Source organism: Pseudoalteromonas sp. 4NS20-0020, assembly GCF_057554385.1.
This window is the reverse complement of sequence record NZ_BAAJMI010000003.1, coordinates 461,372-519,042: the sequence shown is the minus strand read 5'-3', so window position 1 is coordinate 519,042 and position 57,671 is coordinate 461,372. Positions and strand designations below refer to the sequence as shown.

Genomic DNA, 57,671 nt, shown 5'->3' with positions numbered 1-57,671 from the left:
GGCGCTTATAGGCTGTGCTTTTTTGTTTTAAATCGGGGAGATTTATAATCTTGAAAAAGGGCTAACAACCCCGTTGGCACCTTGTTGTAGTACATGAGTAGGATATCCGCTGTATTAAAACGTTGATCATTTTAGCGCTCTAAATAACTCATTAACTGCGTTAAAAACTTCTCATGTAGATAAACTATATAACTAAGTTTTTGCCTTGTTACTGAGCTATTTATCTGTCGCTATAATTGCTCACTAATTCAATGCAGCGGGTATTATTTGTGTTGTACGCACATCGTTGTGACCTAGCTGTGTTTGTACTGTACGAATATCAGCGCCGCTTTGCAGTAGATGCGTAGCAAATGAGTGTCGCAAAGTATGTGGGGTAACGTGTTTATTAATATGTGCTTTTGTTGAAGACAGTTTAACAGCCTTTCTTACCCCTGAATGATCTAAGTGGTGACGTCTTATTTCTCCTGTTTCAGGGTCCGTACTTAATTTATGTGATGGGAACAGAAACTGCCATTGTAAAGACTTATTAGCGCTTGGGTATTTTTTACTAAATCGATGAGGTATCCATACACCGGCGTACGCATCATTTTTTAAATCTAACTCTAAATATTCATCAACTTGAATTATTTGATTTCTTAGCATTGGTATTAATTCTTCAGCAAGTGTCACAATACGATTTTTATTACCCTTGCCGTTCCAAATGCGTATATTTTTATAGTCGAAATCAATATCATGAACTCTTATATTTACTGCTTCCATCAGCCGTAAACCACTTCCATAGAGCAGGCTTGCTATCAAATAATGTCGTTTATTTATATTTCTAAAAAATAGCGATACCTCCGTCTGTGTAAGTACGACAGGCAGTTTCTGTTGGCGGTTACTTTTAACGAAATTTAAATCTAATGAAAGCTCATTCTTAATAATATGTTTATATAAAAAAGCAAGTGCATTTAAAGCGGTTGCTTGTGTTCTCGCTGCCACTTTTTTAGTGACTGTTAAGTGATTTAAAAATATTTCTACTTCATTATTGCCCATACTGGTAGGGTGCCGCTTATTATGAAAATGGATATAGGCAGTAATCCAAAATACATAAGTTTCAATATATTTTTTAGCATAGTGATGGCTATACATATAGTTGATAATACTATTAAGAAAAGGGCTTTAGTTTTCATTTTAAATCTCAATAAGCTGTATGTACATACAGTGTTGGCGTTTTTCCTCCTAAGTCAAGAAATGAGGACGTTTTCCTCTTTCCTGCATATAATTAAAAGAGCAGCCTGACTTAAAGTTTAAAGCTGGCAATGTGTTACAGGATTTGTTATTAATATGAAAAAACAATTAAGGGGACATGCATTGCTCATAAAAAGAGGAAAGTGTCCTCTGATAAAGCTGTTATAAGAACAAGGATGTATCGGTGAAATATCTAATAATTACTATATTTTCTGCTTGTTTAGTTGGGTGTGTTTCAACGATGCCCAAAGCTGGCATTAGCCAGACCTATAATCATGTAGGCGCTAAAGTTACTTCGCCTAGTGAGCCAAACTGGTATTTGATGAAACACACTGATCCAAGTGTAGTTTTTGGTAAAGAATATTCCGACAAATCTGAAACTGCTATAGCAAATACTTACCTTTACTGGATTGGTGAATTTCCTACAGACAAAGAATTCTTTGACAAAGTTATTGAGAGTAGAAAAACCTTTGATAACAAAGCTCGCTTTAAACAACTTGAATTAAATTATGAAACGCTCACATTTAAAGGGCGTCCTTGCTTAAAGTATAGTGGTGTTGCCGAAGACCACGGAGACAAGGGGCTAGAGTCAAAAGACTTCCAATACTTTAAAAATCAAGGTTATATTTGTCGTACTAACTTAAATCAAACTACAGCTTTATTAATGGAAGTATCACATCGCTCAGATAATAAGGAGTTTCCACAAAGCTTGGACAATGTAGCGCTAGAGTTTTTCAATAATATTGAACTTACGGCGTATTAGTTCTTATAACAAGGCATTAAAGCTGGACTCGCAACAGTTTGCTCGGTTCCGCTTCGCTTCACATTTTAGCAAACTATTACTCACCGCTTAATGCAGCGTTATGTTGCGGGAGTAACATGGAAAGTAATTTAGTTATTTCTTCGATTTGGGAAGATGAATCTTTATTTGAAGTAAAAGTTTATGGCTCTAATGGAAAATTCACTGGGGAAGCTGCTTGTTATACAAATCGTGATAATATTTTAGAGCTAGCTGAAATTTTAGAGGTTTTTCCACAGAAACTGTCGGATTCTTTTAACTTTTCAACAGGAAAAAATGATGGCATCTCTTACTTTTCAATCTCAGGCTTTCGTACCGATGGTTCAGGACATATCTTGCTAGCTATTGAAATCGCCCATATCGTTAGCTTTACAAATGCGAGAACCCAAAACTATAAAGCGTCGTTTGATCTCCGAGCTGAGCCAGAAGGGGTCAATCAATTCGGCAGGCAATTGAGGAAAGTTGCCTGTGAGCCACTAGGCAAAACCGAGGCTGTATTAAACAATGCAACATAACAAATACATCAAGCGGATTTTGGCAAGAGCGGCCAAAACCGCTTATTTAAAGCGTTATATTCACTAAGGTAGTATCGAGTAAATGGATGAACCAGATATCAAATTAGAGCGTCCTCTTTTTTATAATTCTCCTTTTGGGCTGAGATTTGAAATAGGTCCATCAGACCAAGAAATATGGAACGATGAGAATAAAAAACTAAATAGAAAATACTTTTCCGTAGCATTAGAAAGGGCAATGAATATTTTCCAAGGCGTATTCGACCCAAGTGATAACATTGAGATCGTGTATCAAATTTTTTCTGACGGCCGTCGAAAAATAAAGAAACGTAGCTTTATATTCAAACAAGTCAAATCACTTGCTAATGCCAATATTGATTTATCTGATCACAGAGATATCTATTCAGAAGATTTAGATTACAAATGTGAATGTTGGAAACGAGTTACCATTTCAGGTATCACGGCTTCTGAAATAGATACGGTTCAATTATTTAAAGCTGCAATTAATACTGACTTTCCTAGCTTAAAGCCTCAGTGTAATGGTGAGTGTTACTTCATAAATAGAACAAAGCAGCTAGTATTAAACCTCTATGATGATCGCGGTATGGATATAGTTTCGAATAACAAAGAATCGTTAAATGGTCTGTATAAAAGTCATAATAATTTGATACTTGATTACGATCGTGAAAGCATCGACAAGATGTTCTCGTGAATATAACAAGTCATTCAAAAGGACAATGCTCCTCACCCGTTTTAGTGGACACCTCCTCATCACTTTGAGGAGGCTAACATGCCTAGATATACCCAACCTAGAAAGACTTGGTTTTACCCCGTTAATTTCAAAATCAAAGCAGTCGAACTAAGCTTACGAGACGATGTCATGTCAAAGGACGTTGCCGAGGCGCTGGATATTCATCCGTTAATGCTTAGTCGTTGGCGAAAAGAGTATCGAGAAGGTAAGTTTAAAAACACGCCGCGCCATCAAAGCAACAACAAAACAATGAGTAAACTCCCAACAAAAAAAGAGCTGGATAACATTCAAAAGCTTAAGAAAGAAAATGAGCGTCTCAAGCAGGAGAATGACCTGCTAAAAAAGTGGCAACGGTATCTGGCGGAAGTACATCAGAACGATTTGGATTCATCCAAAAGTTCGGACAAGCCTTAGGCGTCAAATACTTGTGTTCTTGGCTTAATGTGTCGCGTAGTGGGTTCTATGCTTGGCGTGAGCGTACAGTGTTAGCTAGAGCGCTGTCAGATGCTAATTTGTTGCTGAAGATAAAACACGTCTTCAATGTCAATCATCAAACCTATGGTAGCCCACGCGTATTTCATGCGCTAAAAAAAGAAGGTGTAAACACAAGCCAAAAACGTGTTGCCCGCTTAATGCGAGAAAACGGTTTAAGAGCTAGGGCGCTTAAGACTTACAGTAAACCGGCGAAGGTTAAGTTCTTTTATAAAGAGATAGAAAATAAACGCAAAGATAGTGAAAAGGCCACAGCAATCAACCAACAGTGGTCTGGCGATATTACGTATTTAAAAGTCGGGGCTCGTTGGCATTACCTTGCAGTGGTTATCGACTTATATTCACGTCGAGTAATCGGCTGGGCGTTTGGTAAAAACAAAACAACGGAGCTTACGTTAAAGGCGCTAAGGCTTGCGATAAAAAAACGACAGCCAACAGAAAGTGTATTATTTCACACTGACCGAGGTGCAGAATACCGTGCTCACGTTGTACAAAAGTATTTGGCTAGCAAAAACATCAAAGCCAGTATGAATAGGCCTGGGTGTTGTACTGACAACGCAGAAGTCGAGTCGTTCTTTCATTCGCTTAAAGCAGACTTAATTCGAGGAAATAAATTTGAGAGTAGCGGTAAACTATTATCAAAATTAAAGGTTTACCTAAATTACTTTTACAATAGACAGCGATTGCATTCGAGTTTAGGATATAAATCACCTGCCGAGTTTGAATCGGCAGTTAATTGAAACGTGGACGGTGTCCACTTTATCGGGTGAAGATCACAAAAAACAGTGGCTGTTTTCGTTCCTCAACATTTTAGCCAACAATTTTGCCCATTTTTAGGGCGTTATGTGTAAAGGTATGTTTTGAGCGAAGTCGAAGTTAAGAAAAGTTTCAAAGTTATATTTACTGGTGTATTTAGTGCAGTATTAACTGCTGGCTTTTTGTTTGTTGTTAGCTTTGCGTTAATACCCGATTTTGGCTTTTCAGTAGCAGGATTTTTTGGCTCGTATTATTTAAACGTTAAAGGTTTACTAGTTTCGGCAATTGTTTTTTATGCCTTGTGGGCTGCATATAAAAAGAATGAACAATATTACGTAAAAAAACATTTAGAAGAACAGAAGTAATTTACACATAACAAGCTGTTTAACAAGGAAAAAATACAGTTGGTATTTGCTCCTTCGTCGCTTATTTTAGCCAACTATATTTTGCCCATTAACAGGGCGTTATATTTAAAGGGAACATATGAACCAAAGGGGTCAAATCTTGACTTCAGACATCAAAGAGCGAACTGTACGAGTATTGGTTAGCAAACAAAGACTGAAGACTCAGAAACTCATTCAATTTTAGCGGTTTATTACTTTTAAACACACGTTGATTTTTTAAAACAGTAACTTTAGGTTGCTGTTTTTTTATGCCTAGTATTTAAGTTTATTTTAAGTTTATTTTAAGTTTGCTCAGTTATTGTAACTAATACTTAAATTCCAGAATCATTAAACCATTAATTTGACTTAGTAACTCATTAGTTTGTAACTCATTCTATGTTTCAGATCATCAAAAAGAAAATGATTAAAGGTTAGCCTGTAAACATATACTCATACGCATAAGTGAGCTTTTAACTTTAATTCGTTTTTTAGGAGTTATTATGAATTTTAAAAACACAACGACTCATTACAATACACTCTCTATGGCCTTACACTGGCTTATGTTTATTTTAATTGTCACTGTTTACGGCAGTATAGAACTACGTGAATTATTTGATAAAGGCACTGAAACCCGTGATGCCTTTAAAATGTGGCACTTTATGTTGGGTTTATCTGTGCTAGCTTTAGTTAGTGTGAGGTTAGTTGCGAGTCTGGTGGGTGGTGCAGCACCTGCCATACAACCTGAGCCTGCAAAGTGGCAAAATAAATTAGCTACATTTGTTCATATTGCGCTGTATGTGTTTATGTTTGCTATGCCTATAGCTGGTTGGTTAATTTTGAGTTTAGCAGGTAAACCCATCCCGTTTTTTGGTTTAGAGTTGCCTGCGTTGGCCTCTCAAAACTTTGAACTTGCTAAAAGTATTAAAGAGATACATGAAATCGCAGGGGAAGTGGGTTATTACGTAATAGGTTTACATGCGGCTGCGGCTTTATTTCACCATTATGTTTTGGCTGATAATACGGTATCGCGAATGCGTTTGCCAAAATACTAGAAATAATAAAATGAACGGAGCCGACCTTTAAATTTGCCTTTAATGTTTGGTGACTGATATTTAGCTGGTACATCCTTAAACGTTGCGTTTTTTAAATTAAACTATTTGATTGCGTTAGTTGCAAAGAACCAAATGTTGCTCTTTTAGCTTTAAAAGCTTTAGTTAGTATTTTTATAATTATTGGGTTAATGTTTGCTAAATTCAATTTTTGAAGGCAAGGGTATGGAATTTTTATATCATATTTTAAACTGGGGTTCCCCTTTAGGTTTGGGGTTATTCTTTTTTCTTTCATGTGCTGGCACTGGCATACTATTTTGGGGTTTATCTCAATTTAAAAAAAGCTCTACCACTAATCAATAACGTGGTTTTTTTAGTTGGGCCTTTGTTTGAACAACATTTACCGTTTAATTTCTCAAAGGCCTTAGTTAAAACGCTTTATATTAATCCTGAATATTTGTTACTAATACCGTCCTTATAAACTGCGTTGGTTTTGTGAGTGTACAATAGATTTTATTTGCATAATTTGTAATTGAGCCACATAAACAATTTACCAAAATAGTCCCGCGCTCTTATTTAGTTTCTCAATATTAAAAATATTATTGGGCTATCTATGTTCTGTTCATTTTTGTTTAGCTAATCTGTTATAACTAACTTCATAATAATAAAGTGCATTTGGTACTTACAAAGCGAACAAATGAACAAAATAAAATCGTTGATTACTCAATTTATTAATGCAATGCAAAAACGACCGGGCTTATTGGCTGTTTTAGCGTTTTGCTCTGGTATTGCAAGCTACGTACTTGTTGATAGGAAGGAGTCGTTTGCGCAAGTTGTTGCTTTAGTTTTACTTATAAGCTGGTTGTGGTTAATTGTAGATAATTGGCTTCGTGATAAAGTTGAAGAAAGATTTGGTGTGAGTGTTTCACCTAATGTAACACGCTTTGCTCTACAAATGATTCAGCAAGAGAGTTTGTTTTTTGCGCTGCCATTTTTTTTAGTTGTTACCCAGTGGGACCATCCTCAAGCAGTATTTACATCACTTATTATTTTGTGTGCGGTTGCATCGGTTATTGATCCCTTCTATTACAAAAAATTAGCTAAAAATAGAACGCTATTTACGGTGTTTCATAACTTTGCTTTGTTTGTAGTTTTACTTGTTACATTGCCTATTTTGTTTAGCTTAACAACCAGCCAAAGTTTAGCTGCTGCACTAGTTATAGCCGTTGTATTAACATTACCTAGTCTTACTAATTTAATGCCTAATGCGCCATGGTGGCGTTTACCTATTTTAGCAATAATTTTATTCATTTTGAGTGTAGGCATATGGCAATTAAAAAGCTTTGTCCCACCTGCCGCGCTGCACCTAACAAGCATTACATTAGCGCATGAGGTAAATGAGCAAAGTAAAAAACCGATAGGAAATATTAACTCGTTAAATGAACGCTCGTTACACGCAAAAGGGCTTTATACATGGACAGCGGTAAAAGCACCGCGAGGGTTAAACGAAAAGATATTTCATGTATGGACACACAATAAAAAGCAGGTAGATAAAATAGCGCTTAATATCAGCGGTGGGCGTAAAAGTGGTTATAGAGCATGGACACACAAAGTAAATTTTCCACAAAACGCGGCAGGAAAATGGCAAGTTAAGGTTATGACTGAATCAGGCCAGTTAATTGGTTTAACTAAATTTACGGTGACGCATTAAAACAAGTTGCACAAAAATGTGCTTAAGCATAAATAAATAAATAGGGACTGTACGTATTAAAAAATTATTGTTAACTATCAAAGGGCTTGATAGGCTGTATTAGTAAATTTATTACATTTATTAAGCAAGGAAGAACGATGAACAGTGATGTTTTAATACCTCATATACCCGAACCAACAATGTCTGCTTTGGCTACAAAAATATATGTGACTGAGGGGCAACACGTAAAAAAAGATGACACATTACTTGATGTGGAAACTGATAAAGTTGTTCTTGAAATTGTTGCCATGGCTAACGGAGTTGTCACCAAGATAAATATAAATGAAGGTGAACAGGTTAGCTCAAACCAAGTGGTGATGCAGTTTGAATATGACGAAGTAACTGAGGAGTTAATACAAGCCCCTTTGAGTGATAAACCTGCATTTCAAAATAACACCAGCGACGCAGACCAAATTAACACCCATGATATTCAGAGCTCAGTCACTGAAACACCCATTCATAATGAAATAATAAATCTAGATGCAACGATTGATGATCCCAAACAGGCTTGCTTGGATAAACATAATGATACGCCACATACAGAGTCTAAAATAGACACCAATGCACAGCTACCTCAAGAAGTAAGCCATACTGGTGAGAGTAAAGGGGTGTTTTATACGGTTGCTGTACTAGTGGTAGGCATTATTATTGGTGTAACAGCGAGTCACTTTTTATTTAATTAGTGGAGTAAACGCCAAAAGCGTGGGCTTTTGGCGTAAAATAAAATTAGTTAGCTAATAGCCATTCGCTTAACAAGCGTACACCATAGCCTGTGCCGCCAGGTGATAGTTCACCTTTTCCTTTTTTAACTAACGCATTACCTGCAATATCAATATGAACCCAACGGGTTTCACCCGCAAAATGCTCTAAAAACGTTGCTGCAGTGGTTGCGCCAGGTCCGCCAGACCCTACGTTTGTTATGTCGGCAATGTCTGATTTAAGCATATCTTTATAACCTAATGGTAAACGCCATAGGTTTTCGTTTACCTGCTCGCCAGCAAGTGTTAGCTGATTTACGAGTGTGTCGTCTTTTGAGAAAACTGCCGCATACTCGTTACCAACGGCACGAATTTTTGAACCAGTAAGTGTAGCCACATCAATCATTATGCTTGGGTTGAAGTGCTTACGTGCATACCACATTGCATCACTTAAAACTAAACGGCCTTCGGCGTCGGTGTTGAGTATTTCAACACTTAAGCCTTCAGCTGTTCGAACAACATCGCCAGGCGCTACTGCAAATTGCGAAACCATATTTGCCGCCATGCCCATTACAGCTACAACGTTTTTGTCGGCTTTGGCCATAGCCATTGCTTTAACCGTACCGAGTACAGCTGCAGCGCCTGCCATGTCTGATTTCATACGCGCGATAGATGCACCTGTTTTAATACTATAACCGCCCGAGTCGAATGTTATACCTTTACCTACTAATGCAACGGGATCGTCGTTAGAGCCTTTATAATGTGCAACGACTAAGCGAGCACCCTGATCGCTACCGCGGCCAACGGCTTCTAATGCGCCCATACCAAGCTCTTTAAGTTGTTCAGGCTTTAAAACTGTAATGGTCACGCCTAACGATTCAAGCTCTTTTGCAGCATTTGCAAAATCAACTGGCGTCATTTCAGTGGCTACTTCAGAGGTAAGATCGCGTGCTAAAAATACACCGGCCTGAATACTTTCTAGCTGTTTATACGTCGCTTTCGTCTTTTTTGTGCTATCGACATCAAACGAGTAAGTCACTGTTTGCGTGCTAGGTGTTTGTTTGTATTTTTCAAAGCGATGGTCACGCAGGTTTGCGCCATGCGCAAAGTTTGCAGCTAGTAAATGGTTTGCATCAACACCCGTTACATCGTCAAATAATACATTGGCGGTATCTGCTTTATATTTAACTAATTGAGCGTGCACGTTTCCGCCTAATTTAGCAATGCGTGCTTTATTTAACTCGTTCTGTTTACCAGTTCCGACAACTAATATACGTTTGTAGTTACTATTAAGTGGGGCAATCAGCTGTGTTGTTTTGGCGTATTTACCTTCAAAGTTTTCAACATCAATTATACGTTGCAGCTGTCCATTAAATTGTTTGTCGAGGTTTTTAAATTGGTTGTTTTTTCCATCTTGGCTATAAAACACAATTAATGTGTGTGCATCGTTGTCTACTTTAGAAGAAAACGAAAACTGTGCTGCGTGTGTATTTAAACTAGCGCTTAGCGCCAGTGTTAAGAGAGAGGCCTTAATTATGTGTTTCATCGTTCACCTAAGATTAACTTAAAACTGTTTTTTACCTATTTTTGAGTACTTAGTTAAGTGCGATAAGCTGAAACGGCAATTAAGAGCGACGTATAACGGCATAAAAAATACGTTATAAATTTATTTGCATGTCGGTGATACTAGGCTTAATGTAAAACAAAATGTTTACATGGAGTTATATTATGAAGTTTTTATTGTTTTTAGGCACTGTGCGTGAGAGCTCCCCCCCTAAACCAGTACGTCTTGGAAGTAGAGTTAGTAAAGCATGTTTATTGTGTTTGCAGTCACACTTTAGTGAACATGAATTTGAAATAATTGATGCGTTAGATTACCCAAACGACGCTGTATTTAAACCTCACTTTGCATATAAACAGCACAATGCCCCCACTAAACTTAACAATTTGGCCGATAAAATTAAATCTGCTGATGGCTACATAATGATCAGCCCTGAATATAATCACTCTATGAGCCCTGCATTAGCTGATCTTCTCAATCATTTTGGTAGTTCACTGTTTTCGTATAAACCCAGTGCGATTGTTTCTTATTCTGCTGGGCAGTGGGGTGGGGTTCGTGCCGCAATTAGTATGCGCACTTTTTTATCAGAACTTGGGTGTTTACCAGTATCGTCGATGATTCATGTTCCAAAGGCACAGGATGTGTTTAACGAGCTTGGAGAGTTTGCTACTGATGATGATCAGACCTCGTGGTTTAACTATTTTTCTCGTACATTTAATCAATTAATATGGTGGGCTGAGGCCGCTAAAATACAGGCTGAATGTAAAAACCCTCATAATATGATTGCAAGCTTTAAAACAAACCCCGCGCAGCGAAATGCGCCTAAAACAGCTACTAATTAAGTTATTGTAATTTAAATTATATGTATTTGTACTGTTTGGGTCATCAAAGAGTAGAGAAACCGGTTAGGTGAAATTGAGCAAATAAGTACCAATTTACAGCTATACTGCATTTATATACAGCATAGCTGTTGCGTTAATAAATACTAAAACAATAAACTAAGTGTTAGGCGTGCAGTTCTTGGCTCAATAGGGTGAAAATGATTATCTTCAACGCCTTGTGCGGGCTCACCAGCTAAACGCGATGCATAATAGTAATCTATATCGTGGTCGGTACTGTTAAACAAGTTAAGTAATTCAAAGTCTACTTTCCAATGGGTTTGCTTATAGCTCACAGAGCTATTAACTACCGTTAGCGGGTTTGAGCGCTTATCACCGTCGTCTGTTAATGTGCGTTTACCAATATGGCGTACCCTGATCGATGATTGCCATTGTTTACTTAAGTGCCAATTTAAACCTGTACTTGCTACAACGGGTACAGCGCCTTCTATGTAATTGTTATTGTCATTTATATCTAAGCGAGAATGTGTAAACGAGGCTTCTAAATCAATATTAAATTGCTCGTTAATCCAGTAATAGGCACTCATTTCTAACCCATACCGCTTAGACGCATCACTTGGCTCTGTATTACCAGCATCTCCGACAAACAATAGTTCTGAGTCGAGTTTTAACCACCAAAGCGCAGCTGACATATTATATTTTTTTTCATCAGCAAATCGTAATCCAATTTCAGCGCCTTCACTTTTTACTAATAGATCGACTCGTTCGGCTTGATCACCTGTTACTGGATCGATATTTATTGTGGAGCCGCGCGCATCGTTAGAGTGAAAAGATTGCCCCCAATTTGCATAGGCAGCTAGCAATTGAGTAAAGCGATAATTTAAGCTTGCTTTAAAACTGATTAAATCATCACTTGCTTTACCTGAGTTTACGGCGGTAATACTGGTTACATTTGTATCAAAATAGTCGTATCTTACACCTGCTGTTGCTTCTAGTTTTTGGGTAAATAAAAGTTTAGACTCCCAAAAGCTTGAATAACTCGTTTGCTTGAGTGCATCTTGCCTTACAGTGCTTAGCTGCTCTCTGGCTTTAGTGTTATAAAGCCCAACGTTATCTATATCGTCGTGTTTAAGATCAAGCCCTGCAGTGTGTTGCATGTTTATGCCTGATGTTTTAGTTTCAAACTGATAACTTAAAGTGGTGCCATAAATATTGCGGCTATCTTGCTGATTAAACTGATCGCCATTAATTGGGTCATTTAAAAAATAACTGAAATTAGAATATAGGTTTAAATCGTAATTTATTACAAAAGCGCTGGCTTTCAAATGCTCCCCTTGCCAATTACCCGATAAACTATAACGGCTAGAGCTGCCGCCAAGGGTGGTGTCGAGCGAGCCTAATTGTGTTATTAAATTTTGCGAAACAGCACGCTGTGGAATTTGATCGGCTGAGTTCCATGTGTTGTCGTATGCCATTCCGCTTATTGATAGGTCACCATTAAATGCTTTACCAACATAGCGTAGTAGGGCATTTTTTTTATTTACGTCTTCGTTTATGTCATCCCAAGGGCCGTTGTAGCCTTGCCACTCAGCAGCCGCAATAAGTTTGCCTTTTTTAAGGTTAGTTGAGCCAAGTACTACCGCGCGTTTATAGTTATCTTCACCAATACTTAGTTCTATTTGCTGGTGCTTAACATTATCAACCAGTTTAAACTGTGCACTACCAGCACTTGAAAAATCACCTTGGCTTGCGCTATATGAACCCTTTTGATAGTTAATGGTAGAAATAGATTCGGGAATTATAAAGTTTAGATCGGTGTAACCTTGGCCGTGTCCGTGGCTACGCATGTTGATAGGCATACCATCGATACTTGTGGCAAAGTCGGTCCCATGGTCTAAGTTAAACCCTCTAATAAAGTATTGGTTTGCTTTACCTGAGCCACTGTGTTGAGTAACCGCCATCCCGGGTATGAGCTCTAACATTTCAGCACTTCTTAACATTGGGCGCTGCTCAATTTCACCTTGGCCAATAATGCCGCTAGAGGCACTGATTGATTCGCCAATTAAACCATCACGGTGCCCATATACAGTGAGCTTTTCTATATTGGCATGTACATAACCGCTATATAATGTGCCGATAGTTAAAATTGCTAATGTTTTCATCCTTAAAGTCCTATTTATTATGTTTACTATTCAGTGCTGTTTAAATTAAAACGACTAAGTAAACCTTTTGGATGCAACATTGAGTGTTTTATTATTCAAATAAGGCTTAAGTTTGAAAACTATATTGGTGCTATTGTAATGTCGTTATATAAAACTAATAATCAGAGTGTTAAAACTTACCATTAATCACATAATTAGAGAGCCTGTATTGAAAGCCAAAGAAATTCGAAATTTTTACATTAACGAAGAGCAATCCGTATATTTGCTGTCGCATCGTGATGCTAAAAAACATCGCCAGTGGCTTAATATTTGTATTAAACAACTTACTTTGCTTGGTTATAAAAATGTAGAAATGATTGGCTCAGGTGCATTTGGGTTTGTATTTGCAGGTGAAGACGACAAAGGCTTGCCTTGGGTGTTTAAGTTTTCACGGATTACGCTTGCTCAAAGTGTACGTGACCGTCTTGAAGACGAAGCGTATATGCTTTCACAAATAAATAATCCGCTGGTGCCTAAATTTTATGCGTTTGAGCGCATTAAAAAGCAGGGCATTTTAATGATGGCGCGCGCCATAGGAGAAGACCTTGAAAAAGTGTCGCTTAAAGAGGGGCGATTTAGCGCGGCTAAAATAATGGCATTAGCCGTTAAATTACGTAATGTGTTACTTGATTTAAGTAACCACAAAAATGGGTTAAGTGCTCAACCAATTGTGCATGGAGATATAAAACCTTCAAACTTGGTGTGGGATGCGCAAACAGACGCTTTATCTTTAGTTGATTGGGGGAGTTCGGTATATGCCCAATTACACAGTAACGGTGAGCCCGTAGCCAGTAACTTTATGGATTTAATGTCGGGAGATTTAAGCACAACCAATGCGCGTATGGGAGATGTGTACTTTATAGGCGAAGCGCAAATGTCGGGTGAGCAATCATCCCCGCGGTTTGATGAGCAAGGTGTTGCAGCAACTTTATATGCTTTAGCGTCTGCACAGTCTTGCCGATTTGGTGCGCAGGCTATTCCTGCAATTTCTTTAGGGCTACCTAAAGAGCTCGCTAACGTTATAGATGGCATGCTCAGTAAAAGTAAAACAGTACGTGATGCTGCAGGCGATTACTTTATACGTAATATACCAACAATGGCAAAAGCGTATTTACCCGATCTTAAATTAACACAGCAAAAAGCCGCTATCCCGTTTTGGTACGGTACCGATGAAACGCCAGATACCGTAGTTTATAGCTCGCGTAAACAGTTTTTACGCCAAGCCGACCATAACCAACAGTTACTAGATGTAAATGATGCCCAGTTAGACCGATACTACAAAGAATTTTTATTTGATACTGGTGACACCGAAAAAGCATTTTTGGCCTCCATAAGCCGGCTTGCGAAATACCCAGCCGTAGGAGGGCTTAGTTTTCATTGGAAAGATGAATCGTTGTTTATTGAGTCGTCATTAATAATGCACGATGAGTCACTAGGCAAAGCATTTACAGATTCAATAAACAATACAGTGATGTTAGCCCAAGCAATTAACCAAAAAGGGCTATTTAAATGTTGTTTATTTGATGCACGTAAAACCATTCAATTAGAGCGAGATGGCACCGGTGCATTTAAGTTTGATAGTCTTCCTGAGCTAGATTATGAAGTTGTGAGCGTTAAAGCTAACGAAATAACCCGGCCACATTCATACTTTGAAGATGGTAAAGATCCCGATGAGCAATTACAACTTCCTAAAAAAGTTATTAAATGTGTATTTGAGCTAAACCAAATACACCATACCGGTTGTATTATTTTTGAAGCCTTGCCCGACAGAATGAAAATTCACCACTACTACAGGCTACTCGACTCGACAAAAGAGGCTGAATTTAAACGTTTGTTAAATAAACTAATGCAATATGCTGTAAACATTACCGATGTGGGCGTTGCGGGCTTTATGAAGCTACCCTATAAAAATACACGAGAGTTTGATTTGTGTGCACAACAAGCTGAGCAATTCTTTCCTAAAAACCCAAAATGCGTATAACGTGTCAGCTTTTGTAATGGGTTTTATATGGCTTGGTAAATCAGCCTAATACATTAAAATAACTCACTATGCGGAGACAATGGCTCTAGCTCAAATTGATGAATAAGCTGTTGCTGTTTATTGGTAGCGGTAATTTTATAAGTTTGTTTACTACGGTTATTGGCAAATAAATTAATATTGAATTTTATATTGTTTGTCATTAGAGGTGTGAATCTGCCGGTAATGGTAATTTGATCAACAAATGTATTGTTATCGCTGTGCGCCACTTCTGGATGTAATAACAGCCCTTCAATCGAAAAGCGATATTGCTGATCAGACAAATACACGTGCTTTTTAACTTGTTTACTAATGTGATTACGATATTTATTAAATTCAGTGAGTGAAAGTGACCCATCGTTGTTTTCGTCAACGCCTAATAATGACGACGCAGGAAGCGACAGCACAACAAACACATGCTCTTTAACCACATTAAGGGTGCCATGTTGTGCAACTATTAAGTGAGCATGTGTTTTTTGAGATATACAAAAAGCGATAATAATTACCCCAATGTTATGTATTAATTTTGAAAGGCGCATAACTTAAAGCTCTCCTTTTACACAACGCTGAAAAAACGGGTAAGTGTCAGTTGCATAGTAGTGATAAATACCATCTGGAAATTCCGGTGTTACGCCAATACGGCCATTGCATTCATCTAAATCGCCTGAACCTGCAACGTATTCCCAGTCTTGTGCAAATGTTCCTAATGGGTATATGTCGGTAGAAGGTCTGTTTGTACTGACTGTGGTAACGTGTTGGTAACTTCCTGTCATTGCAACGAGTTCAGAAGTGGCGTCGGTTGAATCTAAGTAACCATAACGTGCATAAATAGGAAAGCCATCTGCAGCCCAGCCGATTAGTGTCATGGTTGTTTCATTACCGCCTTGCATTGTTATAAACCCTTCTGGCATTCCATGGTAATGATACGTCCCATCTGGTTGCACATGGGCATTGTTAGCATCTGTGCCAAAACTAAATGTAGTTTGGCTTAAAGCTTCTATATTCCAGTTGCCGCTATTATCACCTAGGTCGCAATTTTCACCTGAGTCATCACAGCTACCACCTGTGCCGGCATCGATTTTAACGCCATTTAAAACAAGCCCTGTTATACCGCGAGGGCCGCCCATCATTGTAGCGGATGATGATTGAACCGGTGTTAATGTAAAGCTTTCATTTACTGATTGTTCTGCGATGGTATTGGGGTTAGCCGGATTAGGAAAAGTGCCTACGTCGTGGTCAGGAATTCCATTAGCAATGATGTCACGCGTTGTGCCTGTGCATGTCCAGTCAGCTGAGCTTGTTGTTTGTACAGAGTCAGCGTTGTTGTATTCGTTGTAAGCGTACTCACATAAAACATTGTGTGTAGAACCATTTGCATCAGTATTTGAACCGTCAACTGTTGTGCTATCAGTTATTACGTCGCTTATTGAAGTGCTTTGCTCAGAACCACCGCATGCTACAAGTGATGAGATTGCAGTAAAGCACACAATTAGTTTAAATTGTGCGACTGAATTTTTAGAAATATTATTTATTAGGGATGTACTCATAACTTTGAACTCACTGATAAAGAGATCAAAATATTATTCTGTAATTGTGCAAGCAATGTGCAAATATAAATGAAAATTATGTAAGTAAACTTTTATATAAGACTAAACCAACGGTTTATTATAAAATTTTGGTATATAAGTAAGTACAGGTTGGATAAATGGCAAAGTTAAAACCCAGCGTTACGCTCCAGAGTTATGGTATTTATTCAACTTGGGATAGTAACAGCAAGGCTCTTCCACAAATTGAGCAATTCACTACTGATGTGATTGCTGAAATAGACGTAGAATTTGGGCTGATAGTAAATATCAAAAAAGCAAAAGGTGAAAAACTGCATTTTTGTATTTACCACCCAGACATACCTAACGAAGAGGGGGATGTTATGCCGCCTTTTGAAGGCGTTGAATACGTTAAAGATAACGATTGGCACTTTTATCTTGGCGATACATTGTGGGAGCCTATTGGCAATAAGCTAGGCCCATGGCGAATGACTTTAACGCTTAATAATAAAATAATTGCAGATAAAACATTTAATGTTGCATTAGAAGCGCAACAAACAGAAGTAGATTTTTGGAAAAAGCGCGGGTACTAGTTCCTAGGCACAACGGCAACATAGGTTTAAATAAGCTAACTTATTCGGTTTACATAGTTATAGTGCTGCAACGCTAAGAACTAGTTACAACAAGGCATAAAAAAAGCCAATAAAAATTGGCTTTATAAACTCACTCTTAATTACCCCAAGGGTTACTTGGATTAGACCGTTGCTTGCGTTCTCGAGCACGTTGTTTAGTGGCTTTTTTAGCTTGAATGCGTTTTGCGTCACTAAAGCTTAGTTCACAAGGTTCACCTGGTTTATGATCGGCCGGTATAACACGATCACGCGGCGGTAACTCATACTGAACATCATCTGGTTTAGGCAAGTTTTTAAGGCGGTATAGGTAAAAATTTTCTACCTTTTCTTGTGCCCATTGGGTTTTACGTAAAAATTTTACAGCAGATTTAATATCTGGATTATTTTTAAAACAATTAAGCTGCAAGTAAGCATGCAGGAGTTCCCACCCGTATTGCTCAACCAGCTCTTCAACCACTTGTTCTAATTTTACGCCTTGCAGTGGATTATTACTGAAAAGTTCTTGGTTGCTCATAGGTGTTGCCTCGTTATTAAAATACAAAGTGTATTATAAATTTTATCTATAAGTTTTGATACTCTAAAATCTACACATACAATGAATTGAAAGATAAAATTTACACGTGTTTAAATAATCGGTAATATTAAAGAGCTTTATAAAATACGGCACGATGCCACTTTACAGGATTTAAGATTAAGGAATATTACGAAATGGGACTTTTTAATAAGATCAAAACTCAAGCAAGCACTATTGGCACAAATATTAGTGACTCTACATCAAAACTAAGTAGTGATATTGCTACTTCTGCAAAAGAAAACGCAAAACTTTCAGCTATTCGTTCAGAAATCACTTCAATCGAAGGTCAGCTTAATATTGGTTACAAAGATATTGGTAAAAAATATGTTCAGAACCTTTTAGCTAACCAAGGTGAAAATATCGAAGTAGCTTTACAAGAGCCTTTATCAAGAATAGAACCTCTTTTAGAGAAAAAGATTGAACTTGAAGATGAAGCTATTGAAATCGAGAAGAAAATAAAAGATCAAATAATAATTCAAGAAAAAGCAATTTTTCAAAAAGAATATGATCAAGAAAAAGAGAAGTTAGAAAAAGCAGTAAAACTTGATGTTTTATCTAAAGAAGAAATGGAAGAAAAGTTAGCTAAAGCACGTTTAAAACTAGATAACTTTGACAACATTCGCAAGCTTAAAAAACAAGAAGAAATGGGTTTGATTACTAAAACAGAATTAGCTGAAAAATTAGCTGTATTCGGTGCTTAGTTAAACTTTTAAGCCACATATAACTATGTGGCTTATAATTTAATTAACCTTGGCAATTAACTACAACGCGGCCACGAATTTTACCTTCCATGAGTTGCTCGGCGTTTTCAATTACTTGTTCGAGTGTAATTTCTGTTGAAATTTTATCTAAATAGTCAGCTTTTACTAATGTAGCTAACCTTTCCCATGCTTCAATTCTGTCTGCTTTTGGTCGCATAACACTATCGATTCCAATAAGTGAAACACCTCGTAAAATAAAGGGCGCAACTGATGCGGGTAAATCCATGCCCTGGGCTAAACCACACGCAGTGACTACACCACCGTATTTAAGCGACGCACAAATATTTGCAAGCGTATGGCTGCCAACAGAATCTATAGCTGCAGCAAAACGTTCTTTTTGAAGTGGCTTCCCCGGGTTTGATAACTCATCTCTGTTAATTATTTGAGATGCACCAAGTTCTTTTAAGTATTCGCTTTGATCTACTCGTCCTGTGGCGGCGGTTACGTTATAGCCGAGCTGACTTAATAGATAAATAGCGAAACTGCCAACACCACCGTTTGCACCTGTAACTAAAATTTCACCATCGTCAGGTTTAACCCCTTGTTTTTCGAGTGCTATAACGCTCAACATAGCGGTATAACCGGCAGTCCCAATTTGCATTGCTTGTTTTGGACTGATAGCAGCGGGTAGGGGAATTAACCAGTCACTATTTAGCGCTGCTTTTTGTGCAAGGCCGCCCCAATGTTTTTCGCCAACACCAAAACCATTTAAAATAACATGATCGCCATTTTTAAATTCATCGCTGGTGGAGGTTGTTACAGTGCCTACTAAATCTATACCGGGCACCATCGGAAAGGTTCTCACTACCGGGCCTTTACCTGTAATGGCTAGACCGTCTTTATAGTTTAATGTGCTGTACAACACATTTATTGTGGTATTTTCGTCAGGTAAATCATTTTCGTTAAGCTGCGCTAAAGAAGCGCTGTAATTATTGTCTTCTTTATTAATAACAATGGCTTTAATTGGGTTATTCATATCATATCCTTTTAGACCGATCGTCTTTTAATTGGTAAATAAAAGTGCATTATGTAAGTAATGCACGCAAAAACATTTCAGTGTATAACGTTAGGGGTGTACTTGACTTGGTAAGTTTTGCTCGCATTACTGCGCCTTCCCAACCAATCCAAAAGTACTCGCTCATTAATTGTGTATTTACAGTTTTAGAAATAGTGCCTTGCTGTTTAGCTTGATTTAAACAGTTTTCAATTTGTTTTTGCCAAGCTGTGTAGCTTTGCATTAAGCGATTTTTAAATTCGTCGCTCAAGTGATTTAATTCTTGGTTTAAATTACCGACTAAGCAACCGCGTTTATAATCGAACTTACTCATGCCTTTAATGGCACTTTGTGTAAAGTTTACTATGCGTTCCAGTGGGGGAATATTTTGTTGATCAAGGTAATGGTTTAGCTTTGCAATAAAGTAACTGTCGTAGGCGTCAACCAACGCAATGCCATAGGCTTCTTTGCTTTTAAAGTAATGGTAAAAAGAGCCTTTGGGTACTGAGGCTTTTTTTAATATTGTATCGAGTCCTGTGGCACTAAAGCCAAACTCTGTTAACGTTTCTAAACCCGTACGTATAAGTAACGCTTTTGTATCGGCGTTATCTCTGGCTATTTTAGGAGGACGGCCACGTCGTGGAGTTACTGTATTATTTTTGTTCATAGCTACATATTAGACCGATCGGCTTTTAATGTGCAAGTACTAAATTCATCTGTTTAAAAATATTTTATGAATTACATTTTTGTTTGAACTTCAGTTATTTTTATTAGTCAATAATTATGGTTGATACACAAATTGTGCGACTTAGTAATTAATGATTTTAGATAGATGCTTAAGTTGTTTATTGTAGTGGTATGACCAGGTTGATTCTTTAAATGTTAATTCATTTTTGCATCAGCAGCTTAGTTAATGTCAAACAATTTAATTGTTTTTGTTATTTGAACTTTACATTTTTATTAACTATTCATTAATTGTAGATTTCACTTATGCTACAAAATATATAATTAAAAAAGGTGAGGATAATACCGATGAAGAGACAGAAAAGAGATCGTTTAGAAAGAGCTCATTCTCAAGGTTTCAAAGCAGGTTTAGCAGGTCGTTCTAAAGAGCTATGCCCTTATCAACAGATAGATCCAAAGTCAGAGTGGTTAGGTGGATGGCGAGAGGCAATTGAAAATCGAAATATGTATAAAACCTAATTATTACCCAAATTTAAGCAAAAAGGCCTCCAAATTGGAGGCCTTTTTGTATTTATATTGTAAATCTATTAAAAAGACGTGGTGTCTTGAAATAAACCTACTTTTAAATCTTTGGCTTCATATATTACGCGGCCGTCTACTTCAACAGTGCCATCTGCAACACCCATGAAGAGTTTACGTTTAATTACGCGTTTCATTTCAAGGCGGTAGGTTACTTTTTTAGACGTTGGAAGTATTTGGCCTGTAAATTTAACTTCACCTACACCTAAAGCGCGGCCAAGACCAGGACCACCTGACCAACCAAGATAAAAACCCACTAGTTGCCACATTGCATCAAGGCCTAAACACCCTGGCATAACAGGGTCACCTTTAAAGTGACAATCAAAAAACCAAAGGGTCGGGTCAATATCAAGCTCAGCAATTATTTCACCTTTACCGTGGCTTCCACCATCAGCATTTATAGAGGTAATGCGGTCCATCATTAACATGTTATCGCTAGGTAAACGACAGTTGCCTTCACCAAACATTTCACCTTGACCACATAGGATCAATTCTTCTTTTGTATAGCTGTTTTTAGGTTCCATAACTCTTTATCTTCGCTTAGAAATTGCCCGTACTTTAGCGTACACTTGTACGCTAAACAACTCGGAGCAGTTAAATACCTACTATATTGAGTATTAAATCATCAATCAAACAATGCGTTAGGTTTTTGCTTTATAAAACCGCGCAATTACAATCAAAAATCATTATAATTAACGCTGTCTTATAACTAGTCTAAAGGAAGTTTATGATCCTTTTTGTTAACTCACTTACTGTGATAGATTTTTCTTACTTATGTAACAAACGCGGCGCCGTTGGCGAGAGCTGGATTGTTGATTTAACTTTGCACGGTAAACTTAACGACGAGTCTATGGTGTTAGACTTTGGATTAGTTAAAAAACAAATTAAAGGTATTATTGATGAATGTATTGATCACCGTTTAGCTATTCCTAATAGCATAAATGGTTCAGTGACTGAATTTGATGAGCACAAAACACTTGATTGCACTTTTGGCGACAACCACCACTTGGCAATGAGTGCACCGCATCAAGCCTATTGTATGATTGATGCCGATGAAATTAATGTGGAGTCGGTAACTGCATTTTTAGTTGATACTATTTTGCCTAAGTTGCCTTCAAACATAGAAAAAATAGAGTTATCGTTAAAACCAGAACATAGCCAAAGCTTTTATTATCATTATAGTCATGGTCTTAAAAAACATGATGGTAATTGTCAGCGCATTATTCATGGTCATCGTTCTCAAATAGGTATAAGCCTAGACGGTATTTCCATGCCACGCTTACAAAAAGAATGGGCAATGCAGTGGGAAGATATATACCTAGCAACAAGTGAAGACCAAATAGAACCGCAAAACTTAAAGCATATTAGCGCAAGAGATAATGATGTTTGTTTTGCTTATACATCAGCTCAAGGTTATTTCGAAATGGCCATTAGTGAAACGCGCTGTGATATTTTACCGATAGACACAACCGTTGAATGTATTGCGGGGTATATTGCAGGGCAAGTTAAAGCCAAGCACCCTGAACAAAATGTTAAAATAACCGCGTATGAAGGGGTAGGCAAAGGAGCAATTAGTTATGCTTAAGTCACTTTTATCAGCGTTGGTTTTAGCAACATTTAGTGTAAATTCGTTAGCTGTTGAGCTAAAAGGGCACCTTACTCAAGGGGGCTTAGTAACAGGTAAGCTTAGTGATGTGCAGTCTGTTAGTTTAAACGACACACCGTTAAAACTTTCAAAAAATGGTGATTTTGTATTTGGTTTTGGCCGTGACGCAAAAGCAAATCATACACTTAGCTGGATTGATACGAATGGCAAAAAGCATACCCAGAATCTTATTATTACCAAGCGTGATTACAACATTGACAAAATAACGGGTGTTGCAAAAAAATACGTTTCTCCGCCTAAATCTGTAAGTGAACGTATAAGCAGAGAAGCGGTTGCGGTAAGAAATGCCCGTGCTGTTAATTCAGACCTTACTTACTTTTTAGACCCAGTATTAAAACCTGCACAAGGGCGAATTTCGGGTGTGTATGGCAGCCAGCGTTACTTTAATGGTGAACCACGTCGCGCGCATTTTGGTTTAGATATAGCTAACAAAACTGGTTCGCCGGTGTACGCACCAATTGGTGGCACTGTTGTTTTTGCAGAACCCGATTTATATTATTCTGGCGGAACACTTATTTTAGATCATGGCCATGGTATTACCTCTACTTACATACATTTAAGTAAGTTAGATGTAAACGTGGGTGATAAAGTTAAACAAGGTACTAAAGTTGCTGAAATTGGTGCAACCGGCCGAGTTACAGGCCCGCATTTAGATTGGCGCTTTAACTGGAAAGGCGAACGCCTTGATCCAGGCTTATTAATGCAAGATACGTTAGCCAACAAAAAGTAGAGACTATGACAGACGTAAATCGCGATGCAATTATTGCTCAGCGTATAAAAGATTCAACTACATCAGTTACAAAAACGGTATTCCCAGGGCGTACCAATCATCACAATACACTATTTGGTGGCGATGCATTAGCATGGATGGACGAGGTTGCATTTATTGCTGCAACGCGTTTTTGCCGTAAGCCCTTGGTAACTATTTCGTCTGATAGAGTAGACTTTAAAGAAGCAATACCTGCAGGTACATTTGCTGAACTAATAGCTAAAGTTGTGCATGTTGGTAACACTAGCTTAAAAGTAGATGTTGATATACTACTTGAAACAATGCACAAAGATGATAAACACTCGGCTATAAGCGGTAGTTTTACATTTGTTGCTGTAGATGATAATCATAGGCCAACACCTGTTGTTTGCGCCAAAATGATTAACGGGTTTAAGTAAAATTAATATAAAAATATAAGCACCAGAATAGGTGCTTATATTTTAGGTGCAAAAGAACACATCATACTACATTTGTTTTATACATAATCTTAGCAACAAAATTATATGTGAAAGAAGGTTAAACAGGGAATAAGAGGCTTATTACATAATAAGCCTCTTAAATTGAAGGTTTTAGGATACTCAAAGTACCATTGCTGCAATCCAGCCAAATAGTAATAGTGGAATATTAAAGTGTATAAAGGTTGGGACTACCGAATCCCAAATATGGTCGTGCTGACCATCTGCGTTTAAACCAGATGTTGGCCCAAGTGTTGAGTCTGAAGCAGGGGAGCCCGCATCGCCTAGAGCGCCCGCAGTACCGACTAAAGCAGCTGTTGCCATTACTGAAAAACCAAGCTCTAGGCATAAAGGAACAAATAAGGTCGCAATAATTGGTACCGTTGAAAAAGAGCTTCCAATTCCCATGGTGATAAGTAAACCAACTAATAAAATTACCGCCGCTGCTATAGGCTTATTTCCATCAAACAAACTTGCACCGCTGTTGACCAAGCTTTGTATATCACCCGTCGCTTGCATAACTGATGCAAAACCTTGCGCCGATATCATGATAAAACCAATCATGGCCATCATGGCAACGCCTTTACTAAATACGTCTCCATTTTCTTCCCATTTAACAATACCAAATAGGCTAAAAATCATAACGCCTACTAAGCCGCCAAGTATCATTGAGCCACTTATATTTTGTGCAATTAACGAGATAATAACTGCAAAAGAGCCAACTAACATGACTTTTTTTTGGTTTTTTATAGGTTCATGGTTGCTCTTGTTAGTAACTGTGATCGATTTATAAGTACGTTGTTTTTTATAAGTAAAAAATACAGCAATGAGTAGGCCAATAAACATTCCTAACGCAGGGATAATCATTGCTACGGGTACACTGGTATTTACAATTTGAAGGCCGTTATCTACAAGATTTTTATGTAAAATTGAATATAAGTAAATCCCACCAAAACCATAGGGGAGTACCATGTAGGACGAGGCTAAACCAAATGTTAAAATACACGCGATGGCACGTCGATCGAGTTTTAATTTATTAAATACAACCAACAAAGGCGGGATCAAAATTGGGATGAACGCTATGTGCACGGGCACCAAGTTTTGTGATGAGATAGCGCACGCTAATATAATCATTAAAATAAAATAACTAAGTAATGTTTGGCTGCCTTGCCCTCTAGCATCTACTTTAGCTAACAATTTATCTGCTAATATGCGGGTTAAACCAGACTTTGATATTGCAACTGCGAATGCGCCAAGCATTGCATAACTTAAGGCGATTTCAGCGCCCGCTGACAAACCCGAATTAAATGCATCTAAACTTTCTTTTATTCCTAAACCAGCAGTTAACCCAGCAACTAAAGCAGACAATGTCATAGCTACAATAACATTGACACGAACCAAGGTAAGCGCAAGCATTAAAATCACGCCAACAACAACAGCATTCATAGTTTTCTCTATTTTGAACTTTTAATTAATTTTATCAGATCTTTAGCTTTGGTTTTGCGCTCTTTGGTAAACGGTTTGTTAGCATAACGGCTGTTTTCGAATAATTGTTTAAATTCTATTAGCTCCTTAGACGCGTTAGGTCTTTGCTTTGCCATATGATCAAGTTGTTGTGACGGACTAAGAGAGTCGGCCGATGTAATTTTGTTTTTATTTCCCCAATCAAAAACTTCATTATAGGCTTTAACTATAGGAGGGAGTTTAACTGGTTTTGCTTTTGGCCAGTTTAAATAGACAAAGTAAATTACAAAACTTAACCCTGCTGTCATTAATACAACTAAAGGCACCAGCCAACTTTTTTTATTACCAAATATGGATTTTAAAAAATCATTTTGTTTTTCTTGATCAAAGCCAAGCACCCAACTAGACCATTGATAATCTAGTTGCTCTAGTTCAAGCCTTAACCAGTTTATTGCTGCAAAGTTACTTAAGCTAACTAAGCCGAAATCTAAATTATTTTTAAATTCTTCGTTTAGCTCTTGGTTTTGGGAAAGCGATCCATTTAACCGCTCGGGAGCAACAACAGCAGTGGCATCAAAAATAGTCCAGCCGGTATTTTGTAAATATACTTCAACCCAAGCATGGGCGTCGTATTGGCGAACAGTAAGCGTGTTATTGTCACTATTATATTCACCACCTAAATAACCACTGACTATACGTGCAGGTATGCCCGCAACCCTAAAAATATAAGCAGCGGCACTGGCATAATGTCCGCAAAAGCCACGTTTATTATCAAATAAAAATTGGTCTAGTGTATTATCGCCACTCATTGGGGTCGGCGTTAATGTATAGGTAAAGTTTTGCTCTACAAAGTACGCTAGTAATGCGTTATAAAAAGCCCGCTCATTGGTGACTTGTTCTTTTAACTGTAAAGCAAACTTATTAGTTTTAATATTTTGCTTTAAATTTAGAGATGTATACCTATTTCTTTCAAATTCGTTAAGTGAATCTACTGAAAATTGATAACTTGCCACATTATATTGCAGGCTTTTTGCTTGGTAACTGTTTCTCCTTAATAATCCAAGCGCATTAGCGCTTACATTTTTACTGTTGCTGGTTGAATAAGTTAAGCCATAAAGCCATTTTTGCGTTGCAGGTTCTGCAATTACTGAATAGTTTGCAATAAGTATGCTTTGTTCGGTTATTACGTTTTGGTTTGTTTGTTGGTTATTGTATTTTAAAAAATCAGACGTAAGCCATGCATTGCCATTAAATTCATCATGAATAATTGCACGCCAATAGTAAGGCGTTGCAGGCGGGGGATTATTAAAAGTAGCTCTAAATACTAGTTCATCTGAGTTAGACAATTTAGCAATATTAAACGGATCTACTTGCTCAGAAAGCCCAGTTTTAGCCAGTTTTGGTCCGGGTAACTGCCAAAACGCAGGCATTTTTGGTAAAAACAACAGTAAAAAAACAGCCAGTGGTAACGCCATTAATAATAACTTTGAACTTTGTTTAGCGCTTATTTTTAAGTTGTGTTTAGATTCTAATAAACCCATTACTGAAAAATTTATTACATATAAAAAGCTAACAACTGCAGTGGTAAATATAGTTTGGCTAAATAAGTACACCGACGACAATGAAAAAAAAGTAAGGGTTGTAATTACCTGATAATGCTTTTTATTTTTAGCTTGTAAAAGTTTAAATAAGCTTGATAACAACAGCATGGCCACAAACAATATTACAGTATCGGACATTCCTATTGTAAATATCATTAAACCCAAAGCACCAGCGGCAAGTATGTTTGCAAGCCATGCATTAGGCTTTGCGGTATTTTTGGATGTAATAACTGCATTCCATAGGCATAAGCCAGCTAATACACTAATAAATGGGAGTGGCAGGTGTGCTGTAAAAAATAGAACTAAACAGGCGTAAATAAAACACAAAGAGAAGTTAATAACTTTTTCATTTTCAAGTTCAATCATTGCTTTTCACCTGCAAATGAACTTAAGCATTCTAAACAGTGTTGCTTATGGGCTTGTCCGGTATTAATACTGATTAATTTGCTTGGCAGTTTTAACATGAAAGGGGTGTTGTGCTCAGTGGCTTCACACACTAAATAACACAACTGACTAAGGCGTTGCTCTGTAGCTCCACTCATTAAATTAAAATCAAACAAAGCATCAGTCGCTTTAAAATCTACAAAGTCTTTGACTAATAATTGCTTTGTTTTAGCGAAGTGTTTCCACGATATTCTGCTTAAGCCCATTTCGGGTTGATGTATTAATAGATTGTCGAATTCTTCAGTTCCCGACTTTTTTGTCATTCCATTTTGTGTATTTTCATCTTGTGAAGAAATGTGTGCATCGCTTAATACGTATTCGTGAGCAGGGTAAACAAAAGTTTTAGTTTGTACTTGTAAATAGCTCCATACAGATACCAAACCAAAAGGATAGTTACTGGCTATTTTTATTCGTTCTAATTTGTAGCAACCTCGTGTTTCATACGGAAGCGGTAAACTGCTACTAATCGATTTATTTGAAATTTCATCATGATGTGTACTTGCTTTTAAATCATTGTTATAGGTAATAGAAAGCGATTGGCAGATTGAATTACTATGTAAGTTCAATTTTAAAATGGGTTGTTGTGGAGAAAAACTCGGTAATACTTTATCAAAAGTTACTGTTAAGCCTTTCGCATTGCTGTAGCCCATAAAAACTGCTAATACAATGACCACGAACATCAGATACGACATGATCAAAATTAAATTATTTTGATAATTTATACCCATTACAAAGTTTAAAATAGCCACAAAAATAAAATACCACCCAAGGGATGATGGCAAAACATAGATTGTGTTGTGCTCTAACGTAATTGAATTTTTTTGGTGTTTATGTTTTAAAAATTTATCAAAAACAGTACGTTTTAAAGATGCAAATATGCTGGGGCGTTTTGATTTTTTAGATGGCATAAAAGCTACACCGGAACCGGCACAGCATTTAAAATGTCATTCACTTGAGCTTCACCCGATTCATTATGCAAACCTAAGCGGTGCTGGCACACACTTTTAAAAACTGCTTGTATATCTTCAGGAATTACATAATCGCGTCCATCAATATAAGCCCATGATTTAGAAGCCTTAGCTAACGCAATGCTTGCTCGAGGTGATAATGAAGACGCAAACGCATTGCTGCTTCTTGTATAATTAACAAGCTCTATAATGTAATCAACAACGGGAGTACTAAGTGTAACTTCACTAATTTGTGCCTGAATTTGTTTTAATTGCTGCTTATCTATCCGTTTAGGAAGTTGGCTGTAGTCGCGTTTTTGCATATTTAAAATTAAACGTTTTTCAGCTTCTTTTTGAGGAAAACCAAGGCTTATACGCATTAAAAATCGATCTAACTGAGATTCCGGTAACGGATAAGTACCCGATTGGTATAAAGGATTTTGCGTAGCAATAACAAAAAATGGATCTGGAAGGCTATACTTTTTGCCATCAACAGTGATTTGTTGTTCTTCCATCGCTTCAAGTAATGCACTTTGTGTTTTTGGCCCTGTACGGTTTATTTCGTCAGCTAATACAACTTGACTAAAAATAGGGCCTTTATGAAACGTAAAGCTGTGATCGTTACTATTAAATACATTTGTACCGAGTATATCGGCAGGTAGTAAGTCACTTGTAAATTGAATTCGTTGGTAAGATAAGCCAAGTACTGCCGCTAAACCATGAGAAAGCGTGGTTTTTCCCATGCCGGGCAAGTCTTCAATTAGTAAGTGTCCTTCGCTAAACAAGCAGGTTAGTGCTAATTTTATCTGTTTTTGTTTTCCAAAAATAACATCTGATAAGTCTTCAATAATCGCTTTAACGGAGCTTTGCATGCTAACCTTTTATTATTCTATGTGTTCGAGACGTTTCATTACGGTATCAACTTTTTTTGCATTAAAAGGTTTTGCTATAAACCCTTTAGCTCCAAGCTCCCAAGTATTCTGAACATTTTCTAAGCTGTTATGACCTGAGCACATAACTACATGTGCGTTTGGGTAGGTTATATTAATAAATTCTAAAATATCAGTCCCATCAGAGTCGGGTAAGTCTACATCTAAAAAAATCACACTAGGGCATTTTTTATCAATAACTGGCTTGGCAGAGCTAAAATCCGTGCTTTCTAAAATATCTTCATAACCCAGTTCGGTTAATATTTGGTTTAGGTAATCACGGATTTCTTTAACATCGTCAATGATGAGGATAGGCTCTAAAGGGCGAACAAATTCCATATGTAAGTTACTTCTTTTAATACTTCTTAAGTACATTAATATTAAGCTATGACCTTAATAACCTCAAGAACGTTGCTTAAAAAATCACAATACAACCATACTTTTGTTGATTTTGCATTCTGCTTAAAAAATATCAAAACAACACTCAATTCTATACTTTTTAATTAATTTAAAAGTTATCAATTTTATAAACACCCGCACACTCGTTTTTTCAACCACACCCAATAAATTTACAAGTCATTGATATTAAAACTTTTAAATTAACAATTCTAATTTTGTAAATGTTTTGTAATAAAAAATCGTTGACCTATTAAAATCATTCTGTGATTATGCTCAGCAGTTGAGCTTATGCTCATTGGTGGATTTTAATATAAACCCATATCCAATGCTCATAATGCTTTTCTACACACTCACACTAAACACTACACAACACGAAGAGCTTATTATGTTAAAAAATAAAAATACAAAATTCGCAATCTCACTATTAACCGCAGCAATGGCTACCTCTATGTCTGCTCAAGCTGATGTTTCTGACTACTTAGACCGCGTTGATGTCGACTTTTTATTAATGCAAAATTTCCAGACTATTCAAGCAAAAGAGGGGGCATTTCGTCCTGAAGATGAAGAACAAGAATCTGGATTTGGCCGTGTAAGAGCAAATTTACAGCTTAAATTTCATATTAACGAATTTATTACAGCTGATATTGATATAGCTGAAGAACCAAATGATTTTGGTGGCGGCGACCGCGATTTTTCATTTCATAATGACTTTGCCGGTGTTGAGTTTGATTTATTTGGCCTTTATGGAACACCTAAAGAAGATGAGAATCTGACCCTTAGGCTTGGTAACATTGGTGCATCACCGTTTCAATTCAAAGGATTCCAAGATGGAGCAGATAACCAAGGTAATGCATTAATTGGTAACGGGATAACTGATTACGCTACAGCTGAAAACGGCGCGCAACTTAGTTACACAAAAACTTACGACAGCGGTTTTCTTCGCTCATACAATGTGGCTGGCCATATAACAACCTCAAGCTTTGGCGAAGCATTCCAAGAAGACCGTGGTTACAATTACCGTTTACAAGGCACATTAGAATTTGAAGGCGGTTTCAAAGCGGGTTTAAATCTTTTCAAGGCCAATCAAGGCGACCAGTTAAACTTTGAAAATGGTGTAGCTAGTTTAGACGGAGTAACTACAACAAACTATCGTTTTGGCGATGGTGAAAACTATAACTTTTCTGCCTCACCATCAAATGAACGTGACACGCACGTAGGTGCAATGCCCGGACTTGAGCAGTCAATCATACAACTAAATCTAGCATACCAACCATCTGACGAAACAAGTTTAGTGTTCATGGTTGGTAAATCATCAGATGATTACACATTTGCAGATGCTGCGGGCAATGCAGTTGCAGGAATTACATACTTTGGTACCGATGGAGTAGCCGACGCTAATGGCACAACGTACGATTCAAACAGTGTGATCAAAGGTGATACATCAGTAGAATATTTTGTTTTTGAAGCACAACAATACCTTATCCCTAAACAGTTATATGTAGCAGCTCGTTATTCAGAAGCAGAAAATACATCTGATTTAATTGAGCAAACAGACAATACAGTAGAGCGTATTCAAGTTGCTGCGGGCTACTGGTTTAACGATAAAACGTTATTAAAAGTGGAATATGTAAATCAAGAAGAAGGCGTTAACTCTGCAGGCCAAATAGGCGCTGGTTTTGACGGGTTCACATCTGAGATTTCAGTTAAATTTTAACTTATATTCAGCAACTTAGTACTTAATATTCACGTAATTAAAGCTATTTTAATTCACTTTTATTAAGTACAAGTGCACCTTTTAATGTTAGAGATAAGGTATTTAAAATGAAAAATAAATTATTAATGCTTGCCTGTGGCATCATGGCAATGAGCAACGCTTACGCAAAAGAAACAATTACAATTGCTACTGTTAATAATGGTGACATGATCACCATGAAAGAACTAAGTAATGAATTCACCAGTCAAAACCCTGATATAGATTTGAAGTGGGTAACACTTGAAGAAAATATTTTACGCCAGCGTGTAACAACAGACGTGGCCACAAAAGGCGGTCAGTATGATGTTATGACCATCGGTACTTATGAAGTACCAATTTGGGGCAAACAGAACTGGTTAACAGAGTTAGATAACCTTGGCAAAAATTACGATTTAGATGATTTACTACCCGCTATTCGAAGCGGCCTTACCGTTAACGATAAGCTATACGCCGCTCCTTTTTATGGCGAAAGCTCAATGGTTATGTACCGTACTGATTTAATGACAAAAGCTGGGTTAACCATGCCTAAAGCACCGTCTTGGGACTTTATTAGAAAAGCAGCAAAAGCAATGACCAGTAAAGAGGATGGCGTTTATGGTATGTGTTTGCGTGGTAAAGCCGGTTGGGGAGAAAATATTGCACTTATTACATCAATGGCTAACTCATTCGGTGCACGTTGGTTTGACGAAAACTGGAAGCCTCAGTTTAATACACCTGAATGGGAAAAAACTCTTCAGTACTATGTTGATGTTATGAATGAATCAGGTCCTGCGGGTTCGTCAGCTAATGGCTTTAACGAAAATCTAGCATTATTTCAAACCGGTAAGTGTGGTATATGGATTGATGCAACAGTAGCTGGCGCATTTGTTACAAACAAAACAGATTCTGAAGTAGCCGATAAAGTTGGTTTTGCACTCGCACCTGACAACGGGCTAGGTAAACGTGGTAATTGGTTGTGGTCGTGGACACTAGCCATTCCTTCAAGCAGTAAAAAACAAGATGCTGCAATGAAATTTATCAGCTGGGCAACATCTAAAGAATATACTCAACTTGTAGCCGATAAAAAAGGCTGGGCAAAAGTGCCACCGGGTACTCGTAAATCTTTATACAGTAACTCTCAGTATATGGAAGCAGCGCCTTTTGCTCAAATAACATTAGATTCAATCGAAACCGCAGATCCTAAAAACCCAACCGTAAAACCTGTTCCTTATGTTGGTATTCAGTTTGTTGCTATTCCGGAGTTTCAAGGGATAGGAACAGCAGTAGGGCAACAATTTTCAGCCGCTTTAACTGGGCAAATGACCGTTAAACAAGCGTTAAGCTCATCTCAACGTTTAGTTGAAAGAGCCATGCGTAAAGCGCGTTACCCTAAGTAGTATCAATTATAGGTGGGCAAGCTCTCAACTTGCCCTGTATTTTATGTCAGTTCTATTTATGATTTTACATATTATTAAGGGTTTCTGATTTTCACTTAATAGTGAGTAAATAGAATTGGCTTTTTTAAGGTCACCGTTATGGCAACAACTAACTCGCGTACGCTTGCTCGGTTCATGCTTCTTCCTAGCGTAACATTGTTACTCGCTTGGATGATTGTTCCGCTGTGTATGACATTGTATTTTTCATTCATTGATTACAATTTATTGGTTCCTGGAGATAAAGAATTTGTAGGTTTTTTAAACTATGAGTTTTTTTTAACTGATCCGGCGTTTTTTGAATCTTTTTTTAACACGCTTTATTTAGTTACTGGCGTGTTGCTCATTACCATTTGTGGTGGTATAGGTTTGGCTATTTTATTAGACCAAGCAATATGGGGACGTAATTACGTTCGTATAATGGTACTTGCGCCATTTTTTGTTATGCCAACGGTTTCAGCCTTAGTGTGGAAAAACATGCTTATGAACCCTGTAAATGGTTTGTTTGCTCACTTTGCAATTTGGTTAGGTTTTGAGCCAATAGACTTTTTTGCTCAAATGCCGTTATTTTCAATCATTATAATTGTGTCTTGGCAGTGGTTACCATTTGCAGCACTGATTCTGCTTACAGCTATTCAATCACTAGACCGCGAACAATTAGAAGCCGCTGATTTAGATGGCGCAGGCCCATTTAGTAAGTTTTTCTATATTGTTTTACCTCATTTATCTCGGGCTGTGACTGCGGTGATATTAATTGAAACCATCTTTTTACTCTCTATATTTGCTGAAATATTGGTTACAACAAGCGGTGGACCAGGTTATTCATCAACAAATATCACTTATTTAATTTATACCCAATCATTACTGCAATTTGATGTAGGTGGTGGTTCGGCAGGTGGCATAGTTGCCGTGATCATTGCAAATATAGTAGCAATATTTTTAATGCGCTTAATTGGCAAAAACTTGGAGGGGTAAAATGAGTATTAAAAATAACACACGTTCAACACTTATTTATACCATAGCGGCATGGACAGTCAGTTCAATGATTTTCTTCCCTATTTTATGGACGTTGATCACAAGTTTTAAAACAGAATCTGAGGCTATATCAGCTACACCCACTTTGTTTGCATTCGAGTGGACGCTAATAAATTACTCAGATGTATTATCACGCTCACCATACTTTACGCATTTTTGGAATTCGGTTGTTATTTCATTAGGGTCAAGTTTATTAGGTTTATTAATCGCTGTTCCGGCTGCATGGTCAATGGCTTTTGTTCAAAGTAAAAAAACAAAAAATTTACTAATGTGGATGCTTTCGACCAAAATGCTACCGCCGGTAGGGGTGCTAATACCTATTTACTTATTATTTCGCGACTTCGGTTTACTCGATACAAAACTAGGTTTAGTTATCGTGATGACCCTTATAAATTTACCAATTATGATCTGGATGCTTTATACCTACTTCAGAGAAATACCGGGTGAAATATTAGAAGCTTCACGCATGGATGGTGCAACAATTGGCGAAGAAATATTTCATGTATTACTGCCTATAGCCTTACCTGGCATTGCTTCAACATTATTGTTAAATGTAATTTTAGCCTGGAACGAAGCATTTTGGACTCTAATATTAACCGCAGCAAATGCTGCACCGTTAACTGCATTTATAGCCAGTTATTCAAGCCCTGAAGGGTTATTTTACGCCAAATTATCGGCAGCATCTGCCATGGCCATTGTGCCAATTTTAATTCTTGGTTGGTTTAGTCAAAAACAATTAGTGCGCGGCTTAAGCTTTGGCGCAGTAAAGTAGGAGAACACACATGGGCAGCATCACACTAAAACAAGTCACTAAAAACTTTGACGACGTAAACGTTATTAAACCATTAGATTTAGAAATTAAAGACGGTGAATTTATTGTTTTTGTTGGGCCATCAGGCTGTGGTAAATCAACATTACTACGCATGATTGCAGGGCTTGAAGACACAACAAGCGGAAATATTGAAATAGACGGGCAAGATGCAACACATACACCACCTGCTAAAAGAGGTTTGGCAATGGTGTTCCAATCTTATGCGTTGTACCCACATATGAGCGTTCGCAATAACATTGCTTTTCCACTTAAGCGCGCTAAAGTAAGCGCTGCAGAAATAGAAACTAAAATCGCTAACGCCGCTAAAATTCTTAATTTAACTGATTATCTAGATCGAAAACCAGGACAGCTATCAGGTGGTCAACGTCAACGAGTAGCAATAGGGCGCGCAATTGTTAGACAACCCTCTGCATTTTTATTCGATGAGCCACTATCAAATTTAGATGCTTCATTGCGTGTAAATATGCGTCTTGAAATTTCAGAGCTGCATAAAAGTTTAGCCACTACAATGATTTATGTAACTCATGACCAAGTTGAAGCAATGACAATGGCCGACAGAATTGCTGTATTTAATGGCGGTATTATCGAGCAAGTTGGTACGCCATTGGAACTTTATCAACACCCAGTAAATAAATTTGTGGCAGGTTTTATTGGTTCACCAAAAATGAACTTTATCGATATTCCAAATGGTGACACTAATGGAGCGTCAAGCTTAGGTGTTCGTCCAGAGCACTTTATAATATCGCAAGATACAGGCACGTGGTCAGGTAAAGTAGGGGTAATTGAGCACTTAGGGTCTGAGAGTTTTTTACATGTAACACTTACAAATGGCAGCACAGTGACAGTAAAAGCTGATGGTGATTGCTCGCTCCAATACGGTGACTCTGTATTTTTAACTGCGCAAGAAAATAAAGTACACAAGTTTGATAAAAATGGGGTAACGATTAAAGCTAGCAACTAAGTTTGAAAGCAATAGAGCCAATACCTTATTTAGTCATAATTAACTTTAAGGTATTGGTTATTAGCTCATTATTGGCTTCGGCATTATATAAATAAATGATATATTTGCCTTAAAGCATAAGTTTGAAGCCATTAATAATATCAAACACAAGTTACTCCTTAATTACAGAGGTTTAAGTGGCAAAATTATCGAACACAGAAATAAGAAAACTTGATGATGCAGCAAGAGCGGGGTGGTTATATTATGTCGCCGGCCAAACTCAAGACGAAATAGCGAAAAAGCTTAATGTATCTCGTCAGTCAGCGCAGCGAATGGTTGCTTTATCAGTTAGCCAAGGCCTAATAAAAGTAAGACTCGATCACCCCATTGCCAAATGTATGGATTTAGCAGAAAAATTAAAAAGCCGATTTGGTTTAGCATCATGTGAAGTGGTACCAAGCGATCCTTCTGAACCATCATCTACAGTTGGACTTGCACAAGCTGGTGCCGCTGAGATACAGCGCCATTTGAAATCAGAAACGCCAAAAGTATTAGCAATGGGAACAGGGAGAGTTTTGCGTGCTATTGTTGATGAACTACCAATACTTGATTGCCCACAACATAAAATAGTGGCTATGTTAGGTAACATGGCGTTAGATGGTTCGGCTTCGCCTTACGATGTTGTAGTTAGAATGGCTGAACACACTAATGCAAAACATTATCCGATGCCATTACCAGTTTTACCGCGCAGTATTGAAGAAAAAAACCAACTTCATGCACAACATAATATAACTGCGAACCTGAAGCTTGCTAAAAATGCAGACGTAACTTTTGTCGGCATTGGTAGTTTAGGTGAAAAGTCACCATTACACATAGATGGTTTTGTTGACGCTGATGAATTAAAAGAGCTTCAAGACTTAGGCGCCGTTGGCGAAATGATCAGCTGGGTTTACGATAAAAATGGTAAATTGCTAGATTGCACTGTAAACCAACGCGTTGCGAGTACGCCATTAGTAACAAATGAAAACAAACAAATTTATGCAATAGCTGCAGGTGAAGAAAAAGTGTTGGCTATACTAGGCGCTGTAAGATCAAATATGATTAGTGGTTTAATCACTAACGAATATACCGCAGAACGTTTACTCAGCATTGATTGAGTTATTTGAACATTGCATTGTGTATTACAAAATTTTTATAGCGAACAAAACGACCTAATGTCCGATACCGTCTAGTATTGGACATAATAAGAGTGCATTCATGCGCTCTTATTAAATAACATTTAACTACCTATAATTTATATTATGTTAAATATAGTATTTTAATTACTTAGTAAGGTAAAGTGCTTATCTATTTAACGTATAAAACGCTCTATTTCACTATTATTTATTTTAAATCATGATTAACGGCATAAACTTATACCGCTAATCATGTAGATATTTTAATTACAGCCTAACTCACTTGCTAAACCAAATACGGATGATTCTATTGTTTGTGCCTGATTACTCGTTAAATTAGGTAAAACATTAATGCCAGTTCTACTTTCAACTTCATCAATACTTACTTGGGTATTACAAAAATTATCTCTGCGGCCAGCACTTTGCTGCATAATAAATGCCGATGCTTTAATGGTGTTACCAGATTGCTTCATTACAATTTTAAAATAACCACTTGGTATAGTATGGTTTTCATTTGCTCGTGGTAAATCTGCAAAGTAATATTCGTACATTGGACCAGTAACTACGTATAAGTTATTTCCATCATCAACATGATTTCTTACCGCTGTTTCAAGCCTAACCCATGGCCCTTGGTTTAATGCTGAAGATTGTGGTGTAATATTAGAAAGCAAATTTGTTAAACGCCAATCGGCTGTATTACTAAAAGATGCCAATGGAACGGTCAGTATTAATTGTTGCATATGCATCGGTATAATCACTCGGCTCAAGCGTATAATGGGAATATAAATCAGGGTCTGATTTCCAACTCCTTGATCTTGATGGCCCGCTCATTGTATTGGGCGTTACTTGGTATGCTACCCAGTCTGCAAATTTTGTGTAACGGTTATTTTTTAAAGTATAAATACTACGTTCAATTGTTTTACCGTTGTTTAATCCTGTTGGACAACCTTCTAAGCAATTGGCAGCATTGGCAGTTGAAGCTAATAATAAGCTTGTTAAGGTTAGTGATATATTTATAAATGATTTCATTGTTGTTTTATCCTGTATAAATGAGGATAAAAACCTAACAAGTTTATGTTACAGATATATTTAATTTTATAAATATATTCAACAAGTTAATTGCATACATGTATATTTAGCACTTAAGTATTGTGTCTAATTGTTAATTTATTCGTTCTAGTTAATCGGTTAATAAAAAGGTAATAAGCACCCTACCAATAGTTATTTATGCATTTTAAATAAATCCTAGGCATAAAAAAACGCAGGCAAATGCCTGCGTTTTATAATTTAATAAAATAATATTAATGAAGTGCCGCTGTAAATGGAATACTTTTACAAATTTCAGCCTCAGCAACTAATAACTCTTCTAAACGCACGTCTACTTCTTCTTTGTCGAAGTATTCGTAGGCTAGTTCTACAAATAAGTTTTTGTGCTTTTCTTCTGATTTAGCAATGGCTACATAAAACTCTTTTTCTTTACCTTCAGGTAATGCTTGCGCAACTAATGAAAAACGTTCGTGTCCACGAGCTTCAATTACACCACCAACTAATAACCTATCCATTAAAAAGCCATCACGTCCGTGCCTAAATAAAGCACGAATTTGCTTTATGTACGGATCTTTTTGGTCATCACCCAATGTTGTGTCGCGTTCAGTTAATAGCTTGAGTACTTGTTTAAAATGAATAAGCTCTTCAAGGGCTAAATCGGTCATTGCTTTTACAAGTTTACGCTTGTCTGGGTAATGCGAAAGCATTGAAATAGCCATGCCTGAAGCTTTTTTTTCAGCAGCCGCATGATCTTGCAAAAAGGTGTTAAAGTCGGCAAGTACAGCCTCGGTCCATTCAAATGGCGTTTGGTATTTTAATTCAAACATAATAAATACTACTTAAAAAATAATGCGGGAATTTTAACGTATTTGAAAATAAAAATCTCGCAATAGGTTTTAGTAAAGCAATGCTCTTAAGGCTTAATTTAGTTAATTACAGTTGAGAGGTGTAAGGTAAATGTTTATCTATACGCCCTTTTGCTGTCGACTCTATTTTTAACGGGTGTTTAATATCGTTCCATGCGGTGACTTTTCCGCCCATATTCATTTTATCAAAATCAGTTTTATCACTTTGTATGTTTAAAAAATCACATACTTTTTGATAACTCCCCGCCTTTGCAATATCAATCGATAAAAAGTCAGCTTCTCTTTTTTCAAAATAACACTGTACAGCATTTAGGTGACGCTTGTAGCAGTCTGCTAAGTAACTATCATTACTAATGTTTACGAGAGATAAATTAGAAAAAACATCAAAGTAACACCGTTTTATATGAATATTAAAACCGCCATCTGTCCGTGTTAAATTAGTATGCATACGTGTGAGTAATTGCCTGATGGATGGCAGCCAAACATCAATTTCTCTTTCCAAATATATAAACTTAGATCCTGGGTAATGCTTATCAAGCATTTTATAATCAGTAAATATGGGGGTGTCGGCAATAGCTTTTGCATTGTCAAAGCTAGCTTTTGTGTATGCTGTGTGCGCGGTGGGTAATCCTAATTCTAGTAGTGCGTGGCACACACTAGTTGTGCCTGTTCTCGGTAAGCCTATTACAAATATTTTAGTCATGTACTGTACTTTAATCAGCTATTACGAGTGAGTAATAAAACAAACGCGCTTATTATCATCACTAGAAAAGTAGCTACAGTCCCTATTTGACGATACTTTAAGTTTTTTTCTACTATACCTAGGTTATGAAAAAATCGACCAATTAACAAAGATGCACCTAAAAGGTGACAATAATGACTGGCTAGACCTTGGTATTCAGCTAAAAATAATAAAATAACGGCAAAAGGTACATATTCCATAAAGTTTGCATGTGCTCTAATTGCACGTTGTAAAACTGAATTACCGTTATCACCTAATGATATTTGTTCTGCTCTGCGAACTTTTATGACATTAAAGCTTAAATAAATATAAAAAAAAGCGAGCAATGCAGCGTATGTTGAAATAATCACAGTGTGTTCCTATTAGTTTTTGTTTTATACGCATTAAGTATGCGCAGCGTTAAGCTGTGCAGATAATAACATATAAATTAACGGCTTTATCACAAGTTTAAAGTTCAACTATGATAAGGTGATAGCCAAATTTTATACGCAATCATAGGGATTATATGTTTGTTCCTCGCAAAGTGGCCGATAGTTATCGTGAAATGATAAACAGTATTGGCTTTTACCCTTCTGTGCTTTCTGTTGGTTTTTTGTTTTTTGCCATCATTACAATGTCGGTTGAATATTTAGCCCCTGTTGAGCAGTTGAAGTCTTTTATCTCAGTGGTTTTGGTTGATAGCGCAGAAAATGCGCGAACAATTTTAAGTACGCTTGCAGGTAGTATTATCTCATTGACTGTATTTAGTTTTTCTATGGTTATGGTGGTTTTAAACTCTGCTAGTGCGAGTCTATCGCCTCGCGTTGTGCCCGGTTTAATTACTAGAAAGTCTCATCAAATGGTGCTCGGCTTTTACTTAGGCAGTATCATTTACTCTATTATCATGCTTATAAATATTAATAAGTTAGAAGGTGGCAGCACTGCAATTCCGTCTATAGGTGTTTTATTTGCTTTAATTTTTGGCTTGATTTCATTAGGGTTATTTGTATTTTTTATTCATTCTATTTCACGCGCTATCCAAGTCGATAATGTCCTCAATGGTTTGTTTAGCCAGACTAAAAAAGAAATTAAAGCGATCATTAAAAGACAAAAAGAGGCCCCTGTTAGTGAGTTTCCTGATTTTTCAACATGGCACTCCATAAGCAGTAAAACAGAGGGTTACTATAAGGGTGTGCAAACAGATAAACTGTGTGCAATTTTAAAAGAGCACGATATAAACTTATATATTTCTGTTAACCAAGGATATTTTACAGTAAAAGGTTATCCATTTTTAAAATGTAATGTTGATATAACCCACGATGAAGAGCTTTTAGAAAAAATATTAGATTGCTTTATTTTTTATGTAGAAGAGTACATTAGCGACCACTACCGCTATGGTTTAACACAAATATCTGAAATAGCAGTAAAAGCAATGAGCCCTGGCATTAACGATCCAGGTACCGCTGTTAAATCAATTGATATGCTGAGTATTTTACTTATTGAGCGCCTATCTCTTAACGATATAAATTATTCGTTTAAGCACAGTGAAAAAAAACCGCTTTTATATTTACATGAAACCAGTTTTGATGAGTTACTGCATGATAACTTTTCGCCGCTTCGTCATTATGCAAAAGGTGACGCCTACGTAATGACAAATGTATTAGAAGCATTTAAAAATATTTTATTTGTGGCGCACGATAATGAAAAAGCACGCGAAAGCTTATTTAATTATTTATTCGCTATTGTTGATGACATAAACATGAATGTGACTAACGAGTACGACAGGCGCGAAATTTGTAATATGCTAAATTCCATAACACGCATCAATGAGCAACAAGGTAGTCAATTGGTGGCACGTTTTGAGCACCACCAAAATAAATCTACTCAATGTAATAAATAGCGTAACTAGATGCCGTTACCTTAATTTCTCCACTGTGATATGCATCAGGTACATAGTTACCGGGTGCACTATCCGCCATTACCATTTCTTTTGCACGCATATAGGGCTGAGTTTGAACATTAAGTGGGCTCAACGATGCGCTATATAACCCTTTTAACGACACATCAAAGTCATCGCTTAATTCTTTAGCCGCTTTTTTAGCATCTTGTATTGCCATTTTTTGAGCTTTTTTATGAAGCTCGTTATAGTTGCTAGCTAAAAATTGGGTATTGTTAATTTGGTTTATGCCGTTATTAACCAAACTTTGTAATAACGTAGGGTATTTACTTATATCAGTAAGTTTGACCGTTAGTGTTCGGGTAATTTTGAAACCGATAAATTCTTGCTGTCCAGTTTGGCGATTGTATTGAGTATCGCGGTGTATATTAATTTGCCCTGCGTTAATGTCAGTGTCTTTAACGCCTAACGTTTTTACTAATTTGATGGCTTTTGCCATAGTGATATCGGCTTTGTTTTTTGCAGCTATTAGGTCTTTATTTACCTCAGTGATACCCACACTCATTTGTACATAATCAGGCATGGTGGTAAGTGTCGCTTGCCCTTTCACATATATGTGTGGTGCATCGGGTGTTGGGCTGGCAACGGCATTAAAACTAAGTGTGCTTAATGCTATTGCACTTCCAAGAAAAAGTTTTAGTGTGTTCATCATAGAATCCTTTTTGTTTTATACTAATCTGCTTAATTAAGTATGATCGCGGATTTGCATTAGCTCTATTAAAGAGCCTAATGGGTTAACAATAAATGAACAAGCATAAAAAAACAGGCAAGCGCCTGTTTTTTGTTATGTGTTGTAACGCAGGGTTACATAAAATTACTTATAGCACTTAAACGCTGCAACGTTTGTAGTTACGGTATTTTGGTAACCAATAATTTTTATCAATGGCTGCCCACAGAGCATCGTCAGAAATTTCCAATGCAACACCCTCTTCTATCGCTTTTTTAGCAATAGCAAATGCAATGCGTTTACTAAGCGTTTCAATTTCTGTTAATGCTGGTAATAAACTGCCTTTACCGCTGTTTGCTCTCGGTGAAGACTCAGCAAGCATTTCACTCGACACGCTAAGCATGGCATCTGTAATGCGTGTAGCCTTAGCTGCAATAACGCCTAAACCAATACCAGGGAAAATATAACTGTTGTTACACTGTGGAATTGGGAAAGTTTCACCATTATATTCAACGGGGTCAAACGGGCTACCTGTTGCAACTAATGCTTTACCATCAGTCCATTTAATGACGTCTTCTGGGTGTGCTTCTACCTGTTTAGACGGGTTACTTAACGGGAAAATTATAGGTTGTTCACACGTTGAATGCATGGCACGAATAACTTGCTCTGTAAACAACCCCGGCTGACCCGATACACCAATAAGTATGTCTGGTTTTGCACAATGCATTACATCTAACAATGACGCGTATTCACCACTGTAAGTCCAATCATTTAGCGCGTCTGTTGGTTGCGCTAAAGCTTGTTGGAAGTCGCGTAGACCTTCCATGCCATTAGTTAACAGACCAAAACGGTCAACCATAAATACTTGGCTACGCGCTTGCTCTTCAGAGATACCTTCAAATACCATTTGGCTAATAATTTGCTCAGCAATACCACACCCCGCAGAGCCTGCACCAACAAATACAACTTTTTGTTGGCTAAGAGTTGAGCCTTTAACACGACACGCAGCTAATAAAGAGCCAACTGTTACTGATGCAGTACCTTGAATGTCATCGTTAAAGCTACAAATTTCTTCACGATAGCGCTTAAGAAGCGGCATAGCATTGGGTTGTGCAAAGTCTTCAAATTGAAGCAATACATTTGGCCAACGGCGTTTTACCGCTTTAATAAATAGATCTAAAAACTCGTCGTACTCGTCTTGGGCTATACGTTTATGGCGCGCGCCCATATACATAGGATCATTTAAAAGCTTTTCGTTATTGGTCCCTACGTCAAGCATGACTGGCAATGTATATGCTGGGCTTATGCCACCACACGCGGTGTACAATGACAATTTACCAATAGGAATACCCATGCCGCCAATACCTTGGTCGCCTAGTCCTAATATACGTTCACCATCGGTCACAACAATGACTTTTACTTTACCCTTTGTGGCATTACGTAAAATGTCGTCAATTTGGTAACGGTCTTCGTACGAAATAAACAAGCCACGTGCGCTGCGGTAAATATCCGAAAACTTTTCACAGGCATCACCCACTGTAGGGGTGTAAATAATTGGCATCATTTCTTCAAGATGATCGCGCACTAAGCGGTAGTAAAGCGTTTCGTTGTTATCTTGAATGGCACGTAAATAAATGTGCTTATTTAAATTGTCGGTAAAACTTGAGTATTGCTGATAACAACGTTCAACTTGCTCTTCGATGGTTTCAAAGCGTGGAGGAAGTAAACCTGCAAGGTTAAAATTTTCGCGCTCTTTTTTACTAAACGCACTGCCCTTGTTTAGTAATGGCGTTTCAATAAGGCCAGGGCCAGAGTGATGAATATATAAGTAATTAGGATCAGTATTTGTTGTCATATTTCCAGGCTTTAATGGAGTCTTAAGTTATGATCTGTCATTATCAATGCTCAGAATTTAAATGCAATGAACATAGTACTTGTCAGACCATTGAGAATACAAACACGCACATAGGTCGTGTTTGTATTATACATAATTTAAAATTTGAAAGTGGCGTTATTGTTAGTTAAATCAGACAACGCAACACCTTCACGGCGCGGGTCGGCTGCGCCATACAGCTTATTATTTTTCACTTCAACACCATGTAAACCTGAATTTAGGTCTAACACACGTACTTTATGACCACGTGAAGTGAGTGCGGGTGCAAGTGATTCAATAATGGTGCCTTTTTCAAGGCTGGTGTAATCATTACGATTAGTAGTACGCGGCAAGTTAATAGCTTCTTGCACCGATAAATTCCAATCTAAAACGCCAACAACTACTTGAGCGACGTAATCAATAATACGGCTACCACCAGGAGATCCTACAACTAAACGTAAGCTACCATCTTCATTAAAAACCATAACCGGTGACATAGAACTGCGCGGGCGTTTTCCTGGCTCTACACGATTAGCAACTAACTTACCGTTTTTACGTGGAGAAAGTGAGAAGTCGGTTAACTGATTATTTAAAATATAACCATTAACCATAACTGTAGAACCAAATGCCATTTCTATTGAGCTGGTCATTGATACTGCATTACCAAAGCTATCAACAATAGAGACATGCGATGTTGAAGGGAGTTCATACGAATCATCTTGTGCATAACTTAAGTAGTTAACGGGGTCGCCGGCAACTGCATGCTGATCTTTTTCGGTTATGAGTGTTGCGCGTGATTTAATGTAACTTTTGTTTAATAGCGCTTGAGTTGGTACCTCAGTAAAATCTGGATCACCCATGTATACATTTCTATCGGCAAAGGCAATACGCGACGCTTGGCTGAAGTAGTGAATTGCTTGTTCGCTGTTAGGCTTTAAGGCAGAAATATTTGTATGCTCTAGTAACCCTAGTATTTGTAAAACAGCCACACCGCCACTACTTGGTGGTGCCATAGAACATACGTTATAAACACGGTATTTTATACAAACTGCATCGCGTTCTTTGCTTTTGTATTGTGCAAGGTCTTGCTGAGATAATTTACCGGGTGCAATTTTTGAATTTTGTACCGCACTTACCATTTTTTTTGCATTTTCACCTTTATAAAACGCATCAATGCCTTCATTAGCAATGGCTTTGTATAAATCAGCAAGCGGCTGGTTTTTTTTAACGGTACCGGCCTCAATGAGTTTACCATTTGGGTAAAAGTATTCATTTATCACTGGCATACTCATAACACCTGGATTTAGTTGGCGAGCTAACAAACCATGTAATCTAGGCGATACAACAAACCCTTGTTCAGCAAGTTCAATAGCCGGTTTAAATAGCTGTTCCCAAGGTAATAAACCATAGTGCTTATGCGCATTTGCAAAGGCATGTAGAACACCAGGTACACCCACAGAACGACCGCCTACAACGGCTTCAATCCATTTGACCGCTTTGCCATGCTTATTTAAAAATAAATTTTCATTCGCATTTTTAGGGGCCGTTTCTCTTCCATCAAAGCTGGTTAACTTATTATTTGCTTTGTTGTAGTACATCATAAATGTACCGCCACCAATACCCGATGACTGAGGCTCAACAAGTGTTAAAACAAGTTGAGTGGCTATTGCTGCATCAACTGCACTGCCGCCTTTTGCTAATATTTGCTGTCCCGCTTGAGATGCATACGGATTTGCCGCGGCAACCATGTATTTGTCACCTATAACAATCTGCTTAGAACTAATTGATGTGGTAGCTTCTGGTTCGCGAACTTCTACTTTTGTGGGTTCTTTTGACAGCACCGGCAAAGAAAGTACACCTAAGCCGATAGCAAATAATGAGTTAAGTTTAAAATGCATAAAAAATATTAAAAACACTTAATTACAATAGGTAATTGGCATCTTAAAGTTAAACGGGCACAATATGCAAAAATTAATACTAAAAAAATACAATAAAATGCTTAATTTACCTATACAGCCTCGTTATATTTTACCACCTTTATTATTGATACTTTTTAGCACTATTTTTGCTGCATTTGATTTAAATAATTTACTAGAATTTAACCGAGCATTAGTTAACAAAGGTGAGCTTTGGCGTATTTTTACTAGCCAATTTGTACACGCAAATTGGGCCCATTTGGGGTTAAATATAAGCGGAATTTTTTTAATTTGGTTATTACATGGTGAGTATACTACCCCTACCCGTTACTTTCTAAATACGATCACTTTAGCGCTTTGGTGCGGTTTAGGCGTGTATTTTTATTGCCCAGACATACATATCTATACAGGTTTAAGCGCGCTGTTACACGGTGTTATTATTTGGGGCGCAGTAAAAGATATTACACAAGGGCTTAAATCGGGCTATTTATTATTCATCGGTGTGTGGGTAAAAATAGCATATGAGCAATTGAGTGGTCCAAGTGCGGATATTGGCGAGCTTATTAATTCGACCGTTGCAATAGATGCTCATTTAATTGGCGCTATTGGCGGATCATTGTTAGGCATCGAGCTTGTTATTAAATATTATAAAAATAGGGCTAAAGGTTAAATAAAAACGCCACTTTAACTAAAGTGGCGTTTTACATTGTTTATTTAAAGAGTGTCTTTGAATAGTTTATAAATGCGGCGGTATTCATCTAACCAACTTGACGGTTGCACAAAACCATGCGGTTCAACTGGAAAGATAGCCGTTTCAAAGTTTTCTTTTTCAAGCTCAATTAAACGCTGAACTAAGCGCACGGAGTCTTGAAAAAATACGTTGTCGTCTACCATTGGTGCATTGATCAACAGTGGCTTATTTAAACCCTCTGCAAAGTAAATTGGTGAGCTACGCTCGTATGCAATGGGATCTACATCTGGATGGTTTAAAATATTGCCCGTATAGGCCGTATTGTAGTGAGCCCAATCAGTTACTGGGCGAAGTGCTGCACCTGATTGAAACAATTCTGGTGCAGTAAATAATGCCATAAAGGTCATAAAGCCGCCATAAGAACCGCCGTAGGTCCCCACTGCTTGCGTGTCGACGTTAGCATTTTCAGCCATCCATTTAACACCATCAGCTAAATCTTGCGTTTCTGGTGTGCCCATTTGACGATAAATAGCTGTACGCCAGTCGCGGCCATACCCTTTAGATGCACGGTAGTCCATATCCATTACCACGTAACCTTCATCAGCCAATAATGAATGAAACATAAACTCTCTAAAGTACACAGACCAACCCATATGTGAGTTTTGTAAATAACCTGCACCGTGATTAAAAATAACTGCTTTACGTGTTTTACCACCTTCGCCTTCTACGTAATCAGCTGGGTAGTATACCTTGGCATATATTGGCGCATCAGTATGGCTAGACGGCACTGCAACTATTTTCGGTGCAGTTAATTTTTTAGCTAAAAAAGCGCTTGATACTGTATTAGTTAAACGTGTTGCTGTTGTATTTGCTTTAGCATCCGCAATATATAGCTCGCTAGGCATAGTAATTTTTGAATGAACAAGCAGTAATTTTTCTTCATCTGGACTTAGCGTATAGTCGGTCATGCCATTTAGATCAGTAATTTTTTCACTTTTAGCTGTTTGTGGATCTACACGGAAAATTTCGTATAGACCAGGGTGTTCAACATTAGCTTTGTAATAAATAGCAGAATCATCGCTTGTAACTGTTGGGTTTGATACCTCAAACTCACCCTGAGTTAACGCAACTGCGTTACCGTTTAATGGTTTTTTATAAAGCTGGCTGTACCCAGACTCTTCTGAAAGGTAATAAAGCGTGTTTGCGTTATTCAACCAGCCAAAATTATTAAATGCATAAGCGATCCATGCGTCGTCATGTAAACGATGCTGCGACACCAGTTTATTGTTTTCAAAATCTACGGTCGCAATCCAGCGATCTTTGTTGTCCCACGCTTCAAGCATAATAGCAACTTGCGAACCATCGTTATTCCAAACTATTGGGCTTTGTCCTAATCCCCAATTTGTGATCAAATTAATAGCGCGTGGTGAGTTCTTCGATTCGTAGGTTTTACCTAATCGCGCATAATTTTCTTGTTTTACACTTGCTAATACATCTTCATCAAAACCTGGCAGCGAATCAAACGCTAGTGTGTTTTGTGTTTTATCATTTAAATTAATATATATAACTTGCGATGTTTCTTCTTTTGCATCAGCTATGCGACGGCGAACTTTTTTAGGTGCTATGGTGGCGTCGTCAGTCACATAATGTGGCATTATATCGGTGTCACTTCGCCAACTTGATTGTTTTTTTACGACAACTAGTAACGCATCTCCATTGGGTGAAAGTTCTACGTTATCAACTTTATTACCTTTGCCTAAATAGTAACTTGTATTTGCTACAGAAGTATTTTGTTCGTTTATTTGCGCGTTACGTGCGTGTTGGTCTTTTTTATTTTTGTGTTCAAGAGCAATGTATTCAATAAGCTTATGCTGCTCTTTTGCAATGTACGAACTTGGCTCGCTAATTCCTTTTGGTTTATCAGCAAGTTTTAGGTTAGCAATTTCTTGTGTTAACCCCGTTACTAAATCAACTTTAAAAAACATATTCCCTTGGCGATAAGCCAAAGTACCATCGTTTAAAAACTGCGGATTAGATTCGTTAGCTGTGCTATGGGTTATTTGGCGCAGTGTGTTAGTTTTAATATTTTTTACAAACACATTGCCTTTAAAGACGTAGGCTTGCAGAGCTTTGTCGTTTGAATAAACCGCGTTTCTAGCACCCAGTGTATGTAGTTTATTTAATGCTATTTGTTCTGCGGTTTGTGACGTTACAGACTGGCTAAATAAGTCACGTAATGTGCTACCTTGTTGCTTTTGAGAATAAATAATTGTTGCCGAATCAGCAGTCCAAAAGGCATTTTGTGGTTGGTTGCCTATCCAATCAGGATCGGCCATTGCTTGTTTTAAAGTTATTTTTTCTGAACCAACATCGGCAGGTGTACTAACCACCGCTTCAACTTTGTTTTTTTCCAAAGCATTATATGTAGAGGCTGTGTTTGCAGTTGCACTACAACCCGCAAGCATTACGCTTGAGGCAACAGCTAATGCTACTAACGTTTTAGATGAAGAAAAATTAAAAATCATAGTGCTTCTATACCGTTATTATAATTAACGGGTATTTAAGCAGAAGCACTAAAGTTAATGCAATTTTTTAAGATAAATAGCCATTTAACAGGGTAAAGCTCAGTTTACTTAAGCCTTAATTATTTAATCACTAAATCTAGCCATACTAGGCGATGATCGCTTGATGCACTTCTATCTTTAATTAAGCGATATTGTTCGCTTGATTCAACTGGCCAAAATACCCCACCTTCTTTAATATCTAAACCGTAAGTTGATGGCAATACATAGTCTACTCGTGCTTGCCAATTGGCAGTAAAGTGTTGTGCATGCGTAAGTTCATATTGCTGTTTAGCGCCTGCACTTTTAGGTACAAACTGTGCATTAATTAATGGATTTTTTAGCAATTGATCTGTTGTTTCTAAACGCGCTTTATCACCTTCTGGTGCTGCGTTTAAATCCCCTAAAATAACAAAACGCGACTGAGCCCCTAGCCCTCCTTTTGTGCCATTATCATCATATAAGTAGTCTGCATTGGCTACGTAGTCGGCAATTAATCTAATTTCGTCATGATTACGTTTACCATTTCTATCTTCTTCGCCGTCAAACACAGGAGGCGTAGGGTGAGACGCCAATACATGCACTGCTTTGTTATCAATAACAACGGGGACATCCCAAAACGATTTAGAACTTAACCTAAGCGCTTGCCACTCTTGAGCGTTATACCAATTCTCGCCTGTTTTTGGCATCAACGGCATTTTTGCATTAGGCATATCTTTGTATTTAAAGGTTTGAAGCGTTCTGATTTTGTCAAAATCGATTGGGTATTTCGATAATATGGCCATACCATAATGCCCTTCAAAAAAGCCAAAGCCTTGGGCATCACCCATTACTTTACTTTTTTTACCATCGTTATCTAGGTCAAACTCTGTCGCAAGGCCAGTATTGACGGGGGCTATATAAGAATAAGGATAATCTATGGCTTTTTGCTTGTTTTGGCTTACGGCTAAGTAATGCGTTTTAAAGTAATCAATACCTTGCTCTTTAGGAACAAAATCAAATTCGTTCAGTAAAATAATATCAGGACGAACGCGCTGAATAATTTCTGCAATATTTTTAATCTGTTGTGTGTTTGAGGTAAGCGCTTTGACTAAGGCATCACTTTTAATAGGCTCGCCTTTGGCGGTGTAATTTGTGGCATCCATACTTACATTAAACGTTGCAACACGAATTGTATCGGTTGCGTACGCATTGAGACTCAATGAAGCAGCTGTTAGCAACGCACCAAACGTTAGATCAAATTTCATTTAATTATCCTACTTATAAAAAAGTAATTTTGATTATTTAATAATGTAACCTGTTTTTGTTTTTTCAGGCAAAAAAAAGCCGAGTTTACTCGGCTTTTATTATTTCATTGTTTGTATTCACTAAGTTTTGAACTAGTCGGACAGTAACTGCTTCTAAGACCTGCTCAATCCCTAAATAACATCCATATGCAAAACAGTAATAAGGCTTCCCTAATCATAACCTACTAGACCATACAGCTTTAGCCATACAAAAAAACACCCTAACCTAGAATGAGTTTTTCTGCCGTTTTTAAAATTCCCGGGTAATCGTGTTCTGGTAAATAATCAGTTAATTGGCTTAACTTATCTGACAGGTCATTCATATTATGAGCCGATACATTTATATGACCCATTTTACGACCAGGTTTAGCCGTTTTACCGTACCAATGACTTGTCACATCAGGTAATGTAAGTACCTCAGCAGGGATACTTGCTTGTCCGAGTACATTGATCATAGCCGTAATATGTTTAAGCTCAGTATTACCAAGTGGTAAACCTGCAACGGCACGCATATGATTTTCAAATTGCGAACAATGGCAACCTTGCTGAGTCCAATGACCTGAGTTATGTACACGCGGTGCAATTTCATTAACTAATAGTGTGCCCATTACATCAAAAAACTCAATGGCCAATACACCTACATAGTTAAGTTCGTTTGCAATTTTTGTAAATGCATCGTTTGCTTGAGCTTCAACATTTTGGTTATTTTTACCCGCAACCGACAGTGTTAACACACCGTTGGTGTGCTCGTTTTCTGTTAATGGATAAATTGCAACATTACCGTGCTTATCTCGTGCGCCAATAATCGACACTTCTCGGTCAAACGGGATCATTTTTTCAGCAATAATGGTATGCGGTGCATCTTGTGTTCCCGATGCTATAAACTCAGCCATTTCAGACCAAATTCCATCAATTTGATCATCAGATTTTAAACGCCACTGCCCTTTACCATCGTACCCTGCTTGGCAGGTTTTTATAACAAGTGGCTTACCCAGGTTTTTAGCGGCCAACTCCAAATGTACTTTTTCTGTAATTAACTGATAAGGCGCGCATTCAACACCGGTTTTGTTAAGTAACGCTTTTTCTAGTGCTCTATCGCCACCCGTTTTAATCGCGGCTTTACCCGGATAAAACTTACTACTGTTGCAGCATAGCGTTAATACATCATCAGGAATGTGCTCAAATTCTGCCGTGATTGAATCAGCGTCGCTAATAGCTTGTTCAAGTGTAGTTGTGTAAATCTCACCCGTTAGCGGGTGCTTAATTTGTTTAGTTCCCACATCGTAGGCAACTACATTCAAATTAAGCGGTGCGCCTGCAAGGCTCATCATACGTGCAAGTTGTCCTGCACCTAAAATTAAAATATTCATTTTTACTCTGCAGGGTTTGGGTTGGCTAATATTGTGTCTGTTTGATTTTTACGAAACGCTTCGATTTTTTCAAAAATATCGGGGTTATGGCACCCTAAAATTTGTGCGGCTAATAAGCCTGCGTTTGCAGCGCCTGGTTCACCAATTGCTAAGGTACCTACTGCTACCCCTTTTGGCATTTGGCAAATTGACAATAGAGAATCAACACCATTTAATGCCTTTGATTTCACAGGAACGCCTAAAACAGGAACAGATGTAAAAGCCGCTGCCATACCCGGTAAATGGGCTGCGCCACCTGCGCCGGCAATAATAACTTTAATTCCACGTTCTGCAGCAGAGCTTGCATAATCAGCAAGTAATTGAGGTGTGCGGTGTGCAGATACAACTTTGGTTTCGTACTTAATACCAAACTGCTCTAGCATCAGTGCAGCGTGTTCCATGGTTGGCCAATCTGACTTAGAACCCATAATAATGCCAACAGTCATAAATACTCCTCAGTAATGTATTTTAAAATAGCGGACTTATGTCCGGTTTTAGGCGGGTATTATACCCAAACACGTTTAATTTGCGAGGTTCGAATGGTATTAAATGAAGATTAAAGGCTAATTTTTTATAAATAATTAACACGCAACAAAAACAAAAAAAGCCATGTTAAACATGGCCTTTTGTAAATCTAAAATTACAACGTAATTACGCTTCTTTACTTGCTAGGTACTCAGAATAATTACCTCTAAAGTCGATTATTTTACCGTCTTTAATTTCCCATATACGGGTTGCAACAGAAGAGACAAACTGGCGGTCATGCGATACAAAAAGTAAAGTGCCTTCGTATGCTTCAAGCGCTAAGTTTAGTGCTTCAATCGATTCCATATCCATGTGGTTGGTTGGCTCATCCATTAAAAGTATGTTTGGTTTATGCATCATAATTTTGCCAAACAACATACGGCCTTGCTCACCACCTGATATTACTTTTACCGACTTTTTAATATCGTTCTGTGAAAACAACATACGTCCTAAGAAACTACGAACAACTTGCTCATCGTCGCCTTCTTGCTGCCATTGCTCCATCCACTCAAACAAATTCATGTCTTTTTCGAATTCATCAGCGTGGTCTTGCGCATAGTAGCCAATGTTAGCGTTTTCAGACCACTTAAATTCACCTGCCTTTGGTGTAAGTTTACCTGCTAACGTGTTAAGTAACGTTGTTTTACCTACGCCGTTTTCACCAATTATGGCAATACGCTCGCCAACTTCTACTAAACCTTCAAGGCCTGAGAATAAAGTATTGTCTTCAAAACCTTGACTAATACTTGTCATTTCTAGCGCGTTACGGAACAGCTGTTTTTCTTGGTCAAAACGAATAAACGGTGTTTGACGAGATGATGCTTTTACTTCGTCTAACTGAATTTTATCGATACGCTTAGCACGCGATGTGGCTTGCTTAGCTTTTGAAGCATTAGCCGAGAAGCGTGATACAAACTGCTGGAGCTCGGCAATTTGACTTTTCTTCTTAGCATTTTCACTTAGTAGGCGTTCACGTGCTTGCGTTGCTGCAAACATGTATTCGTCGTAATTACCAGGGTAAATGCGTAGCTCACCGTAATCTATGTCGGCCATGTGTGTACACACAGAGTTTAAGAAGTGACGGTCATGCGAGATGATGATCATAGTACAATCGCGCTGATTCAATACATCTTCTAACCACTTGATAGTGTAAATGTCCAAGTTATTGGTAGGCTCATCAAGTAGCATAATATCAGGGTCAGAAAACAGAACCTGTGCAAGTAACACTCGCAGTTTAAAACCCGGTGCAATTTCAGACATAGGACCATAGTGCTGCTCAGTAGCAATACCTACACCTAACAAAAGCTCACCCGCTTTAGACTCGGCTGAGTAACCATCCATTTCAGCAAATTCAGTTTCGAGATCGGCTACTTTCATACCGTCTTCTTCACTCATTTCAGGTAAAGAATAAATACGATCACGTTCTTGTTTAATAGCCCATAACTCTTTGTGACCCATGATCACAGTATCAATTACAGAGTATTCTTCGTAAGCAAACTGGTCTTGATTTAGTTTAGCAACACGCTCATTTGGATCAGTGCTTACGTTACCCGAAGATGGCTCTAGTTCACCACTGAGTATTTTCATAAATGTTGATTTACCACAACCATTTGCACCAATTAAACCGTAACGGTTTCCTTCGCCAAATTTTGCTGAGATATTTTCAAATAACGGTTTAGCACCAAATTGCATGGTGATGTTAGCTGTACTAATAATAGCGCTACCCTCCAAGGGAGACAGGATGTATTTAAATTGCGCGCAGTTTAAACCAAAATGGCCTATTTTTCTATCACAAATCAAACTTACCAAGCACCAAAACTTAATGATTAAGAGTATAGATTTCTTATTTTATTTTCGTATTTACCTTATGGTTAATATTAAATTTAAGGCTTAAAAGCCATGCTCATATAAATTTTTAAAAATTAAGTAAGGTTATGCTATTTAATTGAAAAACATAAGAATTAGAGTTTTTATACTAGAAACATAATTAATAGCTAACTTGAAAAATCATCACAATAATTAAATGTTTTTAAGGTTGTAAATTTTCAAACTACTTGTGTATTTACTATAAAAATACACATTCATAACAACTTAAAAACACAATTAACTCAATGTGAATGTCTACCTATTATGTATAAAATTTCGATGATGTTTTTTCACTTTTGACAAACAAAGGTGTTTGCTAGTGTGCCCTGCACTTATGATTGACCACATCGCACACAAGGAAACACACAATGAAATTGAAACTAACATCAATGCTAGTAGCAATAATGGTTAGCCCTTCAGTATTCTCTGAAGTAAACATATACACGGACGAGCGCAATTCAATGAGTGTAGGTGGTTTTATAGACGTAAGAGTAATAAATACGCAAAACCAAACTGAAGTCGTGAACGGTACATCACGTATAAATTTTAAAATTGACCGAAAACTTAAGCAAGGCTGGAAAGCCCTAGGACTAGTTGAATGGGGTGTAAACCCTGTAGGTAGTAGCGATATTATTTACAACAATCGCTTTGAATCAATTCAGGATGAATTTTTATATAACCGTTTAGGTTATGCCGGCCTTTCGCATGATAAATACGGCCAAATTACAATTGGTAAGCAATGGGGTGCATGGTACGACGTTGTTTATGGCACAAATAACAGCTTTGTATGGGATGGTAATGCAGCGGGTGTTTATACCTATAATAAAGACGATGGCGCAGTAAACGGTACGGGCCGAGGCGATAAACTTATTCAATATCGTAGTAGCTACAATGACTTAAGTTTTACACTGCAAGCACAGCTCAAAAACAGCGAGTTTTATACCTGTGACGTTAGTGACATTACAGAACAAGAATGTGAAACGCTTTGGAATGCAGGCGATACAGCTGCCCAACAAGTAGAATTTAACTACACCTTTGGTGCTTCGGTTACTTATACCCCTACTGACATGTTAACGCTTACAGCCGGTGTAAACCGAGGCGAGTTTGATTTAACTTACGGTGATGGCACCACACAAAATGTTGAAGACCTAATATATGGTGCAGGCATTATGTGGGGTCGCGTCGATCAAAAAGGTCTTTATTTTGCAGCTAATATTAATAAAAACAAAAATCATGACACCGATAATCTGGGTCGCTTAATTAAAGACGCAATAGGTATAGAAACATTTGCATCGTACCGCTTTGATAACGATGTTCGCCCTTTTATTGCCTACAACGTATTTGATGCAGGCGATGATTACGTTATTCAGCCAAACTTTAATACCGATCCGAACGATGTATTTAAACGTCAATTTGCTGTTATTGGTGTTCATTATTTAATTGACGAAGACACAATTGCGTATATAGAAGCACGTAAAGATTTTAGTGACTTTGAAAGCAATGATAAAGATCAGCAAGCACAAATGGAGCAGTCAGAAGATGACGGCATCGCATTTGGATTTAGATATCAATTGTAGAAAGTAATTACCCTTTCGCGCTCTAGTGACTTAGGGCGCTGTGCCCTAACCTCACTCTTGCTTATTATTTCTCATATACAATCACCTGCTAAGATTCGCTTTTACCATATATTGTATGATGTGTTCTTGGTGGGGTTTACATAAACTTACTTAAAGCAAACTTATATATATATTTTAGGCTGTTTACAATGCTTGGTTTAGCAACATATTAAGGCCTTTTATTTAAAAACTTTTGATATCCACCTAACGCATCTGCAACACTAAGTCGTGGATTATCGTTATGTTCCGCATTGGGATTAATAATAGATTCCCACTTTAAGTGCTCGTTAGGGCTGGCCTTTAATGCTTGCTCTAAATTACTATACGCCTCTAACATAAGCGGATGCTCTTCCTCACCTACCGATAAAAACAAATACGTTGGCTTTTTAAACCTTTTATTCGACGCCTTTAAAAACGAGTCAACTTTGTTTACTACCGTCATATCGTCATACCAAGCAGCAGGACTAAACGCAAAATAGCCATTAAACAAATCCGGTTTAGTATGAAGCGTATAAAGCACAAAACTGCCACCAGCAGAAAACCCACTTAAAATACGGTTATTGTTTAATTTAAATCGATTAGTTAAATAAGGTAATAATTCTAACTCTATAAACTGTAAAAACTTATCTGCTTCTCCGTTGGGTTCTATATTGTTTGTTGCAGGCGCTTGGGTATTAACGTCTTGGCGAGCATAAGGAGGTACCAAATCACGATTTCGAGTAGCCGTAAAAAACAAGTTAGGGATTGAAACCAATATAGCTTGCTCAGCCTGTGCTTTGTTTGAGAATGACGCTAATGATTCGTTCCACGTATCTAGGTTAAAGTTACCATCGGTTTTTATTATTAACGAATAAACTTTATTGGTATCGTAGTTAACGGGTAGCCTAATAAATACCTTACGCGATTCATTTAAAATTTTTGAATCAAGTGTAATGTCTGTATAAGCCGATACATAATGATTGTAGTAGCGGCCGCCTAAAATAAGTAAGCTTAACGTAATGACAGCTAATACTAGGTTAATTAGATAGTTTTTATTAATTTTTAACGACATGTATCTCTCTTTTTACTAATTATTTTTAAGACTACAAAACCAAATATTTTCGTCATTAGTAAACCCTAGTCCCTCAAGCAACTTGCACGAAGCCGTATTAGCTTTGTTAACCTCTGCGTAAAGCGTAATTAACTCATAATGCATAACAAGTTTTGGGATTAAAGTTTGCAGCGTTTCTTTCATGTAGCCTTGTTGCCAAAATTCAGGATCTAATTCAAAACCCAAAAATGCGGTTCTTGCTTCTTTATTAATTTTATACAGACCACAACTACCAATTACTTTATTGAGGGTATTCTGGGTAATCGTAAAGCGTATAACCTCTCCCTCATAATAGCCGCTAATATCATTTTGTATTAATTGTTTGATATCACTTTTGCTAAGGGGTGTTGTGTAGTCATTAAACTGGCTAACAAGAGGATTATTTAAAATAGCATGCATACTGGCAGCATCTTTATGGGATATTAAGCGAAGCGTGACACGAGGTGTAGCCAAATTTTTATACATGTTCTAATACAAAATTAAATAGCACTTTATGAACGCGTATTATTAACTTACCATAACGTATTAACAAGCATTAAATTGAGAGCAGCCAAGCATGAGTGACGACTTTAAAGTGATACAACCAACAACAACAGTTTACTGCCCTAAACGTGGTGAAGGTTGGACCCTAACCGGCATTACTAATATAAATGAGTTTACCTCAGTCATGTTTAATGGCACACGTTACACATTACCAGCACGTGAAATTATTGAAGAGCTACTCCCTAACCAGCTAGCTCGAGAACAAAATAGCTAACGCTCCATCAATAAAAAAGGCTGCAGTTATGCAGCCTTTTTTATAATTTGCGCCAATTTAAAATGTATCGTCTTCACTGTATACATTTACCTTTAGCTCGCCGTCGTCTTCAAATACAACAAACGAAATAGGCTTACAGCATACTTGGCAGTCTTCTATGTATTGTTCATCAATATCTGCAGCATCTAGTAATACC

At 37.5% G+C, this 57,671-nt stretch carries 54 protein-coding genes and 1 pseudogene (1 of these 55 cut by a window edge); 26 read left to right on the top strand and 29 right to left on the bottom strand.

Annotation, left to right across the window (positions count from 1 at the left end; all coding sequences use genetic code 11):
* Positions 1-243: 243 nt before the first annotated feature.
* The gene (locus tag AC27JL_RS09580) at positions 244-1,131 is read right to left on the bottom strand and encodes an integron integrase (protein ID WP_487195495.1); all 888 of its coding nucleotides are present in this window, start codon (positions 1,129-1,131) and stop codon (positions 244-246) included.
* A 283-nt stretch (positions 1,132-1,414) separates the two neighbouring features.
* Here AC27JL_RS09580 and AC27JL_RS09575 point away from each other — a divergent pair, with 283 nt between their 5' ends.
* The 8 genes from AC27JL_RS09575 (at position 1,415) to AC27JL_RS09540 (ending at position 8,405) form a co-directional block, all read left to right on the top strand.
* Positions 1,415-1,993, top strand: a complete 579-nt coding sequence (locus AC27JL_RS09575; RefSeq protein WP_487195494.1) for a hypothetical protein — start codon at positions 1,415-1,417, stop codon at positions 1,991-1,993.
* A gap of 116 nt (positions 1,994-2,109) precedes the next feature.
* Positions 2,110-2,544, top strand: coding sequence for a hypothetical protein (locus AC27JL_RS09570; protein WP_487195493.1), 435 nt, complete (start codon positions 2,110-2,112; stop codon positions 2,542-2,544).
* A gap of 82 nt (positions 2,545-2,626) precedes the next feature.
* Positions 2,627-3,253 (top strand): DUF3885 domain-containing protein, encoded by a 627-nt coding sequence (locus AC27JL_RS09565; protein ID WP_487195492.1) that lies wholly within the window; start codon positions 2,627-2,629, stop codon positions 3,251-3,253.
* Positions 3,254-3,331: 78 nt separating this feature from the next.
* A protein-coding gene (locus AC27JL_RS09560; RefSeq protein WP_487195491.1) for an IS3 family transposase occupies positions 3,332-4,524 on the top strand; the annotation gives its coding sequence in 2 pieces (ribosomal slippage) (positions 3,332-3,637 and positions 3,640-4,524; 1,191 coding nt in all).
* 120 nt (positions 4,525-4,644) lie between these two features.
* Positions 4,645-4,905 (top strand): hypothetical protein, encoded by a 261-nt coding sequence (locus AC27JL_RS09555; RefSeq protein ID WP_487195490.1) that lies wholly within the window; start codon positions 4,645-4,647, stop codon positions 4,903-4,905.
* A 518-nt stretch (positions 4,906-5,423) separates the two neighbouring features.
* On the top strand, positions 5,424-5,975 hold the full coding sequence (locus tag AC27JL_RS09550; RefSeq protein WP_487195489.1) for a cytochrome b: 552 nt from the start codon (positions 5,424-5,426) through the stop codon (positions 5,973-5,975).
* 694 nt (positions 5,976-6,669) lie between these two features.
* Positions 6,670-7,683 (top strand): DUF5924 family protein, encoded by a 1,014-nt coding sequence (locus AC27JL_RS09545; RefSeq protein WP_487195488.1) that lies wholly within the window; start codon positions 6,670-6,672, stop codon positions 7,681-7,683.
* Between the two features lie 137 nt (positions 7,684-7,820).
* Positions 7,821-8,405, top strand: coding sequence for a lipoyl domain-containing protein (locus tag AC27JL_RS09540; RefSeq protein ID WP_487195487.1), 585 nt, complete (start codon positions 7,821-7,823; stop codon positions 8,403-8,405).
* 43 nt (positions 8,406-8,448) lie between these two features.
* On the opposite strand, the gene AC27JL_RS09535 is transcribed toward AC27JL_RS09540, so the two are convergent.
* Entirely contained in the window at positions 8,449-9,966 is a 1,518-nt protein-coding gene (locus AC27JL_RS09535) for a leucyl aminopeptidase (protein ID WP_277054421.1), read from the bottom strand.
* A 182-nt stretch (positions 9,967-10,148) separates the two neighbouring features.
* Here AC27JL_RS09535 and AC27JL_RS09530 point away from each other — a divergent pair, with 182 nt between their 5' ends.
* A complete protein-coding gene (locus tag AC27JL_RS09530; protein ID WP_277054422.1) occupies positions 10,149-10,823 on the top strand; it encodes an NADPH-dependent FMN reductase in 675 nt (224 codons plus the stop codon).
* Between the two features lie 143 nt (positions 10,824-10,966).
* On the opposite strand, the gene AC27JL_RS09525 is transcribed toward AC27JL_RS09530, so the two are convergent.
* Entirely contained in the window at positions 10,967-12,982 is a 2,016-nt protein-coding gene (locus AC27JL_RS09525) for a TonB-dependent receptor (protein WP_487195486.1), read from the bottom strand.
* A gap of 208 nt (positions 12,983-13,190) precedes the next feature.
* Between AC27JL_RS09525 and AC27JL_RS09520 the strand changes: the two genes are divergently transcribed.
* Complete coding sequence (locus tag AC27JL_RS09520; protein WP_487195485.1) at positions 13,191-15,002, top strand: protein kinase domain-containing protein; 1,812 nt, start codon at positions 13,191-13,193, stop codon at positions 15,000-15,002.
* A 53-nt stretch (positions 15,003-15,055) separates the two neighbouring features.
* Here AC27JL_RS09520 and AC27JL_RS09515 read toward each other — a convergent pair whose 3' ends face one another.
* Together AC27JL_RS09515 and AC27JL_RS09510 are read right to left on the bottom strand one after the other, a co-directional pair.
* The gene (locus AC27JL_RS09515) at positions 15,056-15,577 is read right to left on the bottom strand and encodes a hypothetical protein (protein WP_288337621.1); all 522 of its coding nucleotides are present in this window, start codon (positions 15,575-15,577) and stop codon (positions 15,056-15,058) included.
* A gap of 3 nt (positions 15,578-15,580) precedes the next feature.
* Positions 15,581-16,585 carry a YHYH protein gene (locus AC27JL_RS09510; RefSeq protein WP_487195484.1) on the bottom strand — a complete coding sequence of 335 codons (1,005 nt, stop codon included), beginning with the start codon at positions 16,583-16,585 and terminating at the stop codon, positions 15,581-15,583.
* A gap of 158 nt (positions 16,586-16,743) precedes the next feature.
* Between AC27JL_RS09510 and AC27JL_RS09505 the strand changes: the two genes are divergently transcribed.
* Entirely contained in the window at positions 16,744-17,175 is a 432-nt protein-coding gene (locus AC27JL_RS09505) for a DUF3859 domain-containing protein (RefSeq protein WP_277054427.1), read from the top strand.
* Positions 17,176-17,311: 136 nt separating this feature from the next.
* Here the strand turns inward: AC27JL_RS09505 and AC27JL_RS09500 are convergent, their stop codons facing one another.
* The gene (locus AC27JL_RS09500) at positions 17,312-17,728 is read right to left on the bottom strand and encodes a VF530 family protein (protein ID WP_006792934.1); all 417 of its coding nucleotides are present in this window, start codon (positions 17,726-17,728) and stop codon (positions 17,312-17,314) included.
* A gap of 194 nt (positions 17,729-17,922) precedes the next feature.
* Here AC27JL_RS09500 and AC27JL_RS09495 point away from each other — a divergent pair, with 194 nt between their 5' ends.
* Positions 17,923-18,489 (top strand): hypothetical protein, encoded by a 567-nt coding sequence (locus tag AC27JL_RS09495; RefSeq protein WP_277054428.1) that lies wholly within the window; start codon positions 17,923-17,925, stop codon positions 18,487-18,489.
* Positions 18,490-18,532: 43 nt separating this feature from the next.
* On the opposite strand, the gene acuI is transcribed toward AC27JL_RS09495, so the two are convergent.
* Both acuI and acuR read right to left on the bottom strand, forming a co-directional pair.
* Positions 18,533-19,525: an acrylyl-CoA reductase (NADPH) gene (gene acuI / locus AC27JL_RS09490; RefSeq protein WP_039036960.1), complete on the bottom strand. Its 993-nt coding sequence runs from the start codon at positions 19,523-19,525 to the stop codon at positions 18,533-18,535.
* Positions 19,526-19,574: 49 nt separating this feature from the next.
* Entirely contained in the window at positions 19,575-20,210 is a 636-nt protein-coding gene (gene acuR / locus AC27JL_RS09485) for an acrylate utilization transcriptional regulator AcuR (protein WP_487195483.1), read from the bottom strand.
* A gap of 365 nt (positions 20,211-20,575) precedes the next feature.
* On the opposite strand from acuR, the gene rmf reads away from it, so the two are divergent.
* Positions 20,576-20,746, top strand: a complete 171-nt coding sequence (gene rmf / locus AC27JL_RS09480; protein WP_004586522.1) for a ribosome modulation factor — start codon at positions 20,576-20,578, stop codon at positions 20,744-20,746.
* A 68-nt stretch (positions 20,747-20,814) separates the two neighbouring features.
* On the opposite strand, the gene fabA is transcribed toward rmf, so the two are convergent.
* Positions 20,815-21,330 carry a bifunctional 3-hydroxydecanoyl-ACP dehydratase/trans-2-decenoyl-ACP isomerase gene (fabA, locus tag AC27JL_RS09475; RefSeq protein ID WP_006792937.1) on the bottom strand — a complete coding sequence of 172 codons (516 nt, stop codon included), beginning with the start codon at positions 21,328-21,330 and terminating at the stop codon, positions 20,815-20,817.
* A gap of 203 nt (positions 21,331-21,533) precedes the next feature.
* On the opposite strand from fabA, the gene AC27JL_RS09470 reads away from it, so the two are divergent.
* From AC27JL_RS09470 to AC27JL_RS09460, 3 genes are read left to right on the top strand one after another with little or no spacing between them, the layout of a single operon-like run.
* A complete protein-coding gene (locus AC27JL_RS09470) occupies positions 21,534-22,391 on the top strand; it encodes a 6-carboxytetrahydropterin synthase (protein ID WP_039036962.1) in 858 nt (285 codons plus the stop codon).
* On the top strand, positions 22,384-23,202 hold the full coding sequence (locus AC27JL_RS09465; RefSeq protein ID WP_487195482.1) for a M23 family metallopeptidase: 819 nt from the start codon (positions 22,384-22,386) through the stop codon (positions 23,200-23,202). The genes AC27JL_RS09470 and AC27JL_RS09465 overlap by 8 nt, the downstream gene beginning before the upstream one ends.
* 5 nt (positions 23,203-23,207) lie before the next feature.
* Positions 23,208-23,639: an acyl-CoA thioesterase gene (locus tag AC27JL_RS09460; protein WP_006792940.1), complete on the top strand. Its 432-nt coding sequence runs from the start codon at positions 23,208-23,210 to the stop codon at positions 23,637-23,639.
* 180 nt (positions 23,640-23,819) lie between these two features.
* Here the strand turns inward: AC27JL_RS09460 and AC27JL_RS09455 are convergent, their stop codons facing one another.
* Genes AC27JL_RS09455 through AC27JL_RS09435 form a run of 5 tightly spaced genes read right to left on the bottom strand, consistent with a single transcriptional unit; the run spans position 23,820 to position 29,420 of the window.
* Positions 23,820-25,142, bottom strand: a complete 1,323-nt coding sequence (locus tag AC27JL_RS09455) for a Na+/H+ antiporter family protein (protein WP_487195481.1) — start codon at positions 25,140-25,142, stop codon at positions 23,820-23,822.
* 8 nt (positions 25,143-25,150) lie between these two features.
* Positions 25,151-27,127, bottom strand: coding sequence for a transglutaminase TgpA family protein (locus AC27JL_RS09450; protein ID WP_487195480.1), 1,977 nt, complete (start codon positions 27,125-27,127; stop codon positions 25,151-25,153).
* The gene (locus tag AC27JL_RS09445) at positions 27,124-28,113 is read right to left on the bottom strand and encodes a DUF58 domain-containing protein (RefSeq protein ID WP_487195479.1); all 990 of its coding nucleotides are present in this window, start codon (positions 28,111-28,113) and stop codon (positions 27,124-27,126) included. Before AC27JL_RS09445 ends, AC27JL_RS09450 begins: the two co-directional genes overlap by 4 nt.
* 5 nt (positions 28,114-28,118) lie before the next feature.
* Positions 28,119-29,024: an AAA family ATPase gene (locus AC27JL_RS09440; protein WP_487195478.1), complete on the bottom strand. Its 906-nt coding sequence runs from the start codon at positions 29,022-29,024 to the stop codon at positions 28,119-28,121.
* Positions 29,025-29,036: 12 nt separating this feature from the next.
* On the bottom strand, positions 29,037-29,420 hold the full coding sequence (locus AC27JL_RS09435; RefSeq protein WP_006792946.1) for a response regulator: 384 nt from the start codon (positions 29,418-29,420) through the stop codon (positions 29,037-29,039).
* Positions 29,421-29,865: 445 nt separating this feature from the next.
* On the opposite strand from AC27JL_RS09435, the gene AC27JL_RS09430 reads away from it, so the two are divergent.
* From AC27JL_RS09430 to AC27JL_RS09405, 6 genes are all read left to right on the top strand, one after another.
* Positions 29,866-31,194 (top strand): hypothetical protein, encoded by a 1,329-nt coding sequence (locus tag AC27JL_RS09430; protein WP_487195477.1) that lies wholly within the window; start codon positions 29,866-29,868, stop codon positions 31,192-31,194.
* 107 nt (positions 31,195-31,301) lie between these two features.
* A complete protein-coding gene (locus tag AC27JL_RS09425) occupies positions 31,302-32,609 on the top strand; it encodes an ABC transporter substrate-binding protein (RefSeq protein WP_487195476.1) in 1,308 nt (435 codons plus the stop codon).
* Positions 32,610-32,747: 138 nt separating this feature from the next.
* A complete protein-coding gene (locus AC27JL_RS09420) occupies positions 32,748-33,620 on the top strand; it encodes a carbohydrate ABC transporter permease (protein ID WP_008133013.1) in 873 nt (290 codons plus the stop codon).
* Position 33,621: 1 nt separating this feature from the next.
* Positions 33,622-34,452 carry a carbohydrate ABC transporter permease gene (locus tag AC27JL_RS09415; RefSeq protein ID WP_008133015.1) on the top strand — a complete coding sequence of 277 codons (831 nt, stop codon included), beginning with the start codon at positions 33,622-33,624 and terminating at the stop codon, positions 34,450-34,452.
* A 10-nt stretch (positions 34,453-34,462) separates the two neighbouring features.
* Positions 34,463-35,473 (top strand): ABC transporter ATP-binding protein, encoded by a 1,011-nt coding sequence (locus AC27JL_RS09410; protein ID WP_039036972.1) that lies wholly within the window; start codon positions 34,463-34,465, stop codon positions 35,471-35,473.
* Positions 35,474-35,649: 176 nt separating this feature from the next.
* Complete coding sequence (locus tag AC27JL_RS09405; protein WP_006792952.1) at positions 35,650-36,609, top strand: sugar-binding transcriptional regulator; 960 nt, start codon at positions 35,650-35,652, stop codon at positions 36,607-36,609.
* 281 nt (positions 36,610-36,890) lie between these two features.
* Here AC27JL_RS09405 and AC27JL_RS09400 read toward each other — a convergent pair.
* The 4 genes and pseudogenes from AC27JL_RS09400 to AC27JL_RS09385 all read right to left on the bottom strand — a co-directional run bounded on the left by AC27JL_RS09400 (position 36,891) and on the right by AC27JL_RS09385 (position 39,632).
* Positions 36,891-37,656: pseudogene (locus AC27JL_RS09400) on the bottom strand (DNA/RNA non-specific endonuclease).
* A gap of 272 nt (positions 37,657-37,928) precedes the next feature.
* Positions 37,929-38,501, bottom strand: coding sequence for a MiaE family protein (locus AC27JL_RS09395; protein WP_008133023.1), 573 nt, complete (start codon positions 38,499-38,501; stop codon positions 37,929-37,931).
* A gap of 106 nt (positions 38,502-38,607) precedes the next feature.
* Positions 38,608-39,243 carry a sulfotransferase gene (locus AC27JL_RS09390; protein WP_487195475.1) on the bottom strand — a complete coding sequence of 212 codons (636 nt, stop codon included), beginning with the start codon at positions 39,241-39,243 and terminating at the stop codon, positions 38,608-38,610.
* 14 nt (positions 39,244-39,257) lie between these two features.
* Complete coding sequence (locus AC27JL_RS09385; protein WP_006792956.1) at positions 39,258-39,632, bottom strand: MAPEG family protein; 375 nt, start codon at positions 39,630-39,632, stop codon at positions 39,258-39,260.
* A gap of 155 nt (positions 39,633-39,787) precedes the next feature.
* Between AC27JL_RS09385 and AC27JL_RS09380 the strand changes: the two genes are divergently transcribed.
* Entirely contained in the window at positions 39,788-41,161 is a 1,374-nt protein-coding gene (locus AC27JL_RS09380; RefSeq protein WP_487195474.1) for a DUF2254 domain-containing protein, read from the top strand.
* Here AC27JL_RS09380 and AC27JL_RS09375 read toward each other — a convergent pair.
* From AC27JL_RS09375 to ggt, 3 genes are all read right to left on the bottom strand, one after another.
* On the bottom strand, positions 41,142-41,867 hold the full coding sequence (locus tag AC27JL_RS09375; RefSeq protein ID WP_487195473.1) for an SIMPL domain-containing protein: 726 nt from the start codon (positions 41,865-41,867) through the stop codon (positions 41,142-41,144). The genes AC27JL_RS09380 and AC27JL_RS09375 overlap by 20 nt on opposite strands.
* Before the next feature lie 178 nt (positions 41,868-42,045).
* Positions 42,046-43,740, bottom strand: a complete 1,695-nt coding sequence (locus AC27JL_RS09370) for an NAD-dependent malic enzyme (protein ID WP_008133030.1) — start codon at positions 43,738-43,740, stop codon at positions 42,046-42,048.
* A 137-nt stretch (positions 43,741-43,877) separates the two neighbouring features.
* Positions 43,878-45,656: a gamma-glutamyltransferase gene (gene ggt, locus AC27JL_RS09365; RefSeq protein ID WP_487195472.1), complete on the bottom strand. Its 1,779-nt coding sequence runs from the start codon at positions 45,654-45,656 to the stop codon at positions 43,878-43,880.
* A gap of 64 nt (positions 45,657-45,720) precedes the next feature.
* Here ggt and rrtA point away from each other — a divergent pair, with 64 nt between their 5' ends.
* The gene (rrtA, locus tag AC27JL_RS09360; protein WP_487195471.1) at positions 45,721-46,344 is read left to right on the top strand and encodes a rhombosortase; all 624 of its coding nucleotides are present in this window, start codon (positions 45,721-45,723) and stop codon (positions 46,342-46,344) included.
* A gap of 44 nt (positions 46,345-46,388) precedes the next feature.
* Here the strand turns inward: rrtA and AC27JL_RS09355 are convergent, their stop codons facing one another.
* From AC27JL_RS09355 to AC27JL_RS09335, 5 genes are all read right to left on the bottom strand, one after another.
* A complete protein-coding gene (locus AC27JL_RS09355; protein ID WP_487195470.1) occupies positions 46,389-48,890 on the bottom strand; it encodes a S9 family peptidase in 2,502 nt (833 codons plus the stop codon).
* A 119-nt stretch (positions 48,891-49,009) separates the two neighbouring features.
* A complete protein-coding gene (locus tag AC27JL_RS09350) occupies positions 49,010-50,173 on the bottom strand; it encodes an endonuclease/exonuclease/phosphatase family protein (protein ID WP_487195469.1) in 1,164 nt (387 codons plus the stop codon).
* Between the two features lie 260 nt (positions 50,174-50,433).
* Complete coding sequence (locus AC27JL_RS09345) at positions 50,434-51,582, bottom strand: 5-(carboxyamino)imidazole ribonucleotide synthase (RefSeq protein WP_487195468.1); 1,149 nt, start codon at positions 51,580-51,582, stop codon at positions 50,434-50,436.
* A gap of 2 nt (positions 51,583-51,584) precedes the next feature.
* Complete coding sequence (gene purE / locus AC27JL_RS09340; protein WP_006792966.1) at positions 51,585-52,067, bottom strand: 5-(carboxyamino)imidazole ribonucleotide mutase; 483 nt, start codon at positions 52,065-52,067, stop codon at positions 51,585-51,587.
* A gap of 205 nt (positions 52,068-52,272) precedes the next feature.
* The gene (locus AC27JL_RS09335; protein ID WP_074210169.1) at positions 52,273-53,862 is read right to left on the bottom strand and encodes an ABC-F family ATPase; all 1,590 of its coding nucleotides are present in this window, start codon (positions 53,860-53,862) and stop codon (positions 52,273-52,275) included.
* Between the two features lie 518 nt (positions 53,863-54,380).
* On the opposite strand from AC27JL_RS09335, the gene AC27JL_RS09330 reads away from it, so the two are divergent.
* Positions 54,381-55,589: a porin gene (locus AC27JL_RS09330; RefSeq protein WP_487195467.1), complete on the top strand. Its 1,209-nt coding sequence runs from the start codon at positions 54,381-54,383 to the stop codon at positions 55,587-55,589.
* A gap of 208 nt (positions 55,590-55,797) precedes the next feature.
* Here the strand turns inward: AC27JL_RS09330 and AC27JL_RS09325 are convergent, their stop codons facing one another.
* Positions 55,798-56,679 carry an alpha/beta hydrolase gene (locus tag AC27JL_RS09325; RefSeq protein ID WP_487195466.1) on the bottom strand — a complete coding sequence of 294 codons (882 nt, stop codon included), beginning with the start codon at positions 56,677-56,679 and terminating at the stop codon, positions 55,798-55,800.
* A 15-nt stretch (positions 56,680-56,694) separates the two neighbouring features.
* A complete protein-coding gene (locus tag AC27JL_RS09320) occupies positions 56,695-57,183 on the bottom strand; it encodes a GNAT family N-acetyltransferase (protein WP_487195465.1) in 489 nt (162 codons plus the stop codon).
* Between the two features lie 91 nt (positions 57,184-57,274).
* Here AC27JL_RS09320 and AC27JL_RS09315 point away from each other — a divergent pair, with 91 nt between their 5' ends.
* A complete protein-coding gene (locus AC27JL_RS09315; protein WP_487195464.1) occupies positions 57,275-57,475 on the top strand; it encodes a hypothetical protein in 201 nt (66 codons plus the stop codon).
* Positions 57,476-57,532: 57 nt separating this feature from the next.
* Here the strand turns inward: AC27JL_RS09315 and AC27JL_RS09310 are convergent, their stop codons facing one another.
* Positions 57,533-57,671: the 3' portion of a CPXCG motif-containing cysteine-rich protein gene (locus tag AC27JL_RS09310; protein WP_008133045.1), read on the bottom strand. It continues 56 nt past the right edge of the window; the window shows 139 of its 195 coding nt (coding positions 57-195); the start codon falls outside the window, past its right edge; its stop codon occupies positions 57,533-57,535.

Bases quoted from the DNA above. Each gene is read 5' to 3' on its own strand.
- AC27JL_RS09580 (WP_487195495.1), bottom strand. From the start codon at position 1,131: ATGTATAGCCATCACTATGCTAAAAAATATATTGAAACTTATGTATTT.
- AC27JL_RS09570 (WP_487195493.1), top strand. From the start codon at position 2,110: ATGGAAAGTAATTTAGTTATTTCTTCGATTTGGGAAGATGAATCTTTA.
- AC27JL_RS09565 (WP_487195492.1), top strand. From the start codon at position 2,627: ATGGATGAACCAGATATCAAATTAGAGCGTCCTCTTTTTTATAATTCT.
- AC27JL_RS09550 (WP_487195489.1), top strand. From the start codon at position 5,424: ATGAATTTTAAAAACACAACGACTCATTACAATACACTCTCTATGGCC.
- AC27JL_RS09545 (WP_487195488.1), top strand. From the start codon at position 6,670: ATGAACAAAATAAAATCGTTGATTACTCAATTTATTAATGCAATGCAA.
- AC27JL_RS09540 (WP_487195487.1), top strand. From the start codon at position 7,821: ATGAACAGTGATGTTTTAATACCTCATATACCCGAACCAACAATGTCT.
- AC27JL_RS09535 (WP_277054421.1), bottom strand. From the start codon at position 9,966: ATGAAACACATAATTAAGGCCTCTCTCTTAACACTGGCGCTAAGCGCT.
- AC27JL_RS09530 (WP_277054422.1), top strand. From the start codon at position 10,149: ATGAAGTTTTTATTGTTTTTAGGCACTGTGCGTGAGAGCTCCCCCCCT.
- AC27JL_RS09525 (WP_487195486.1), bottom strand. From the start codon at position 12,982: ATGAAAACATTAGCAATTTTAACTATCGGCACATTATATAGCGGTTAT.
- AC27JL_RS09515 (WP_288337621.1), bottom strand. From the start codon at position 15,577: ATGCGCCTTTCAAAATTAATACATAACATTGGGGTAATTATTATCGCT.
- AC27JL_RS09510 (WP_487195484.1), bottom strand. From the start codon at position 16,585: ATGAGTACATCCCTAATAAATAATATTTCTAAAAATTCAGTCGCACAA.
- AC27JL_RS09505 (WP_277054427.1), top strand. From the start codon at position 16,744: ATGGCAAAGTTAAAACCCAGCGTTACGCTCCAGAGTTATGGTATTTAT.
- AC27JL_RS09500 (WP_006792934.1), bottom strand. From the start codon at position 17,728: ATGAGCAACCAAGAACTTTTCAGTAATAATCCACTGCAAGGCGTAAAA.
- AC27JL_RS09495 (WP_277054428.1), top strand. From the start codon at position 17,923: ATGGGACTTTTTAATAAGATCAAAACTCAAGCAAGCACTATTGGCACA.
- acuI (WP_039036960.1), bottom strand. From the start codon at position 19,525: ATGAATAACCCAATTAAAGCCATTGTTATTAATAAAGAAGACAATAAT.
- acuR (WP_487195483.1), bottom strand. From the start codon at position 20,210: ATGAACAAAAATAATACAGTAACTCCACGACGTGGCCGTCCTCCTAAA.
- rmf (WP_004586522.1), top strand. From the start codon at position 20,576: ATGAAGAGACAGAAAAGAGATCGTTTAGAAAGAGCTCATTCTCAAGGT.
- fabA (WP_006792937.1), bottom strand. From the start codon at position 21,330: ATGGAACCTAAAAACAGCTATACAAAAGAAGAATTGATCCTATGTGGT.
- AC27JL_RS09470 (WP_039036962.1), top strand. From the start codon at position 21,534: ATGATCCTTTTTGTTAACTCACTTACTGTGATAGATTTTTCTTACTTA.
- AC27JL_RS09465 (WP_487195482.1), top strand. From the start codon at position 22,384: ATGCTTAAGTCACTTTTATCAGCGTTGGTTTTAGCAACATTTAGTGTA.
- AC27JL_RS09460 (WP_006792940.1), top strand. From the start codon at position 23,208: ATGACAGACGTAAATCGCGATGCAATTATTGCTCAGCGTATAAAAGAT.
- AC27JL_RS09455 (WP_487195481.1), bottom strand. From the start codon at position 25,142: ATGAATGCTGTTGTTGTTGGCGTGATTTTAATGCTTGCGCTTACCTTG.
- AC27JL_RS09450 (WP_487195480.1), bottom strand. From the start codon at position 27,127: ATGATTGAACTTGAAAATGAAAAAGTTATTAACTTCTCTTTGTGTTTT.
- AC27JL_RS09445 (WP_487195479.1), bottom strand. From the start codon at position 28,113: ATGCCATCTAAAAAATCAAAACGCCCCAGCATATTTGCATCTTTAAAA.
- AC27JL_RS09440 (WP_487195478.1), bottom strand. From the start codon at position 29,024: ATGCAAAGCTCCGTTAAAGCGATTATTGAAGACTTATCAGATGTTATT.
- AC27JL_RS09435 (WP_006792946.1), bottom strand. From the start codon at position 29,420: ATGGAATTTGTTCGCCCTTTAGAGCCTATCCTCATCATTGACGATGTT.
- AC27JL_RS09430 (WP_487195477.1), top strand. From the start codon at position 29,866: ATGTTAAAAAATAAAAATACAAAATTCGCAATCTCACTATTAACCGCA.
- AC27JL_RS09425 (WP_487195476.1), top strand. From the start codon at position 31,302: ATGAAAAATAAATTATTAATGCTTGCCTGTGGCATCATGGCAATGAGC.
- AC27JL_RS09420 (WP_008133013.1), top strand. From the start codon at position 32,748: ATGGCAACAACTAACTCGCGTACGCTTGCTCGGTTCATGCTTCTTCCT.
- AC27JL_RS09415 (WP_008133015.1), top strand. From the start codon at position 33,622: ATGAGTATTAAAAATAACACACGTTCAACACTTATTTATACCATAGCG.
- AC27JL_RS09410 (WP_039036972.1), top strand. From the start codon at position 34,463: ATGGGCAGCATCACACTAAAACAAGTCACTAAAAACTTTGACGACGTA.
- AC27JL_RS09395 (WP_008133023.1), bottom strand. From the start codon at position 38,501: ATGTTTGAATTAAAATACCAAACGCCATTTGAATGGACCGAGGCTGTA.
- AC27JL_RS09390 (WP_487195475.1), bottom strand. From the start codon at position 39,243: ATGACTAAAATATTTGTAATAGGCTTACCGAGAACAGGCACAACTAGT.
- AC27JL_RS09380 (WP_487195474.1), top strand. From the start codon at position 39,788: ATGTTTGTTCCTCGCAAAGTGGCCGATAGTTATCGTGAAATGATAAAC.
- AC27JL_RS09375 (WP_487195473.1), bottom strand. From the start codon at position 41,867: ATGAACACACTAAAACTTTTTCTTGGAAGTGCAATAGCATTAAGCACA.
- AC27JL_RS09370 (WP_008133030.1), bottom strand. From the start codon at position 43,740: ATGACAACAAATACTGATCCTAATTACTTATATATTCATCACTCTGGC.
- ggt (WP_487195472.1), bottom strand. From the start codon at position 45,656: ATGCATTTTAAACTTAACTCATTATTTGCTATCGGCTTAGGTGTACTT.
- rrtA (WP_487195471.1), top strand. From the start codon at position 45,721: ATGCAAAAATTAATACTAAAAAAATACAATAAAATGCTTAATTTACCT.
- AC27JL_RS09355 (WP_487195470.1), bottom strand. From the start codon at position 48,890: ATGATTTTTAATTTTTCTTCATCTAAAACGTTAGTAGCATTAGCTGTT.
- AC27JL_RS09350 (WP_487195469.1), bottom strand. From the start codon at position 50,173: ATGAAATTTGATCTAACGTTTGGTGCGTTGCTAACAGCTGCTTCATTG.
- AC27JL_RS09345 (WP_487195468.1), bottom strand. From the start codon at position 51,582: ATGAATATTTTAATTTTAGGTGCAGGACAACTTGCACGTATGATGAGC.
- purE (WP_006792966.1), bottom strand. From the start codon at position 52,067: ATGACTGTTGGCATTATTATGGGTTCTAAGTCAGATTGGCCAACCATG.
- AC27JL_RS09330 (WP_487195467.1), top strand. From the start codon at position 54,381: ATGAAATTGAAACTAACATCAATGCTAGTAGCAATAATGGTTAGCCCT.
- AC27JL_RS09325 (WP_487195466.1), bottom strand. From the start codon at position 56,679: ATGTCGTTAAAAATTAATAAAAACTATCTAATTAACCTAGTATTAGCT.
- AC27JL_RS09320 (WP_487195465.1), bottom strand. From the start codon at position 57,183: ATGTATAAAAATTTGGCTACACCTCGTGTCACGCTTCGCTTAATATCC.
- AC27JL_RS09315 (WP_487195464.1), top strand. From the start codon at position 57,275: ATGAGTGACGACTTTAAAGTGATACAACCAACAACAACAGTTTACTGC.